A 55,001-nucleotide genomic window follows, 5' to 3' on the forward strand; every position below is an offset into this window, starting at 1 on the left:
CGGCTCGGTAGCTCAGTCGGTAGAGCAGAGGACTGAAAATCCTCGTGTCGGCGGTTCGATTCCGTCCCGAGCCACCATTTTTGCGAGCCATTAGCTCAGTTGGTAGAGCATCTGACTTTTAATCAGAGGGTCGAAGGTTCGAGTCCTTCATGGCTCACCAGTATATATGCGGACGTAGCTCAATTGGTAGAGCGTCGCCTTGCCAAGGCGAAGGTCGCGGGTTCGAGCCCCGTCGTCCGCTCCATTCATGAATATAGAAGTTCGATAAATGACACCACTCGCTGTACAGCCAGTGGTGTTTCCTGCTTTTATCCCGAAATGAAACCGCTTATTTGAAAAAATGAGAGCGGATCTGCTCTAGCAAAACGAAGCAGATCCGGTGAAAGAAAACTTTAAAAGGGTGCATCAGCTTGTGGCGTAAGGGCGCTTCTGGTACGATACATGGAGGTACTGCCCTGTGATGCTGGAGGTTCTATGAAACAAAACAAGAGAATCGAGAAGTCGACAGTCGTTCATTTTCATCAAGACGCCCGCTTTTTTGTCGAGCGCGGCTTGCGTTTTTTAAATCGCTATGACTACGATAAAGCTATTCGCAGCTTCCGCCGTGCCATCGAGCTGGAGCCGAAAAATGCCGAATACCAATGCCATTTGGCGAGTGTTCTGGCCGAAGTCGGCAATTTTGAAGCGTCCAACGACATCTTGTATGATGTGCTGGAAAAGTGCGAACCGAAAATAGTAGAAGTCTATTTTTATATGGCGAACAATTACGCCAACCTGGAAGATTACGAGATGGCAGAAGAGATGGCGATCCGCTACTTGCAACAACAAAGCGATGGGGCGTACCGAGAGGATGCCGAAGAGCTGCTGGACTATATCTACTTTGAGCTGGACATGCCTCCTCGCCATTTTCTCACAGGTGAACGCGAGGACGTGTACAGCAAGCATGAACGGGCACGGCGCAGTTTAGAAGAAGGCCGTTTTTTAGAAGCATTGGACATTTTAAAAGAAATCGTCGAAGCGGACCCTTCCTTTATGCCGGCTTGGAACAACCTGTCGCTGGCCTACTACTATGTAGGGGATTTTCAACAGGCAATGGCAACGATTGAGGAGACGCTGGAGAGAGAGCATGGAAATTTGCATGCTCTCTGCAACCTGGCAGTGCTGTTGTCACACCACAATCGGGCCAAGGAGCTGGTGGCACTCATCGACATGCTGAAAAAAGTCGTCCCCTACCATCCGGAGCATGCGTATAAGCTGGCGACGACAATGGGCGTCCTTGGCCAACACGAGGAGGCCTATCGCCTCTACGCCAAGATGCTTAAATCGGGTCGAACTCATGAAGCATGCACGTACCACTACGCAGCGATATCCGCCTATATGAGTGGTCATAAGGAACAAGCCATCCGCTGGTGGCAAAAGGTAAAGCAGCTGGACCCGGAATCGGGGGTAGCCGAGCACTACATGGAGATGGTAAAAGAGGCGAAGGACGGGCAAACTAAGCAGGTCATCCCTTACCATTACTATCAGCCGCAGCAGGAAGTGTCCTGGGAGAAGGCACCGGCATCCGGTGTTGAAGAGCTGAAAAACGATCCGATGATTCGCGCTTCCTTGTTGTGGGCCCTGCAGCACGGGCGCGATGAAGTTAAGTTTGCGGTTCTGCAAACCCTTGCTTTGATCGGCGATGACGAAGCGGAAGCAGCGGTTCGCCAGTGTTACCACCAAACGGACGATCCGCAGCTGCAAAAGCTCGCCCTGCTTGCACTGGCAGACATGGGAGCAGAGATGCCGGAAGCAAGGCCCAAGCGAAAAGCAAAGACGAAAGCGGCAGCTGAGCATAAATTAGAGTTTCCGGGGAGCGAAACGGACAGTCAAAAAACGGAAGGCGTAGAAGACTGCATCAACCGGTTTTTTTCCGGTAGCGGACAGGAGGACATGAAGAACTGGTGTCTATCTGTTTGGAAACGGTTCTCGCAGCTAGAGAAGCCGCCTGTACAAGTGCGCAAGATTGTAGCGTGGGTGGCTGCACTCGAATATCTATACGGTGCGGTAAAAAACCAGAAACATGCGCAATCACAGGCAAAGGTAGCAGAAAAATACGAGCTTTCCCCCTCAACTGTGGCAAAGTGCGTAAAAGCACTGCAAACCCTTGATTTGAAATAGATTCTCATTTTATAATAAGTATAAATAAGAAGTGATTGCAGATTGAGGAGGCAGTGGATATGAGCGACCAAAAAATATACGATGTGATCATCGCCGGTGCAGGCCCCGCGGGGATGACTGCCGCTGTATATACCTCCCGCGCAAACATGAGCACGCTCATGCTGGAACGCGGAATTCCAGGCGGCCAAATGGCCAATACGGAGGAGATTGAAAACTATCCGGGCTTCGGCTCCATTTTGGGACCGGACTTGTCCACAAAAATGTTCGAGCATGCTCAAAAGTTCGGCGCTGAGTATGCATATGGCGAAATCAAGGAAGTAAAAGACGAGGAGCCGTATAAACGAGTCATTACTTCCGACAAGGAGTACCTGGCCAAATCGGTGATCATTGCCACCGGTGCGGAGCATCGCCTGCTGGGCGTTCCGGGAGAAAAAGAACTCTCCGGCCGCGGCGTTTCCTATTGCGCAGTATGTGACGGAGCATTTTTCCGCGGCAAAGAGCTGGTCGTAGTCGGCGGCGGAGACTCTGCTGTCGAGGAAGCCGTATTCTTGACCCGCTTTGCATCCAAGGTGACGATCATTCACCGTCGCGATCAGTTCCGCGCCCAAAAAATCCTGCAAAAACGGGCATTTGACAATGAAAAGATCGAGGTCATCTGGGATACGGTGGTCAAGGAAATTCGCGGCGACGGAAAAGTCCAAAGCGTACTCCTGGAGAACCTGAAAACCGGCGAAGAGCGCGAGTTCCCGACAGATGGCGCATTCATCTACGTAGGGATGGACCCGCTGACGGAGAGCGTTCGCAATCTGGGAATTACCAATGAAGCCGGGTATGTGCTGACAGATGAACGCATGCACACCAAAGTGAAAGGTGTCTTTGCCGCCGGGGATGTGCGCGAGAAGATGCTGCGTCAAGTAGTGACAGCTACTGGTGACGGCTCGATCGCCGCCCAATCGGCCCAGCACTACGTCGAAGAGCTGAACGAACGTCTGGCTGAGCAAAATGTCACAATCTCTTAACCTGCTTGTAACATGAGTGAAATAATTGGGCGGTAAGATGAAGACAATGAATTGACCCCCTTATCTATACGAACCATTTTGCGTGGCTGCCATAGCCACGCCATTTTTTTTCTGCAAGGCATGCACGAACGGCCGGATATCAGCTTCCTGTCTCCACGGGAGCGTTACGAGTCCTAACGGGACGAGTCCTAAAGGGTGCGAAAATGCCAACCGTTATGGTATGCTAAAGTCAGAATCGTAGGAGGCGAGTGGAGTGACAGAAGTGGAAAATGAGAGAGCCGTTAATCTGTTGATCATTACAGGGATGTCTGGCGCGGGGAAAACCGTTGCCGTACAGAGCTTGGAAGATCTGGGGTTCTTTTGTGTCGATAACCTGCCGCCGGTTTTGATCCCCAAGTTTGCGGAGCTGATCAAGCAGTCGGGAGGCAATATTGAGCGTGTCGCCTTGGTAGTTGACCTGCGCGGCCGCGAATTTTTTGTAAACTTGTCGGGAGCCATCGACAGTCTAAATCAAATGGAGGGAATCTCTTTCCATATTCTCTATCTGGATGCAAATGATCAAACATTGGTTTCCAGGTACAAAGAGACGCGTCGACGCCATCCGCTTTCACCCAACGGTTCACCATTGGAAGGAATCCATGCCGAGCGTCGGCTGCTTCAGGAAATGAAGGGGCGAGCCCATCAGATTATTGATACCAGCCAAATGAAGCCGGCACAGTTGCGAGAAAAAATAATTAGCCAGTATACACAGCAAGGTTCTTCCTTGACGATTAACGTCCTGTCTTTCGGATTCAAATACGGCACTCCGATTGATGCCGATCTTATGTTTGACGTACGTTTCCTGCCCAATCCGCATTACGTGGAAGAATTGCGGCCCAAAACCGGGTGTGACCCGGAGGTGGCCGAGTACGTCATGAATCATAAGGAAACGAAAGAGTTTGTCGATAAACTGATTGACTTTTTGGCCTATACGATGCCCCATTACCAACGGGAAGGGAAAAGCCAGCTGGTGATCGGGATCGGCTGCACGGGAGGCAAGCATCGTTCGGTGGCGATCGCGGAGCATTTAGGCGAGGTTTTTGGAAAGGACTACGCGATTCGGGTCAGTCATCGTGACATGGAAAAAAGCAAGTAAGCATAGGATGGCAGGAAAGAAAGAAACGCCATCCGTACTTGAACAGGGCCTTTGTATGTGTATCAGCATATAATGAGGTGACATATGCCGACGAGGAGAATGGGATCGCAGCAGGGCAACCGGCTGCGGGTTGTCGTGATCGGCGGAGGAACGGGACTGTCCGTGTTATTAAGGGGGTTAAAGCACGCACCGGTTCACATTACCGCGATCGTAACCGTCGCTGACGACGGCGGAAGCTCCGGGAGGCTGCGGGAGGAGTTGGATATGCCCCCTCCCGGAGATATCCGTAACGTTTTGACGGCCCTGGCCGATACCGAACCGCTGATGGAAAAGGTCATGCAGTATCGTTTTTCCACAGGTACCGGATTAGCCGGGCATAATTTGGGAAATCTACTTCTGGCAGCGATGAACGAAATTACCGGAGATTTTGTCACAGCGGTTAAGAAGCTGAGCGATGTATTGGCTGTCCGGGGAGAGGTGCTTCCGGCATCGACACAGTCGCTTCGGCTCATGGCGGAAATGGAAGACGGTTCAATCATTGCGGGAGAATCGCAAATTCCATTGACCGGCAAGCAGATCAAGCGGGTCTTTCTGGACCCCGAGGATGCTGTGCCATTGAGTGAAGCGCTGCTGGCCATCGAAGAGGCAGATGCGATCTTGATCGGCCCTGGAAGCCTGTATACGAGCATTTTGCCGAATCTATTGGTGAGAGGCTTGTTCGCCGCTGTAAAGAATTCGACAGCTCCGAAAATGTATATTTGCAATGTCATGACTCAGCCGGGCGAAACAGACGGGTTTTCCGCATCCAAACATGTCGAAGTGCTGTACGATCATGTAGGCGGACCGTTTTTGGATACAGTGATAGTGAACTCTGCTGCCATTCCCGATAAAACCTTGGAAAAATATGCGGAGAAGGGAGCAGCCCCTGTTGCTTGTGATGTAAAGCGCTTACGCCAGTTGGGACTGCATATCGTAGCCAAACCGCTGGTGGCGTTTGAAGAGGGGTATCTGCGTCATGATGCGACCGCCGTCAGCAAGCAGGTCGTCTCGCTGATCAAGCGGAGGCGCCGGACGCAGAAGATTGAGAAGGAGTGAAGGACGATGTCATCATTCGCCGCACAGACGAAAAAGGAACTGACGATGCTGGAGGGACCTGATTGTTGCAGCCGAGCAGAGCTGGCGGCGCTGATTCGGATGAACGGCAGCCTGCAATTCGGTGCAGGGCGTCTGGTACTGGATGTGACCACGGAAAATGCGGCGATTGCCAGACGGATATACACGTTGACGAAAAAAATCTTCAATATTCATGCCGAACTGCTTGTGCGCAAGAAAATGCGGCTGAAAAAGAACAACGTATACATCGTAAGAATCCCCAACAGAGCCAATGATATACTGCAAGAGCTGAGAATTATGGACGAGAGCCTTTCCTTCGTGCGCGGGATATCGCAGGACATTGTGAAGAAGTCTTGCTGCCGCGCTGCGTATTTGCGAGGGGCGTTTTTGGCGGGCGGGTCGGTAAACCACCCGGAGGCATCCAGCTACCATCTGGAGATCTTTACTTCGTACCAGGATTTTTGCGAGGCTTTGACCAAAATGGCCAATCGCTACAAGCTGAACGCGAAGTGCATTGAACGAAAAAAAGGCTACGTCCTCTACATCAAAGAAGGGGAGAAGATCACGGAGTTTCTCAGCCTGATCGGTGCGCATCAGGCACTGTTCTACTTCGAGGACGTGCGGATCGTCAAAGATATGCGCAACTCTGTAAACCGTCTGCACAATTGTGAAATCGCCAACATCAACAAGACGGTAAATGCAGCGGCCAGGCAGATGGAGAACATCCAGCTGATCCAGGAGGAAATGGGGCTGGAAAATCTGCCGAAGCGTTTGCGCGAGGTGGCAGAGCTTCGGTTGATTCATCCGGACATCAACCTGAAAGAGCTGGGAGAAATGATTCCCAGCGGAGTAGTCAGCAAGTCGGGGATCAATCACCGGCTACGAAAAATTAACGAAATCGCTGACAAATTACGAGAAAAACGAAATATTTCCGTGTAGAGACATGGTATACTAGACGGTAATAAGAGATACTGAGCGAGGAGGTTCCACCCATGGTTCAACAGCAGGTTGTGGTCAAGCTGAAAACCGGTTTGCAGGCCCGCCCTGCGGCATTTTTCGTGCAGGAGGCCAACCGGTTTGCATCAGAAGTATTTGTGGAAAAAGAAAACAAGAAGGTAAACGCGAAGAGCATCATGGGGATAATGAGCCTCGCTATCAGTTCGGGTACGGAGATCACGATATCAGCGGAGGGCCCTGATGCGTCTCAAGCGGTTACCAGCCTGACCAATCTGGTAAGCAAGGAAGAATAGCAAAAGAACAAGAGGGAAAGACACTTTCTACGGTGAAGTGACCCCAAAAAGTTAGACAGTCATTTTAATTAAGCAGCAAGTAAGGTTTGAGTTCGGTATTGCACTGGACTCAAGCCTTTTAATTTTGCCTTGATTCGTTTGTTGTTGTAGTAATCGATGTATTTTGCTAACTCTTGTTTAAAATGTTCAATGTTTTCAAACTCCTGCATATATAAAAATTCCGATTTTAAGATACCAAAGAAGTTCTCCATTACAGCATTGTCATAACAGTTTCCTTTTCGTGACATACTCTGCGTAATGTTCTTTTCTTTTAATGCCTGTTGGTACTTGCTCATTTGGTAATGCCAGCCTTGATCCGAGTGAATAAGCAGCTCGTCTTCATCTGTTAGTCGTTTAAAAGCTTGGTCCAGCATCGTTGAAACAAGAGAATACCTTGGTTTTGAATCAATCGTATAGGCGACAATTTCTCCGTTAAATAAATCTAACATTGGCGATAAATAAAGCTTTTCGCCAAATAATTTAAACTCCGTAATATCCGTTACCCACTTCTGATTTGGCTTGTCTGCGTGGAAGTTGCGATCCAAAATATTCGGCGCCACCTTTCCAACTTCCCCTTTATAGGAGCGATATTTTTTCATCCGAACCATGCTTTTTAAGCCTAACTGTTTCATCAATCGCTGTACTTTTTTATGGTTTACCTGATGTCCTAGATTCTTGAGTTCATCCTTAATACGACGGTATCCGTAGCGTCCTTTATGTTCATGGTAAATCGCCTGAATTAATGTTTTTAATTCAGCATGTTTATCTGGACGGCTGAAAGTTTTTACATAGTAATAATATGTCACCGCCGGGATATAATTGACCCAGGTTCGCCGGAAAGAAAATGACCCACCCATAGCGAATATATCCCCTTCGTAATTAACGGCCAAGTTAATCTTCGGAGGGAGACACATGCTAAGGAGTGGGATAGTGATATCGTTACATACCATGAGGGCAGAAGGCAAGAGTATTCGTGAAATTGCCCGTCTAACGGGGCATTCTCGAAATACAGTTCGCCGATATCTCCGGGGTGAATTCTCCCCCGAAAAGGGAACCCGTAAATCTCGTGGTTCCAAGCTTGATCCGTATAAACCGTTCCTGCAGGAACGTCTTCAAGAAGGTATCTATAACTGCGAGGTTTTATTCGATCTTCTACGAGAAAAGGGGTATACCGGGGGACGTACCATCTTGAAAGACTATGTGAAGGACTTCCGTCCTCCCAAACAAGTTCCCGCTGTTCTTCGTTACGAGACGAAACCTGGTGAATATGCACAGGTCGACTGGGGACTGTGTGATTACGTAGATTTGGACGGTACAGTCCGAAAAGTGCCGGTATTTGTCATGGTATTGGGGTACTCTCGTTCCACCTATATAGAGTTCACTAAGCGTTGTGACATTCACAGCTTTCTTCGTTGCTTGATTCATGCTTTTGAATATTTTGGGGGCATCCCAAAGGTAATGCTGACCGACCAGATGAAAACCGTCGTACTGGGCATGGGAGATGATCGAAAACCTCGCTGGCATCCGCTTTTTGCCGACTTTGCTGCAGCGATTGGGCTTGTTCCAAAAGTATGCAAAGTTCGACGCCCCGAAACAAAGGGAAAAGTGGAACGAGGCGTTCAATACGTAAAAAACAACTTTCTTCCTGGCAAACGCTTCGTTGATTTACAGGATCTCAATCAACAAGCCCTACACTGGTGCGAGCGGATTAACCGCCGTATTCATGGAACAACCGGCGAACGTCCCATCGACCGACTCCGTGAGGAAAATCTGTCGCCTATCCCTTCAGCTGAACGATGGGAAAAATACTTGCATGAACCGAGACAGGTCAGCCGAGACGGATTTGTTAGCTACGATGGTGTACGATATGGGGTTCCATGGAGGTACAGTGGACGTGAGGGTACCGTGCGAGAAGTGAATGGGTGGGTGGAAATCTGGGCCGACGGCACATGTATTGCTCGACACCAAAAGGTCTATCGATCCCGTGCAACTGTTTTTTGTGAAAACCAGTATGCAGGTCTTACGACTGCTCAAGGATATGCCTATCCACGTCCGCAAGCCCGACAGATTTCATCGCAGCAAGTGGAAGTGCGTTCGCTGGATGTCTATGAGCAGCTGACGGGGGTGGGAGCATGATTGAACTGGAACAGGCACGGCTACGTCTTGAGGAACTTGGGCTTCAGCAAGCGGCTCTACTCTTGGATGCCCATTTGGAAGCGGCAAGTCATGGACAGCCCACCTATCTGTCCTTTCTCAACATGCTTCTAGATGCAGAGATAGCGGAACGTCAAAAACGGAATATGGAGGTACGCACCAAACTCGCACACTTGCCTTACCGAAAAACGCTGGAGGAGTTCGATTTTGCTTTCCAACCCAGCATTGACGAACGGTTGATTCGAGAGCTGGCCACGATGACTTTTGTAACCCGACACGAGAATGTCTTGTTCTTAGGGCCTCCCGGAGTAGGAAAAAGTCATCTGGCGGTGGCGTTGGCTGTAGAAGCCATCTCGCAAGGGATATCCGTTTACTTTGTCAGTCTCTCGCAACTCATCGAAGATCTGCGAAAAGCTTACACGGAAAACAGGCTGGATAAACGCCTACGCATCTATATTCGACCAAAGCTCCTGATTATTGACGAAATTGGTTACTTACCGTTTGACAGTTTGGCAGCTAACCTCTTTTTCCAGGTAGTAAGTGCAAGATACGAGAGAGGGAGTATTCTGTTGACCAGCAACAAGAGTTTCGGTGAATGGGGGGAACTGATGGGCGATCCGATACTTGCTACGGCTATCCTGGATCGGCTCTTACACCATTCCCACATCGTCAATATTAGGGGGAATAGTTACCGACTTCGTGAGAAGATGAGGACTGGAGCCTACGGCTCCCCCTCTACCACCTAACCAACAAAAAATCGCCGGGTGGGTCAATTCTAAACCGGCGATGGTGGGTCAAAATAAAGTCGGCGTTGACAAATACGTACTTCGTGGAATACCCGCGAGTTTAAGTAGCGCTTTTATAGGAAATTCGGTCCTTAGTTCAAATACTACTTGCGCTTTGTCTTGCTTTGTAATTTTTCCTTGCTTTGAACTAAGGCATTCAACTTTTTTAAGTAAGCATTCTCCATGCGTAAACGCTCTAATTCTTCCTGCAGTGCCTCGACTGATCCTTCAACAGGTGTTCCTTTCTTGTGTCTCTTCTTCATGGCTGGACGCCCCTTTTTCTTTGAAATGAGAGCGTCTATTCCTTGTGATTGAAATTGCATTCTCCATTTTCGAATCAATCCAGGAGAGGTGATTCGAAAAATGGCGGCTGTTTCATTCGGAGACGTCCCATAAGTATTCATATAATTGAGTACGTCTAGTTTAAACTGTACCGAGTAACTTGTATAGGATTTTACAAAGGCTTTTTCACCCTGATGCTCGTACTGCAACACCCAGTTTCTCACCATATAGTCAGATGCACCAATGGACGCTGCGATCGAAGCATAACTCTCCACACCTTCTAAGTATCGTTGAACCGCAGCTAACTTAACATCCCCACTAAATTTAGTCATAAAAAAACTGCACCCCCAACTGTTGAATATGTCCAACAATTGGGGTGCAGTTCACGGGAAGGTGTCTTTTTTTGTCCGGATCAGCTGCATGTTTCGACAACGAACAGGGCATTGCTAACTTATATAAAAATGGCTGACAAGGGGGGAGTTTAAGTGAGCACCGAACGCGATACATATACCGAGGGTCGAGACGATTACGACATGGATATTGACCGGATGGTAAACGAGGGGCTTGGCGGAGGACAGGTCACCGATCAGAATGGCCTGATCGAAGAGACCACGACCGAAACCATGACAGGAGCCAGCACAGCTCGCGATGATCGATAAACGGTAAAGGAGCGAAGAGCATGGATGTAAATCGCGCACAGGAAATTATCCGTTCCGAGAGCAAGATCGAGGTACAGTATCAAGGACAATCGGTATGGATCGACGGAGTTGACGAGAAAACGGCGCAGGCCCGCGTCCATACAGAGGGCAACCCGGCGGACAGCAAAACGGTGGACGTCGGTCAATTGGTAGAGAAATAGGCGGACAAGGCAAAAAACCGAGCAGCGCCGGAGAATCTCCTGGCAATTGCTCGGTTTCTTTTTCAAATCCGCTGTTCGAGGTTCAACCGTTTGTTCAGAACATACATGATCGGAGCTCCGACCAGCATGACGACAAATTCGCCAAGCGCAGTGGTGAGCCATGTAAAGTAGAAGGGCAGACCGAACGCCAGGTTCAGTTCAATCGCGATCAGAAACATCGTAATCGTAAAAACAATGGTATTGAATATCATGCGAGCCCAGACGCCTTTGATGAAGCGCATGGAAACAATCGTGACAAGCAGCGCCAGCACAGACTGACCCACTCCAAATACCAGGTCATAGGCGACCATGGGCGAGAAAAACAGATTCGTAAAAAAGACGCCGAGGACAATTCCGTACATGTACTTTTTGTTGAAAACGACGAGATGATTAAACATTTCTGAAACGCGGAATTGTACATTGGTAAAACCAAATGGCTGAATAAGCATCGAGACGGCAATGTACAGAGCCGCCAGGATACCGTTTGCGACAAGCGTTTTTACTTTCATATTCAATTAGCTCCTTAGTTTTTTATCGTGGGATGGTTTCGAACCACGTGGGTATAAAGACACCCAAGTTACTATACTAGCGCTTTACCCCGAGCCCAGTCAACCGTGAAATCTGCCCAGGGTGCAGCGGGTAAATCGCAGCCATAAAAAAAGCCGGAGACAAAAAAAGAAACCGAGGCCAAAAGAGAACCCCGGTAAAAAGACCCCTGGCATAGAGAACTCTGGCATAGAGAACCCCCGGTTAAAAAAGAACCCCGCCATCTCTGGCAGGGTCCTACGTAAATCAGCCGAAGCCGGTTATTTTTTTGCGGATGCCTCTGTCGAAATGACCTTGTCAATCAGGCCGTATTCCATCGCATCCTGGGCAGAAAGGAAATTATCGCGATCCGTATCCTTCTGGATGCGCTCCAGAGGTTGGCCAGTGCGCTCGGACAGGATTTGGTTCAGGTGCTCGCGCATTCTGATAATCCGTTTTGCCGCGATCTCGATGTCGCTGGCTTGACCTTGAGCCCCGCCGAGCGGTTGGTGAATCATGACCTCGCTGTTCGGCAAGGCGTAGCGCTTGCCTTTTGTACCAGCGGCCAGCAAGAAGGCGCCCATGGATGCGGCCATCCCGATGCAAATCGTCGATACATCCGGCTTGATAAATTGCATGGTATCGTAAATTGCCATACCGGCGGTGATGGAACCGCCCGGGCTGTTGATGTACAGGGAAATGTCTTTATCCGGGTCTTCCGCTTGCAGGAACAGCATTTGCGCTACGACAATATTAGCTACCGTATCGTTGATAGGAGTACCGAGAAAGATAATGCGATCCTTCAGAAGACGGGAATAAATATCGTAAGCACGCTCTCCGCGGTTGGTCTGTTCAATGACTGTTGGAATCAAATTCATGTGCATACAGTCTTCCTCCTCTCTTTGTAAGAATATCATACACAAAAGGTCAATAAAGGTCAAACAGATAACTGCACGCCTCTTTCACCATAATTTCCAAAAAACGTGCGGCTAAACATGTCAGGCGAGGAAAGTTTTATTGGCCTGGGCGACAGAGCCGACCAATGCCCCGAAAAACGCGATCCAGACAGGCAGTGCAAACAGCCAGCCTACCAGCGGAATGATCAGCAGGCACTGCAGAGCGACGACACCAAGCAGCTCGGCCAAGAGCGGAGAAACCTTCCACGAAAAGCGCTCGGCTACTCGGATGCCGATCCATGAGCCGACGAATACTTTTGCCGACCAGGACAGGATCAGGAACGTCAGCAGCAGCGCAAGCGAGACAGGGATTCCTATGACCGTGATCAAAAGCAATAGCGACAAAAACGGCATACCCAGGACCAGGCACGCTCCCCAAACAAAGGTGGAGCCTTTTCGTTGATCCAATTGCCGGTAAACACGTGTCAATCCGGCCGGGAACAGGAAGCGGATGGCAAGCCAGAGCAACAGCGTACTCAAAAGGGAGGAAAGCCCGAGCAGAATCGGGAAATAGGAGAATCCTTCATCCGGTTCCTCTACCGGAGCAGGGGAGAAGCGTTCCTCTCCTTTGAGCGTCGCACCTTGGCTGATGACAGCCCGTTGGGGACTGGTATAGACCAAGTCACCGCCGATCACGGCCGGCCCGTCGATATGAATCGTACGACTGTACAGCATGGAGATGCCCTCTCCGATGCTCCCCGTAATCCTGACGTTTTCCATGCGGCCGTTTGCTTCCCGCGCGATTTTGCCGTTCAAATCAACACTTGTCGCAAGCGTAAGCAGGTTTTTGCCGATACTGCCGTTCCGGTCAAGAACCAGAGTATGCGACAGATTGGTAACGCTTCCAGCCACCTTCCCGTTTAGGAGCAGCGTGTCTGTCATTGAACGGATGTCGCCGTCGATTTCGCCGGTGACAAGTGTTACGGCTGCAAACGTAAGGAGATCCCCTGTAATTCGTCCATTGACCTGGACATTTTCGCCAAATGCGTACACATCGCCGTCGACAACGCCATCGATGATGATTTTGGTGGCACTGACAGCCAGATCGCCGCGGTGAGCGGTATCAGGGGGCAGGTAGTACCGATCAGAGATGACCCCGCTAAACGCATAAGCGGTAGAGGCCACAATCAGCAAACTTACAAAAAGAATCAGACTAAGCAGCTTTTTCAATTCAATCCACCTCCCGCTTGGACAGTCGCGAATGGGGGAGAGGCGAAAAACGGATATTCAGGATAAGCAGCAGCCCGACCAGTACGAAAAACGGCAAGGGAAGCGCCATGACATACGATGCGGGAGCATGAAAAAATTCGCGGGCGTTGTCGTTGAGCCATAGGGCCGAACTCCAGAAAAGATGGCTTTTCCATGAGGTCCATGCCGGCGCAACCCACTCAAGCCAGATTCGCTGCCAAAACACGAGGTAACAAACAGCGACGGCCAGAATGCTGCCGCCAAGCAGGAGCATGCGCCACAGAAAGCGGCGGCGAGTTCGCTTGTGCAGCATGGCGATTCCATGAATCTGTGCAGAGGTCATGTCGTAGAGCTGGAAAGACATAGGGGGGAGGTCGTCGGAGAAAAAGCGGTCGGCCACGAATTGCCTCTCCGCGACCAGCTGCTCAAGCGAGCTGCCGCAGTGGTGACAACTGTCAACGTGTTTTTGGACGGCTTCTGCTTCTTCGCTAGAGAGTTCACCGTCACTGTACATCATCAAGGTAAGCTCATCAATATGCGGCATCGGACATTCTCCTTTCCTCCCTGTATTTATCCAACTGCTCTTTCAATTGTTTGCGGGCCCGGAACAAGCGGGTCCCGACCGTATTTTTACTCATGCCGACGATGCTTCCTATCTCATCGTAACTCATTTCCTGCACAAATCGGAGAGTCAAAATCAGACGATCCGTTTCGGGCAAGCAATCCAGCAAGGCCGTCAATTCAGAATAGCTTTCTTTTTCCAGCAGAAACAGTTCCGGACTTTTTACGGGACCGGAGGGACGCTTGTGAACATGCTGATGCAGCTGCTCATCCTCAAGCGCAAATTCCCGTCTCTTTCGCAAAAAATCGATGCAGGCATTGGAGGCGATGCGATACAGCCAGGAATGAAAGGGCAGGGTGGGGTCGTATTTGTGTAAATTTTGCGCTACTTTTAACCAAATTTCGTTGTGCAGGTCCTCGGCATCATGATAACTGGAGACCAGTCTTCTGATGATGCTCATGACACGGGGGGTAAATAAATTGACGAGTGCGGGAAAGGCCCGTGACTGTCCTTTGAGAAACTGCTGCACGAGCCGGACCGCTTCTGCATTGGCCCGAGCCAACTCTTGTTCCATGGTTGTATCCCCTCCTCCCCATACTAAATACGAAGACCGGCAGGAAAAATTTCACTGCCGCCCCCCTATTTATTTGCGGTTTAATTATCCACAAGTTGTGGATAAGCGGGGGAGGTGAGCGAAGCGGATCACCCGTTTTCTTTCGCTGCGGCTTTATCCCCATCTGCTTCCGCCTGTGTATCTTCGTCCTCCTGCAGCTCCACAGCCAGCCGCAACGCTGCTCTCATCTTTCTTCCTTTGATGATCGTGTACTCGTCCACTTGCAGGGATTGCAGGCGGTTGATCGCTTCCGCCAGGGCCTGTTGGTCGTCGTAAGGCTGGATGGTCAGCAGGCATTCTTCATCGCTCGCTTCCTGATATATGAGGTAAAACCGGTCGGCTGACATGCAAAATCCTCCTCATCCACATTATCCACAGATTTATCAACAGGTTGTGCACAAAAACATTTGTTCGCGGTATAGATCAAAGGTTATCCACTGTGAGCGGATGCTCCTGATAGTTTTGGCATGTTTTTGCTGATGTCCGGTAGGTAAATCATGCCAAGGGTTGACGTTTGGCAGGTAAGCAAAATTTCCCGTCCGGGCCCGGGTAGCCTTTTTTGATTATGAAGGCAGCCGCAAAACTGTACTGGGACTTGAGTCTTGTATCAAATATCAATATTTTCGATGAAGTGAACAATATCAATCGATTTTGCCAATCTCTTTATATGTTGCAAATTTTCATATTTATTTTACAATGAGAGAAGGTGACTCATTGTTTGTCCGTAAAGTAAAAGGGGGATTTTCGAATGAAAAAACAGAAAACTATGGCTTTTCTTGCAACTGTAGTAGCGCTTGGTACAGCTCTTGCGGGCTGCGGCGGAGGCAACGCTGGCGGGGGCGGCGGAAATGCCAGCGGAGGCGAGCAGCCGGCTCCGCAATCCGGCGGCAATACCGGCTCTTCCAGCGGCGGCGCTCTGCAAAAAATCGTTATCGCGGCAGTAGGACCAATGTCCGGGCAGTACTCCGACTACGGAAGCACGGCAAAGGCCGGTGCCGAGTACGCACTGAAGCAAAATCAGGAGAAGTTTAAAGCGCTGGGCTTCGACGTCCAGATGCTGACACAGGATGACCAGGCCGATCCGAAGCAAGGCGTGGCCGTAGCCCAAATGTTGATCTCCAATCCGGATGTCCTCGGTGTTGTCGGTCACGTGACGACTGGTGCATCGATTACGGCATCGGCGCAATACGAGCAAGAGAAGCTGGTCATGGTGTCTCCGTCCTCCACAGGTTCCAACCTGACTGACGAGGGCAAGAAGGTCGTTCACCGCATCTGTGCGCGCGACGACCAGCAAGGCTCCAAGGCTGCAATTTACGCGAAAAACCAGTTGGGTGTGAAATCCGCTTATATCGTTCACGATAAACAAGCCTACGGCCAAGGCCTGGCTGATGAAGTGAAAAAGCAATTTGAGAAAGACGGCGTAACCATTGCGGGCTACGAGGGCATCACTGCCGGCGAGAAAGACTACAGCGCCGTGATCAACCAAATCCTCGCCGCGAACCCTGAAATGATCTACTTCGGCGGTTATTACTCCGATGCCGGCATCCTGATCAAGCAAGCTCGTGAAAAAGGCTACAAAGGCGTATTCATGGGCGGCGATGGCTACGACTCTGCTGACCTGGTGAAAATTGCGGGCGCAGACAACGCGAACAACGTAATCTTTACCTCCACTGTAGGCGATCTTTCCGCAACAGAAGAGGGCAAGAAGTGGATCAGCGAATTTGAATCGAGCACAGGCAATAAAGTAGGGATCTTCACTTCCTTTGGCTATGACTCCATGAACGTCATGCTGCATGGACTGGAAGAAGCGATTAAAGCGAACAACGGACAAAAGCCGACTCGCGAGCAAGTCCTCGATGCTGTCCACAAAACAAAAGACTTCCAAGGCCAGTTCGTAAAAGTAACATTCAACGAAAAAGGCGACAACGAATTCGCGTCTGTCTACGTGTACAAATACGAGAACGGTCAAAAGGTATTCGTAGGGGAAGCGAAGTAACGACTGATGGGGAAGGGCCGTACAGGACATACTACGGTTGATTGCGACTACCTTTGAAAGGGGTATCCACATGTCCAACAACCGCAGCACCCAATACGGCAACAATCAGGGACACAGCAGCAAATCGCAAACGTCCCAAAAGCAAAAGTCCGAAAAGGACAAAAACCTGAACAGGCAAGACCCGCAGTAGCAGGTCAGGCCTTGAGAGGGAGCATAAGGAAACGCCCTGGAGAGGAGCAATCTCCAGGGCGTTTTTTAGCGGATGCGCTGTTTGCTGGGGAGACGTTTTTCCGGGTGGCCGTAGCCATTGTGCTCCTTGTTCTCCTGAGCATGGGCCTGCGCTTCGTGAACTTTTCCGACGAACTCCTTTGTGCTCATCTTGGTAAAATCCATGCGGCACCTCCCAAAATTGGCATCACGCTTTCTTACTATGGCCCAATTGGTCAGGAAACATTTACGGCTCTCCAGTTAACGCCTATTATGAAAAGCCGACATCCTTGCAGAAAAAGGATGATCGGCTTTGTTTTGTAAGTCCCAAGCGAATGTTTACATAGGACCTACATTGAAGTTGAATGTATAAACAAGCATACCGCTATAGTAAACATCTACCTTGTAGTAGCCTGTAGAAGAGGCAATCACTCGACCCCGGGAGTCGATGCTGATCCCGCCCGGTTTTGACTCGTAGGAGATGTAGTGTGTGTAATTGGGGCCGCTGGGAAGACTATCGTAAATAGGATTTTGATAGAGATCCAGGTTCACATTGACTTCAGTAACGCTTGCCACGCCGACTGCAGCTTGCGATGGGGCGATCAAGGCTTCGGCATTAGCCGCAGCTTGTCCTGCCAAAAGCAAGGGAATGGCCAGCAAACCTGACCTGATAAGGTTCATTTTCTTCATCAAGACCCGCTCCTTTATTTCAAATGAACGAACAATACTGTAAATTCCATATACAAAACGCTTTCCGCTGCAAACGACGCCTATCGAAGTTATTCAGTATTAGTAAGATGACGATGCCCGTTGGAATGCTCAACAGGCGCCAAAATAGATTACGGAGTTTGGATGTACATGTAGTGTACGTCAGCTCCCCAATTCCAGTTTCCAGATTCGTCTTGGACACCTACTGATACACCAAGCGTTTCATTTCTAGGCAGTGAAACGGGAATTTCGAAGGACTGCGTATTGCTGCTTGTGTTTTGGGGCAGTACACCAGAGCTATAAATACTGCCGTTTTTATCATAGACAAGAACCCAGAATGTACTAAATACGGTGTTGTCATCTGGATCAGATTGGACCCACGTTATTTTTGGCTGCTCATTATAGTAAATGGTCGGGCTGTACTCTTTGTTTGAAGCAGGGGTGGTGATGCTCACGTAAGGCCGGTTATTGCCCTGGGCAGATGCGGTTGCCTCGGTTTTGGCAAAGGAAATGGAAGGTACAAGCGAAGTAATTGCCATTAAAGAGGCTAGCAGCAGAGTGGTTTTCTTCAATTTTTTAAGAACCATAATAAAACATACCTTCTAAATAATGTAAATTCAAAATGAATTGTAAACCTTTGTTTCTCAAAAGTAAATAGGTTTATGGTAAAAAATGTAAAGAAAAAGCCGCACACCCGCCTTCCTAGAGCGGCAATCTCTATGACGGCGCATTCGAGCGCAATAAAATTCGGAGGTCGATCGGTATATGGCGACTTTATTGAAGGATGAAACGGTGTGCAGCGCGGAGTATAACGAAGTCGAACGTGAGGCTAACGTTGGGGAAGCCCGTAAAAACGCAGCATCAATCGTAACTCTTTTAGGTGCTTCCGTAGCGGCACTATGTATTAGCGCTGTCCACGGTCGTTTTTGCATAATAAAAGCCTCCGTTTCACGTAACGGAGGCTTGCGCATATCAGGAACGAGTACATAACGGGTATGGGGTACACGGTGCAGGTGAACGGTTTTGCCGATTTGCTCGCCAGTCCGTCCGGTAAATCACCGCCAAAATCCCGTCATATCGTCGTTTAAAGTCAGTATGGTACGCCCGAGAGGAGTCGAACCTCCGCACGCGGTTCCGGAGACCGCTGCTCTATCCACTGAGCTACGGGCGCATAATAGGATAACTTAAATTATAAAAGATAAGGCGGACAGATGCAAATGAAAAAATTGCAACCCGGATTTTCACATGTAGGGCGCATAGGCTTCATGTATGCGCGACAGAGCAGTAGGGTTGGCTCAAAGGGAGATTTTCATGAAGCGATTCCGATGGTTGGAGTCGCCTTTTTTCATGGTTCTTTTCTTTATTCAGATATTGGCAGGAAAATTGCATGAAAAAGCGAATATAATGAAAAAAAGTGAAACTGCACATGTCGAAAAAACTGGATACTGAGAGGGGGCGGACGCAGATGAACATGGGGCTGGGGCTTTATCAAGAACAGACACTCAAGCTTGTGATGACACCGGAGCTCAGACAGGCCATTACGATTTTACAATATTCGGCCGTCGATCTCGTCTCGTATTTGCAGGAGCAAGCCAATGAAAATCCCGTGTTCGAGCTGCAGGAAGCGGTGGTGGAGCTGGCACCGGCAAAAATGGAAAAGCCGCTGCCGGAAATTGACTGGAAGGAAATTGTAGGCAATCGGGCGACGGGCGAATATACGGCGGGCAAAAATGAAAGCACTTACAATCCGCTGGACTTCGTTACGCAACGGTCGGTTACGCTGTATGAACATTTGGAGCGCCAGCTCGGCTATTTCAAAAGCTTTACGCAGCCGCAGCGGAGAATCGCTCTGTTTTTGATCGGAAACCTGGACGAAAAAGGCTACCTGGAAATTACCCTGGAGGAGGCGTCCCAGCGATTGGGCGCCGATCTTGAAGAGCTGGAGGACGTCCTGACTGTTCTGCAGCATTTCGATCCTGCCGGCGTAGCTGCGAGAAGCCTGGAAGAATGTCTGCTTTTGCAGCTCAGACACATGGGGAAGGACGATGATCATGTCGTTGAGATCGTCACCTCGCACCTCCAGGACCTGGCTGACTGCCGCTACCAGCGCATCGCCGACAAGGTGGGCTGTACGGTGCAGGAGGTTCAGGCGATAGCCGATCTCCTGCGGACGCTGAATCCCCGTCCAGGCGCAGCCTTTTCCCAAGTGGAGACGCGGTATGTGATTCCGGATGTAGCCGTTGAAAAGGTGGGCGACGAATACATCGTCCTGGTCAACGATGTGGCAACTCCCAGACTTAAAATCAACAGCTTTTACGAAAAAATGCTGAGCCAGCAAAAGAGCCAGGAAGAGGCGAAGCAGTTTATCCACGAAAAGCTGAACGCCGCCATGTGGCTGGCAAAAAGTCTGGAGCAGCGCCGTCTCACCCTGATGCGGGTGACGCAGGCCATCGTCGACATGCAGCGGGATTTCTTTGACCGCGGCATTCATTATTTGAAGCCGATGACGCAAAAGGAAATCGCCGAGCGGGTAGGGCTGCACGAATCGACGATCAGCCGGGCGACGAGCAACAAGTACGTACAGACGCCGCGAGGCATTTTCGAGCTGAAATACTTTTTTACCTCGGCGCTTTCTACAGCGAACGGAGAAGCGACTTCTTCGGAAAGCGTAAAACGCAGGATCAAGGCGCTGATCGAGCAGGAAGACCGGAAGCAGCCGCTGTCCGATCAGAAGCTGGCCGAAATGCTGCTGCAGGAGGGAATTGAAATTTCCCGCCGCACAGTAGCGAAGTATCGCGAGGAGATGCTGATCCCATCCTCAGCCAAACGAAAGAGGTTCTAAGAGGTCCGATGAGTTCAAAGCCATTTCAAATCGTCCTGTACGGCCGCCCCGGATGCCATCTTTGCGACCAGGTGGAGCAACTGATCCTTCTGTTGCGGGAGGAATTTCCGCTGGAGCTGCGGCTTGTCAATATTGAGAAAGACCCCGCGCTGCATGAGCGGTACATGTTTGTCATTCCCGTAGTAGAGATTGACGGCGAGGAAGTATTTCCGTCGGTAACGCATGTGGTCACTTGGGAGGAGCTGCATGCCGAGCTGGCGAAGCGCGCGGCCAGAAAAACCGGGGAGGAAAAGTAGGTAGACCGAGGCAGAAAGCCCGGAAACCTCTGATCCTTTGTCCGCTACCTGCAAGCGGTCTGCGTGCAGTCGAGAGCCGGGCATATTATCATGTAATGTCATGTCAGATCCCTCTGCAAATCAGCGGAGGGATCTTGCATGTTATTTACATTTGTGCTACATTCGAAATGAAGCTGAAGTTTTATTTTTTTGCCCTAAGCGGGACGTAAAATGTATGTACAGGGACAAAAAATGTCCCGATTAGAAAAACCTTGGCAAAAAGGACGTACAGACAATGCGGCGATTTATCGAAATGCAACAAAAACTGCTTCCTGACCTGATCGAGGTTATGCGGGGCCGCTACATGCTGCTGCGGTCTGTTTACCATCTGCAGCCGATCGGGCGAAGAGCTCTGGCCCAAGCGATGCAAAGCACGGAGCGGATCCTCCGGGCCGAGGTTGAGCTGTTGAAGGAAACCGGACTTTTGCATGTGACAGCGGCAGGCATGAGCCTCAGCGAAGAGGGCCAGCGCATATTGGAGGAGATGGAGCCTCTGATGGGCGACCTGTTCGGGCTGACCGAGCTGGCTGAGCGTCTGCAGCATTTGCTCGGCATCCCGCACGTGATCGTAGTGCAGGGAAACGCGGACCACTCTCCCTGGGTAAAGGAAGAGCTGGGACGGGTCGGCGCCCGGATGCTGAAGCAGTACATCCGCGAAGGAGACATCGTGGCGGTGACGGGGGGAACCTCGATCGCGAGCGTTGCTCATCATCTGTCGCCGGCGCCATCCTTTCGGGGTGTGCAGTTTGTCCCGGCCCGCGGCGGTCTGGGCGAGCGCGTAGAGCTGCAGGCAAACACCCTCGCTTCCGCCATGGCAGCCAAGACAGGCAGTTCGTACCGGCTCCTCCACGTTCCTGACCGGCTTCACCCGGAAGCCCTGCAAACGCTGATGAAGGAGCCGCAGGTGCAGGATGTGCTCTCGCTTTTGCAGCATTCGCGGATTGTGATTCACGGCATCGGCGATGCGCTCGCGATGGCGAAGCGGCGGAACTACTCGGAAGCAGAGCTGGCAGAGCTGCAGGAGGCTGGCGCGGTATCGGAGGCGTTCGGCTACTACTTCAATGCCGCAGGAGAAACCGTACACCGGATGCCCACGATCGGGCTGCAGCTGGAGGATGTACAGCGGGCCGAGACGGTGCTGTCCATCGCCGGAGGAGAAAGCAAGGCAAAAGCGATTCTTTCCTTTGCCAGACAGTCGTGCCAAAATGTACTTATTACGGACGAAGGAGCAGCACTGGCGATTTTGTCCGAGCGACTGTAACGCAAAGGAAGTGCGCACGATGAAATTCCTGACGGTTCTTCCCATTGTCTCGCTGATTGTCGGCATAGCGCTCAGTTTGACATCCGGTTTTCCGCTGTTTTTGGGGATTGTTTTGGCAATCTTGGTCACACTGGTTAGTGTAAAAAGACTTGGGTATTCCTGGCGCAAGCAGTGGGAATTTGGCCGGGAAGGAATTAAACAGACGAAGCCGGTCCTGATCATCCTGTTTTTGGTCGGGCTGCTCATCCCGTTCCTGATGATGGGCGGCACCATCCCGGCGATCATTTACTACGGACTGTCTGTAGTCGACGTGCAGTACATGCTGAGTCTCTCCTTTTTACTGTCGGCCGGAACCAGCTATCTGCTGGGCACCTCGGTCGGCACCTTGAGCACGGTCGGGCTGGCGCTGATGGGCATCTCCCATACGGCCGGCATTTCTCCGGCTATGGTGGCTGGCGCTCTGATCAGCGGAGCGATGGTCGGAGAGCGGTTTTCTCCGATTTCCAGCAGCCGCCTGCTGATTCTCAGCACCATTGGCGTGCAAGAGGGAGAGGGGCGCAAAAGCAGTTGGCCTGCCTTGCTGGGGGTCGCGATCACGGCACTGATGTTTCTGGGGCTTGACCTCTTCCGGCAAGGGGCGAGCGAGACCGGGATGATCGGGCAATACCAAGGACTTCTGCGGCAATTCTTCTCCATCGGCTTGCTGCCGCTCGTGCCGCTGCTGGTGCTGGTCGGATCATTTGCCTGCCGGGTAAAGGCGATTCCGGCCCTCCTGTACGGCCTTGTCACGGCAGCGGTACTAGTCATCGCCACTGTACCGATGCAGTTCGCAGAGATGGGGCGCTCTATCCTCTATGGCTATGAGCTGCACACTGGCACAACGCTGGATCAGCTCGTGCACGGCGGAGGAATGCTCTCCATCCTGAGTGTCCTCGTGGTGATCACGCTGGCGGGCTTTCTGAACGGAATCCTGAACAAAGCAAACCTGCTGGCGCCACTCGTCGAGAAAATGATGGGGGATACGCAAAACACCGTCATCCTGGCCGGGAAGGCCGTGCTTTTGTCCCTGTTGGTCATCATGATCAGCTGCAACCAGACGATTCCGATCCTGGTGATGGGCCCGACATTGCTGCCGCGGTTTAGCCGCATGGAAAAAGGAAGCGTGTTTTTAGGGAGGACGATGCTTGATGCGACGCTGGTCATGCCTGTGCTGATTCCTTGGAACGGCCTCGCGATGGTCATGTCGGTGACGCTCGGCATTCCCACTTTAGATATATTGCCTTACTTATTCTTCTCATTTGTTTTGCCTGTACTGACGATAGCAACCGCCCGAACCTTTCAGGCCCCGGGCAGTCTTCTACCACACAAAAAAGCGATGTAGAGAGCAGGAGGTATTTTTTATGGTAAAAGTAGGGATTAACGGATTTGGACGTATCGGCCGCAATGTATTCCGTGCAGCACTGAACAACCCGAACGTGGAAATCGTGGCGGTCAACGACCTGACAGACGCCGCTACGCTGGCTCACCTGTTGAAATACGATTCGGTACATGGCGTGCTTCCGGTTGAAGTCGAAGCGCATGAAAATACACTGGTCGTAGACGGCAAGGAAATCAAGGTACTGGCTGAACGCGACCCGGCTGCTCTGAAATGGGCGGACTACGGCGTAGAGATCGTCGTCGAATCTACCGGCCGTTTCACCAAGCGCGAGGACGCTGCGAAACATCTGGAGGGCGGCGCGAAAAAAGTGATCATTTCCGCACCGGCTACAAACGAAGACATCACGATTGTTATGGGTGTAAACGAAGACAAATACGATGCAGAGAAGCACACTGTCATCTCCAACGCCTCCTGCACGACCAACTGTCTGGCTCCGTTTGCCAAAGTGCTGAATGAGAAGTTCGGAATCGTTCGCGGTCTGATGACGACTGTTCACTCCTACACCAACGACCAGCAAATCCTCGACCTGCCGCACAAAGACCTGCGTCGCGCCCGTGCAGCAGCCGAAAACATCATTCCGACGTCTACAGGAGCGGCAAAGGCGGTTGCGCTGGTGCTGCCTGAGCTGAAGGGCAAGCTGAACGGCTTCGCGATGCGTGTACCGACTCCAAACGTCTCTGTCGTGGACCTGGTAGTCGAGCTGAAGCAAGACGTAACGGTAGACGAAGTAAACGGCGTACTGAAGGAAGCCGCTGAAGGACCGCTGAAAGGCATTCTCGGCTATTCCGAAAAACCGCTCGTTTCTTCCGACTACAACGGCAACCCGGATTCCTCCACAATCGATGCGCTCTCTACGATGGTGCTCGAAGGCAACATGGTGAAGGTAGTCTCCTGGTACGACAACGAGTGGGGCTATTCCAACCGCGTCGTAGACCTCTGCCATTTTGTTGCACAGCGCGGCTTGTAACACGTAAAATAGAACTGTTGTGAAAAAGGGAGAGCAGCCTCTCCCTTTTCCCATATGGGGATGTTACTATTTTCGGGAAGCCATTCTACTGGGGAGGATCGTTCATGAACAAGAAGTCTATCCGCGATACAGATCTGGCAGGAAAACGGGTCTTTTGCCGCGTCGATTTCAACGTGCCGATGCAGGACGGCGTGATTACGGATGATACACGGATTCGCGCTGCCGTGCCGACGATTCGGTTTTTGCGGGACGCAGGGGCCAAGGTGATTCTGGCCAGCCACTTCGGCCGTCCAAAGGGACAAGTAGTCGAAGAGATGAGACTGACTCCGGTCGCGCAGCATTTGTCCGGGCTTTTGGGAACAGAAGTAAAGAAGCTGAATGATTCTGTCGGTCCGGAGGTGGAAGCAGCAGTTGCAGGAATGCAAAACGGCGACGTCATCCTGTTGGAAAACGTCCGCTTCCATGCCGGCGAGGAAAAGAACGACCCAGAGTTGGCGAAAAGCTTTGCGCAGTTGGCTGACCTGTTTGTCAATGACGCTTTTGGCGCCGCTCACCGGGCTCATGCGTCCACGGCAGGCATTGCAGATTACATACCGGCCGTAGCCGGGCTTTTAATGGAAAAGGAAATCCGCTTCCTCGGCGGCGCGCTGTCCCGTCCAGAGCGGCCATTTACAGCCATCGTCGGCGGGGCGAAGGTGAAGGATAAAATCGCCGTGATTGAAAATCTGCTTACGAAAGTAGACCATTTGATCATTGGCGGGGGAATGGCGAATACGTTCCTCAAAGCGCAGGGCTACGGAATCGGCGCATCCCTTTGCGAGGATGACAAGCTGGACTTGGCTCGCACGCTGATGGAGCAAGCGAGAGAACGCGGCGTACAGCTGCTGATGCCGGTCGACGTAGTGGTCGCGGATCGGTTTGCCGCAGACGCAGACAAGCAGACCGTTTCCATCGATGCCATTCCGGAAGGCTGGATGGCGCTGGACATCGGGCCGAAAACAGTCGAGCTGTATCGCAAGGTCATCGTCGACTCCAAGACCGTCGTCTGGAACGGACCGATGGGCGTATTCGAAATGGACGCGTTTGCCAGCGGTACGATTGGCGTAGCCAAAGCAATGGAAGCATGTCAGGGCACGACGATTATCGGCGGCGGCGATTCCGTGGCAGCTGTCGAGAAAGCGGGCGTAGCCGAGCACATGACGCATATTTCTACCGGCGGCGGCGCATCCCTGGAGTTCATGGAAGGCAAAGAGCTCCCGGGCGTGGCCGTTTTGCAGGATAACGAATAGGAGGGAGATTCCTCTTGAGAACCCCGATAGTTGCAGGAAACTGGAAAATGTTTAAAACGATTGCGGAGGCGAAGCAATTCGCCGAAGCTGTAAAACAGCGGGATGCTGTAGCAGGCGTGGAGCAAGTAGTCTGCGCGCCGTTTACGGCACTGGCGGCATTGGCCGAAGCGTTGAAAGGGACAGATGTGGCCCTTGGCGCACAAAACATGCATTTTGAGGAGCAGGGCGCATTTACGGGAGAAATCAGCCCGCTGATGCTGAAGGAAATCGGCGTCCGCTATGTGATCATCGGACACTCGGAGCGCCGCCAGTACTTTAACGAAACAGACGAGAGCGTGAACAAGAAGACGCTGGCAGCCCTGAAGCACGGCCTGCGTCCGATCGTCTGCGTCGGAGAGAGCCTGGAGGAGCGGGAAGCAGGCAAAACGGCCGAAGTCGTTCGCAAACAGACGGAAGCCGCTTTGACAGACGTTACCCCGGATCAGCTCGCAGACGTAGTCATCGCCTATGAGCCGATCTGGGCGATTGGAACGGGCAAGTCCTCGACGGCAGCGGATGCCAACGAAACCATTGCGATTATCCGCAGTATGATTGCCGAGCGCTTCGGGCAGCAGGAAGCCGATAAAGTCCGCATTCAGTACGGCGGAAGCGTAAAGCCGGAGAACATCGGCGGCTATATGGCCGAAAAGGACATCGACGGCGCGTTGGTAGGCGGCGCAAGCTTGACGGCAGACAGCTTTTTTGCGTTGGTCAAAGGCGCCAAATAAGGAGGGAACACCATGACACAACGTCCGAAACCGGTAGCCCTGATCATTTTGGACGGATTCGCCCTGCGGGAGGAGACGTATGGAAACGCCGTGGCGCAGTCCAAAAAGCCCAATTTTGACCGCTACTGGAATCAGTACCCGCATGCAACCCTTCAGGCGAGCGGACTGGCTGTCGGCCTGCCGGAAGGGCAGATGGGCAACTCCGAGGTCGGCCACCTGAACATCGGTGCCGGACGGGTTGTTTATCAGGATCTGACCCGGATCACGAAGTCCATCCAGGAAGGCGACTTTTTTGAGAACGAAACCTTGGTGGGCGCGTTCGAGCACGCCAGGCAAAACGGCAAGCAGGTGCACTTGTTCGGACTTTTGTCCGACGGCGGTGTGCACAGCCACATCAACCACCTGTTCGCGATTTTGGAGCTGGCGAAAAAGCAGGATGTGGACCGCGTCTTCATTCACGGCTTTTTGGACGGGCGCGACGTGGCCCCGGACAGTGCGGTTCGCTACATTGAAGAGCTGCAGCAAAAGATCGAGGAAATCGGCGTAGGCCGCATCGCGACGGTGCAGGGCCGCTATTACGCGATGGATCGGGACAAGCGCTGGGAGCGGATCGAAAAGGCGTACCGCGCCATGGTGTACGGAGATGCCCCAGCCTATACCGACCCGATCAAGGCCGTAAAAGAATCGTATGAGAAGTCGATCATGGATGAATTCGTCATGCCGACGGTGATCACGGACGATCAGGGCAAGCCTGTTTCCACGATCCAGAACGGCGATTCGATCATCTTCTTCAACTTCCGTCCAGACCGCGCGATCCAGATCTCGCAGGCGTTTACCAACGAGGACTTCCGCGGATTTGACCGCGGGGAAGGTCGGCCGCGCGACCTGTACTTTGTCTGCCTGACTCATTTTTCCGAGTCGGTCGACGGGTATGTGGCCTACAAGCCGGCCAATCTGGACAATACGCTGGGCGAGGTGCTTTCCCAGAACGGCTTGAAGCAGCTTCGCATCGCCGAGACGGAAAAGTACCCGCATGTCACGTTCTTTTTCAGCGGCGGCCGCGAGCAGGAATTCCCGGGCGAGACCCGCATCCTGATCCCGTCCCCGAAGGTAGCGACGTACGATCTCCAGCCGGAGATGAGCGCACCGGAAGTCACGGAGGCGGTCGTGAAAGAGATCGAGGCGGAGAATTTTGACGCCATCATTCTCAACTTTGCCAACTGCGACATGGTTGGCCACTCGGGCAAGATGGAGCCGACGATCAAGGCGGTCGAGACGGTAGATGCCTGCCTCGGAAAAGTGGTGGACGCTATCATCGCCAAAGGCGGTGTCGCCATCATCACAGCCGATCACGGCAACGCCGATCTGATGCTCGATGAGGCGGGACGTCCGATCACCTCGCACAGCACGTACCCGGTACCTGTCATTGTCACGCGCGAAGGCCTGACGCTGCGGGAAGACGGCATTTTGGCCGATTTGTCCCCGACGATGCTCCAGCTTCTGGGTGTAGAACAGCCTGCAGAGATGACAGGCAAGCCATTGACTGTGAAATAAACTTGCCGGGAAAAATATTTTGCAAAACGAAGAGCTTGACCGAATGATGTTCAAATAGGTATGAATGTATGTGTAACGGAATTGGTTATACATGAAAAGCGATCATAAGGAGATGGATGGCAAATGGCGATGATTACCGATGTTTATGCACGCGAAATCATGGACTCTCGCGGAAATCCGACAGTAGAAGTGGAAGTGTATCTGGAAGACGGCTCGATGGGCCGTGCTGCAGTGCCATCCGGTGCTTCTACGGGTGCATACGAGGCTGTTGAGCTGCGCGATGGAGACAAATCCCGCTACCTCGGCAAAGGCGTTTTGAAAGCCGTCGAAAACGTAAACGAGATTATCGCTCCTGAGCTGATCGGCATGGATGCCATGGATCAAGTCGGCATCGACATGGCAATGATCCAGCTAGACGGAACTCCGAACAAAGCGAAGCTGGGCGCAAACGCAATCCTCGGCGTATCGATGGCTGTCGCTCGCGCGGCTGCTGAATCTCTCGGCGTTTCCCTGTACAACTATCTGGGCGGCTTCAACGCAAAGACACTGCCCGTGCCGATGATGAACATCCTCAACGGCGGCAAGCACGCGGACAACACCGTCGACATTCAGGAATTCATGGTGATGCCGGTAGGCGCTCCGTCCTTCAAGGAAGCGCTGCGCACCGGAGCGGAGATTTTCCACTCCCTGAAAAAGGTATTGAATGAAAAAGGCCTGAGCACCGCTGTGGGCGACGAGGGCGGCTTCGCGCCAAACCTGAAATCCAACGAAGAAGCGATTACCACGATCCTGGAAGCGATCAAAAATGCAGGCTACGAGCCGGGCAAGGACGTCTTCCTCGCACTGGACGTGGCCGCTACCGAAATGTACAAGGACGGCAGCTACCACTTTGAAGGCGAAGGCGTCGTGAAGAGCACAGACGAAATGATCGCTTTCTACGAGGATCTGGTAAGCAAATACCCGATCATCTCCATCGAGGACGGCCTGTCCGAGGACGACTGGGATGGCTGGAAAAAGCTGACTGACCGTCTGGGCGGAAAAGTGCAGCTCGTCGGCGACGACCTGTTCGTGACCAACACCGAGCGTCTGGCGCGCGGCATCGAGTCTTCCACAGGAAACTCCATCCTGGTGAAAGTAAACCAGATCGGTACCCTGACCGAAACCTTCGACGCCATCGAAATGGCGAAACGCGCAGGCTACACAGCCGTCATCTCGCACCGTTCCGGCGAAACCGAGGATTCCACCATCTCCGATATCGCTGTGGCGACCAACGCGGGTCAAATCAAAACCGGCGCTCCGTCCCGTACCGACCGTGTGGCGAAGTACAACCAATTGCTGCGCATCGAAGACGAGCTGGGCGATACCGCTCGCTTTGGCGGCCGTGCTGCTTTTTACAACTTGAAGAAGTAAGGGCTGCGAGCTTTGTTGCAACTCGAAAGAAGTAAGGGTTGCTTTCCTGCAGTCTTTTGAAAAGAGCTTTCTCCTTGAACAGGAGGAAGCTCTTTTTATGTGACGGGGGAGGCCCGTTATTTCTCAAAGAAGGGGGAATTGGCTTTTATCGAGACTATTGGCAACAGGCGATGGACGATTCGGAAACGAATGAACGGTTGTGCGGAGAAATAGTCAAAAGGGGTTTGGAGTATGAAGACTTCAGGAATGGTTGATCTCTTGAGATTTAAAAAATCCGGTGCTCCCGTATAGTGACGGCAGAAACATCGGATTTTCTTTTCGGATGCGAACATGAAAAAAATTTTACGCAGGCAGCAGCAGTCGCCAGCGGGAATCATTTGTTCTGATCGCGGTCTTCCTTGCGCTCCTGGAGTTCGATCAGCCGATCGAGCTTCTCTTCGATTTGTTTCAGCCCGTCGCTGCGCGTGCTCGAATTTTGGAGAAGCTTGCGGATAAAGGCTGCAAGGGAGATGACAAAGAGTATGAGCAGTATGACGACAACCGACATAAGAATGAGACCGGGGATGCCGATACTGTGCAAGGGTAGCAGCTCCTTTCAGTGGGTATATAGGAAGGATTCTCCATTTTACATAGATTTCCTTGTACTTTCAGAAAGTTTACCCAGACTAAATCAAGCAGGCATAAAAAAGGCTCCGCCGTAATACAGCGAAGCCTTACTTATTTTGACAGTCATTGTCGTTCGTTACTCAGGTGATTCACCGATTAGGCGTGTACCGCGATTTTTTGCTCTTCCTTTTCTGTATTGGCACCTGAACCCGCAGTTGCACCAGCACCCAGACGGCTTTTGCTGAAAGGAATGCACATCGGCGTGTCGTAGATCGGATCCCGGGTGATCTGGCACTCCATCTGGAAGACGTGCCGGACGAGCTCCTCGTTCATAACGTCATGAGGATTTCCCTCGGCAAATACGCTCTGGTTGTGCACGGCCACGATGTGATGAGCGTAGCGGCAGGCGAGGTTCAAATCGTGCAGCACCATGACAATCGTCCGCTGCTCGGTCTGGTTGAGATCGTAGAGCAAATCAAGAATTTCAATCTGATGGGACATGTCCAGATAGGTGGTTGGTTCGTCCAGCAGGATCGTTTCTGTTCCCTGCGCCAGTGTCATGGCGATCCATGCGCGCTGGCGCTGGCCGCCGGAGAGCGAATCAACGGCACGGTCGGCCAAAGCGGTAAGCTGCGTCGCCTCCAATGCTTTGACGACCATCTTCTCGTCCTCTTCGGACCATTGCTGCAGCCAGCTTTGATGGGGATAGCGGCCTTGTTTGACCAGCTGCAGGACCGTCAGTCCCTCAGGAGCGACCGGGCCTTGGGGCAGGATGGCGAGCCGTTTGGCCACTTCCTTGGTAGGCCGTTTGGCGATCGCTTCGCCGTCCAGCAGGATCGCGCCTTCCTTTGGCTTCAGCAGCCGTGCGAGCGAACGCAGAAGCGTGGACTTCCCGCAGCCGTTGCTGCCGATAAAGACAGTAATCTTTCCCCGCGGAATGGTCAAATCAAGCGACTCGATAATATTCCGTTCCCCATACGACAAAGTGAGTTGACGGGTCTCCAGAGCATGCACGCTGATCCGTCTCCTTTCATTTAGCGATTTCGGTTTCTGTACAGCAGGTAAATGAAAAACGGTGCACCGACGGCGGAAGTGAACACGCCGACCGGAACGTCGATAGGTGTAAACGCCATGCGGGCGATTAAATCAGCAATCAAGACGATCAGTGCCCCGATAAAGGCGGAAAGGGGCAGTGCGCTGCCAAATGACGGCCCGATCAGTTGCTTGGCAATATGCGGAGCCAGGAGAGCGACGAAGCCGATCTCACCGCCTACGGAGACCGCTGTACCGGTCAAAGCTGCGCAGATCAGAAGCAGGAAAAAGCGGTCCCGCTGCACCGTGCTTCCGACGCTCATGGAAATATCGTCGCCCAGCTGTTGGATATTGACCCGTCTGGCCATCAGCGCCGCGAGAAGCAGCAGCCCGATTGTCCAGGGGAGAATCATCCGCGCGTCTGCCCAGGACACCCCGTAAATACTGCCGGTCAGCCAAAGAATGGCTTTGTTTTGCAACAGGAACGGGCTGAACATGATCAGCATGGTGACGACGGCACTTGCGGCGATTTTGATCCCCACGCCAATCAGGACGAGGCGGAGCGGTGTCACCCCCTTTTTCCAGGCGAGAGCGTACAGCAGGAACATGATCAGTGTTGCCCCGAGAAACGCTACCGGCGGAAGCCACTTGATGCTCACCGTCTCAAAAAAGAGCAGGAATGCAACTGCGGCCACAGAAGCGCCGCCGGAAACACCGAGAATATCAGGGGCGGCCAGGGGATTGCGAACGACCCCCTGCATAATCGCACCGGCTCCGGCAAGGGAAGCGCCGACCAGCATGCCGACGACAACCCTCGGCATGCGAAACTGCTGAACGAGCAGGGTGTTTTGCTCGTCGCCCATGCCGATCAGCACCTTGAGGACGTCCAGCGGAGAGACCTTCATCTCTCCCATCCCCAGGCTGATCACCGCGACAGCCAACGTGGCGATGGCGGCGGCCACGGTCACCCATATCGATTTTTTGTGCAAATGAAAAGAAGACAAGCGCTTGCCGGGGCGCAGAGTCAGGTAGCCTTTCATCCTTTGTCCAGCCCCTTTCGTGCCACGTAGATGAAGAACGGAATGCCGATCAGGGCGGTCATCACGCCGATAGGCACTTCTGCGGGCTTGGCGACGAAACGCGCGCCGATATCGGCAGCAAGCAAGAGAGCCGCTCCCAACAGGCCGCTGTACAGCATCACCCAGCGCGTCTCAATCCCGACGAGAAAGCGGGCAAGATGTGGCGTGACCAATCCGACAAAGCCGATCGGACCGGCTACAGCGACAGAGCTGCCTGACAGCAGGACGATCGTAGCGCCTGCGGCCAGCTTCACCATCATCGTGCGTTGACCGAGGCCTTTTGCGACGTCGTCCCCCATCAGCAAGGTCTGGATGGGACGGGCCAGCAGGAAGGCGATGATCCAGGCGACAATCATATAAGGAAAGACTGCGGTCAAAAATTCCAGCTTTCGTCCGCCCACTGACCCGGAGAGCCAGAACAGCACCTCATCCACAGATTTTTCATTTAATACCATCATGCCGTGACGTGCGGAAGCAGCCAATGCGGTAATGGCGGCTCCGGCCAAGGTAAGCTTGACAGGCGTCATTCCGTCACGCCCGAGAGAACCGAGCAGGTAGACTACGACGCCGCTGACCGCAGACCCGAGAAAGGCGATCCATGTAAACTGCGTCAAAGAGCTGATGCCAAAGAAGGTGATGGCCACGACCACAAAGAAAGCGGCCCCTGCGTTTAGCCCGAACAGTTCGACATCGGCGATCGGATTGCGGGTCAGCGCTTGCAGCAGCGTACCTGCGATCCCCAGGCACATCCCTACGGCCAAGGCGTTGAGGACGCGGGGGACGCGCACCTCCTTGATGACGATATGTTCATTGGTACCGTTAAACTGTGTAAAGGCATCGATCGCTGTGTGCCAGCTTGTTTCCACGATGCCAAAAACAAGACTGGCGTAACTCAAGTACGCCAGAAGCAAGAGGAAGAATCCCACTCCCAAAATCTTTAAATAAGTATTGGATAGCAAAGCTTTCATAACAGGTTTTCATCCTTAGGTTGAGTTGTCTCGATCAATTGCGAACAGCGTATCCAATGATAAGTTTAGATGTAGGGATTTTTCTTGTCAATGATTTTGAGAGTCATTATCAATTTGTTGTTGACTTCCTCCCAGGCTTGGTTGTAGGATATTCAGTGTCAGTGATACACATTCTCATTCTCATTGATTCGAATACAACCCGAAGGGAGTCATCATCATGTTTCAACGTACATACAAGGGGACCAAAGGAAAGATGTTCTTTTCCGTTCTCATGGCTCTTCTGCTGATCGTCACCGGTTGCGGTGGCCAACAGGCGGAGCAAAAATCGGCAGACCAAACGCAGCCGGCTGGACAAACTACCGGCAATGCAAGCGGCGGCTCCGACAAGGAATATGTAGTGAAGCACGCTATGGGTGAAACGCCAATTAAAGGTACACCGCAACGCGTCGTCGTTTTGACTGCTCAAGGCGTCGAGACACTGGTGAAGCTTGGTGTGAAGCCGGTGGGCGCAGTTGGCTCCTTTACCGATCCGACTCAGTTTTATGAGCCGGTGAAGCCGCACCTGGAAGGCACTAAAGTTGTCGGTTCCGAATCCCAGCCAAACCTGGAAGCGATCATGGCGCTCAAACCTGATCTGATTCTCGGTATGAAATTCCGTCACGAAAAAATTTACGAGCAATTGAAAGCAATCGCTCCGACTGTATTCGTGGAAGAGCCGCGCGGCGACTGGAAAGAGAACTTCATGCTGTACGCGGAAGCATTGAACAAGAAAGCCGAGGGCGAGCAAGTCATTGCCGATTGGAACAAGCGTGTTGAAGACTTCAAGGTAAAAGCCGGGGACAAGCTGAATACAAAAGTATCGATCGTTCGCTTCATGCCTGGACGGGTACGCATTTACTACAAAGACACGTTCCTGGGAACCATTTTGAAAGACCTGGGCGTAGCCCGTCCTGCAAGCCAGGATCAAGACAAGTTTGCTGATGAGGTAACGAAAGAGCGCATTCCGGAAATGGACGGCGACATCATGTTCTACTTCTCCTACGAAACCGGTGATGGCCAGGCGAGCAAGCTGGAACAAGAGTGGACAAATGATTCGCTTTGGAAAAACCTGAATGTCGTGAAAAACAACAAAGCTTTCAAAGTGGATGACGTTGTTTGGAATACCTCCGGCGGTGTAATCTGCGCGAACATGGTTCTGGATGAGCTGGAGAAATACATTATCGGTCAGTAAACGTTTTATGAACAAAGAGATGGCACGGTGCATGCTGTGCCGTCTTTTTTGTTATCAAAGAGGAAGACAGCAGCTATACGGATATGTTTTCTGGCAGCTTATTTCTCGTTCACACCGGCGGACATGGGGAACGGAAGGATGAGTTTACAGAATATGCTAAAATATACGTTGAAAGCACGATTTACACCGTGATCGGAAGAAAACCCAAATTGGGCGGGGGAGTAAAGATGTCGCAGACGCGTTCCATATTCATCATCTGTATGGCTGGCATCATGATGATATTTGCATTCCTGGGATTATGGGAGTCGTATCAGCCTCATGTCGGTCCTGTCGGAAATGGTCCGAGCCATCAACGAATTTGGTCCTGGTTTATTTTGCAGTTCCTCATCGCCGGATGTTTTCTTGCTACGGGCATACTCGGTTTGCGTGCGAGCAGAAAAGAGAGGGAGGAAGAGTAAGGAAACAGAGTTAGAGCAGATTGAGCTAAAGCAAACGATACCTTTGGGGAAGACGGTTTGCTAGAAAAACACAGTGCTAGGCTGTCTTGCTGTTTTACAGAACACTCTGAAACATCTTGCAAAGAAGCCGCTCCCCGTAAACCCGGGAAGCGGCTTTTTTGCAAAGAGTCTCTCGTTATTGCGCCATGATGTTAACGGCAGCTTTCGGATAAACGATATTCACATGATCGACAAGCAATGTTTTTGCGTTTTGACCGTTCGCCGTTCCGGAGAACACGAATTTCAATTCGTACTTGCTATTTACCTTGTAAGTGTAAATCGTTTGGCCAGACACATCGGCGGAAACGTCAGGCTTGCCGAGGGCAGATGTTACATCGGAGAGCGACAGCTCCTGCAAGCGGGTGTCATAGCTGCGAATATCGACAAGCTGCATTCCCTTGTTAAAGCCGAATACGACACCTTGCGTCCGGTAGCTGGCATACGTAACACCGTTAACCCCGCCCAGCATGTCGGCCTTGCCCCAGTCCTTTTCCACGGTGTCAAAGACGCTGGTTTCTACAGGGTATTCCACGCCGTACAGTCGGCCTTCTTTGGCGAGATCGCGGATGCTTTGCACCAGCTCTGGCGTGGTAACGGCCTGCATCAGATTGACGGTTCCGCGAGGGTAAAACACATCGGTGCGGACTGCACGAAGTTCGTTTTTGCCGTTATCTTCTCCTTGGTAGACAATCTTTAGCTGGTATTTGTCTGTGACGTTGTAGATATGAATCGTCTGGCCAGCGAACAGGATGGCGCGGTCCGGCTCCCCGAGCACACGAGTCACGTCTGCCATGGACAGGTAGTGAGGCTGGGAGCCCTTGCTGCCTATATTGCCGATCTCCCAGTTGCCGTATACCCGGCGGATATCGACGATTTGCATGCCCTTGTTGTACCCAAGGATGACCCCTTTGTTCTTGTAGGTCGCGTACGTAATGCCATTGGCGTAATCAGTACGGTCTGGCTTGCCCCAAGACTGCTCGACCTCGTCAAACATGGATGTTTCCAACGTTAGTTTTTGGTCGTATGATTGTCCGCGGACGGCTTTCTCCTTCATGGAAAGAATCACGTCTTTAATGGTGCGGTTCAGGTCTGCTTCCTTGTCGCTGGATGCGATCGGAGCACCTTCGCCTGAGCCAATCTCTCCTCCCGTGCCGTTCGGTCCTCCTGTTCCCTGGGACACGCCCTCCTGATGGGAACTTCCGGCGGGCTTCTGATTGGGGGGCTGGACAGTCGGATCAAGTGTCGCTGATTGATTCCACGTTATCAATTGACTCCCGAGCCACACTGTGGCAGCCAGCAAAGAAAAGGCGGCTGCTGTTCTGCCCAGCGTCGCCAGGCGGTACGAGCTTTTTTGTCCGTGGCGTGAGCTTCTTTTTCCGATAGGGGTATCTGTTTCGCGAATGGCGGTCATAATCTTCTCCTTTTGTTGCTCAGTGAGTGTAATGTCGGGCAGATTTCGCAAATCGTCCAACCAATGTTCATCGTGCTTTGACGGCATCTCCGAATCCTCCCTTTTCCCTGAATTGCCATATGCCTTTCATCGCCTTTAAGGCCCGGTGGTAGGTGACATTTACTTTGCTTTCGCTCCATTGCAAAATGTCGGCCGTTTCCCTGGCAGACAGCTCTTTGATGCCGCGGAGGATCAACACCTCGCGGAAAGCGGGCTTCAACTGCTGGAGGGACCGATAGAGCTCGTGCTGTTCCTCGTGAAGGTCCAGCCATTCCTCCGGTGTTTTTCGCTCGTCGCGGACGTCTTGCAGCCAACTGTCGGGCAGCCATTTGCGCAAACGCTGTTTTCGCTGGTGGTCGATGGCGGTGTTGCGGGCGATCGACAGCAGCCAGGTTTTGGGCTGGGCTCTGCCTTCAAACAGGTCCAGTGCTTGCAGGGCCTTGATAAAGACCTCCTGGACCAAATCCTCCACATCAGCGGTGCCTGTGTAGTACACGAGAAACTTGTATATCTCGTCACCGTAGCGCAGGAACCATTGTTCGATGAGTGCTTTCTTGTCCACGTGTTCCCCACCTTTTACGGTTGTTGTCTGTGTAATTGGACGGTGCAGCTTTTTAAATCTTACAGTTTTTTTTGAAGAAAATTTTTGGCATCTTCAGATTTTGCCTCTTTGCCTTGCCGCAGCTTTCCTCTGATTTGGCATAGATCGGGCTTTGGCGGAGGAGATGAAAAAGGAGAAAATGCTCAGGGTACGGTGGGACACTCTCTGGGGGTGAACTGTCCGGCTCCCGTTCAAAAGGGAAACCGCGTCCAAAAGCAGCATGTTCAGGAAGGGTCTCAGAGTTGGACGCTAAAAGCGTGTTCCCCTTTTGAACGGGAGCCTGAGCGGGTGTCCCAAAGACCTTCGCATTTTCTCCTTTTTCATCTCTACAGCTGTTCCGTAAGTCGGCAAAGCAAAGAAAAGAGGGCTGGGGAGAAGGGGACGGAATATTTAAATCTTGCTTTCTTAGGATTGGTGATTATTTGGGAATGTATCAAGCGACTTTCTTTTGAGTGATTTGTGGGGTCCAATGGATGGGCAAATGGTTGAAAAGAAACGAGAAATGAATGTTGAGATTCTTAAACAGTTAGATGAGTATGAGGCACAAGCGGTTCGAATGATTGCACAGGATACCGGAATTGATCTCTCGGTGCTCGAATTACATTTTTCATAAAGGAAAAAGGCTGCACGTGGCGGCAGCCTTTGCTTAGAAAAGAAGTGGTAGTAAACAAGAGGCATCGATTTTTAGTGGGAGGAGTCACACCCTCACGGCCTCAGCATAGACTCACGTGTAAACCACGAGGAATAGGCGAGTGCGCTGATCAGGGCGGCAGAGATGGCCGCGGACGAGGAAAAGGCGAACATGATCAGGATTTGGTAGCGAACGGCTTCCAATGGGTTGGCTCCGGCGATGATCATCCCGGTCATCGTACCGGGCAGTTGGACCAGGCCGATGGTTTTCATTGTGTCAAAGGTGGGGATCATGCTTGCTTTTACCGCTCGTTTCAACACGCCGTGAATGGCCTGCTTTTTGTTTGCACCCAGGCAGAGCAGGGCTTCGATTTCCCCGCGGGCAGTCTCCGTCTCGCGCTTCATGTGGCTGAGGAACAGGCCGGCGACGATCATCGAATTTCCGATAATCATGCCTGTGATCGGGATCAAATACTGGGGCGTCGGTTTGATCAGACCGAGCACAAGCAGCAGACTCATCGTCAGCGTTGCGGTCACGGTCAAGGAAGCGGCGACCCGCCACAAAATTCCCGGAAGGCCATCGCCGCGCCGGGATGCGTTCCAGGAGGCTACGCCAATCATCATGGCGATTACCAGCGCCTGGTAGATTGGATGGTCGGTGTGAAAGACGAATTGCAAAACGTAGCCGATCGCCAGCAGCTGTACGGCACAGCGTACCGTCCCGATGGCAATTTCCTTTTCCAGACCGAGCTTTTGCCACATGGAGAGGAGCAGGGCGATGACGACAAAGGTAAAGGAAAACCACAGACTCATGGAAGACATGGGGCATCCTCCTTTTGAACAAGATGGGCGGATAAAAATTCTTGAGCCTCCTGTGTCTGCGGTCCTTCAAAGAAGCGATCGGCCGGGGAGTCTTCGAGCAGACGGCCACCCGCCAAAAACCAGATCCGCTGGCCGACCGCTCGCGCTTGCTCCCAGTCGTGCGTGATCCACAGCAGGGTAGTGCCTTCGCGGCGATGCAGGTCTACGAGAAGTTCTTCTGTAGCCCGCTTGCTGATGGTGTCCAGAGAAGCTGTCACCTCGTCCAGCAAGAGTACCGTTGGATGCAGGAGAAGAGAACGGACCAGTGCGACACGCTGCCGTTCGCCTCCGGAGAGCTGCGCCGCCTGCTTGCTCCAGTCCATCTCGCCGAGACCTACGGCTTCCATCCAGGTCCGGGCCAGCTCAGTCTCGAAAGGCCGCTTGTGCAAACGGCTGACCGCTCTCAGATTGTCTTCGACGCTGCCAGGCAGCATGACCGGCTGCTGAGCGACGTAGCTTACGGACATTCTCCATTTTTCCGGGCCCCACTCCGTTGGGGTTTTGCCCAAATGCCGAATCGTCCCGTCATCTGCCGTGTCCAAAAGTCCGAGCAGGCGGAGAAGTGTGCTTTTGCCTTGCCCCGATTTCCCCATGATCAGCGTAATCTCAGGCGAAGCAATGTCGACAGTGATATCGGAAAACAGCCAAGTATGCTGCTGTGTCGGGAGTTGTTTGCCCAGATGTTCCAGGCTCAGAACGCTGGCCATGATGATTCCTCCTCAAAGAGGTCTTCCAATGAATAGTCGGCAAAAACGAGAAAAACACCGAAGACATGCTTGCTTCGGTGTTTTGTCAGGTGGCAGGATGACTTATGTACTATTTATGTTCGGACAGCCACTGTGCAACCGCTTGAATCTCCGGTTGTTTCTTCAGAAGGCCAGGAGGCATGCCGCCTTTACCTTCTTTAATGATCTTTGCGATTTCGTCGGCACTGTACTTGCTGCCAACCTGTGTCAGAGCCGGTGCTGCGATACCTTCAAGGTTTTGGCCGTGACAGGAGGAGCAGTTTTGTTTGAACACGGTTGGCGCGTCGATGGTAGCAGTCGGTGCCTCTCCACCATTTGCCTGTTCTCCGTGTTGTGGTGGGAAAATAGCAGAACCTACAAGTGCGATGAGGAATACAAGAAACAAGATGCCAAACGAAGCAAAAAAGGCCTTCGCGGAATCAATTACGTCGTTTTGATTCATGTCTTTTTTGTTCGAACCAGCCATCTGACAAAGACCTCCTAAGGCGAGTATAGCAGTACACATGCAATTTTACGGCAAAATCGTGACACATGCAAGGAAACGAGAAAACAGACAAAGAAAGTACACAATTATTAATAGAAACAATCAAATCAGGAAAGCATGTTGATGATCATCCCTGTTTGTGATAAAGTAGTGATGCTGGTCTTTATTTAGTTGTCGCTGCTGCGGCATATAAATGAGAAAAACCGGACACGCTTACCCAAAAGGCTTAGCAACATTCTCCTATAGAATGTTCATCTATTGCAATTCTTACGCCTTGGAAATATGTCTTGAGGTGAATAAACATGGCATTGGCAGCAAAAATTTTGCTTATAATCGCAAGTATCGGCTTGATTATTGTCGTCCTGCTTCAATCTGGCAAAAGTGCCGGCCTTTCTGGCGCGATTGGCGGCGGCGCGGAACAACTGATGGGCAAACAAAAAGCCCGCGGGATTGACGCATTGCTCGGAAAGCTGACTGTTATCTTTGCAGTGGCATTCATGGTGTTTGCCATCCTGCTCGGGTACTTCTTGAAAAGCGGAGCATAAAGTACGATTTGTCGAAGACAGCAAGGCTACCTTGCTGTCTTTTTCTCTATTTGGTTTGCCGTGAGCGCGAGCGGCGAATACTACATAGTAAGAGAGCTGGCGAGACACGTATTCGCGGCAGAGGAGGGTAAATATGAAAGAACAAGATATACTCGCGTTCATGAGGGAGCAGGCGTACCACCCGATGACGGTGGCAGAGCTGGAGGCCGCTTTCGGGATCACGGATTCCGACGACTTCAAAGAACTGGTCAAAACACTGAACCAGTTGGAGGATAGCGGGGAGATCATCCGGACGAGGACCAATCGTTACGGCGTGCCTGAAAAAATGAATCTGATCCGGGGGAAACTGCAAAATCATCCCAAAGGTTTTGGGTTTGTCATAACCGAAACGCCAGATCAGGACGATATTTATGTCCACGCCAACGACATGAATGGCGCCCTGCACGGGGACACCGTCCTGGTGCGAATGGAAAAAATAAGCGGGGGCAACCGCGCGGAGGGCAGGATTATCCGCGTGGTGGAGCGGGGCATCACCGAAGTAGTGGGGACGTTTCAGGATGAGAACCATTACGCCTTTGTCATCCCGGACGAAAAGCGGATCGGGAAGGATATTTTTATTCCGAAAGAGGCGTACAACGGAGCAGTGGACGGCCACAAGGTTGTGGTGAAAATCGTCCGTTACCCGGAGGGGCGCGTCAATCCCGAGGGTGAAGTAGTCGAGATTCTGGGCCATAAAAACGATCCGGGCGTAGACATTCTGTCCATCATTCGCAAGTTTGGACTGCCAGAGGCTTTCCCGGCGGATGTCATCGCCGAAGCGGAAGCGGCTCCGGACCAAATTTCCGAAGAGGAGATCAAGGGAAGACGCGATCTGCGCGACCGCATGATGGTCACCATCGACGGAGCGGATGCCAAGGACCTGGACGACGCTGTTTCCGTAGAGGTTTTGCCCAATGGCAACTACCGGCTCGGCGTCCATATCGCCGACGTCAGCTACTACGTCCGGGAAAATTCGGCGCTCGATCAGGAAGCGTATCGCCGCGGCACCAGCGTCTACCTCGTAGACCGGGTCATTCCCATGCTGCCGCATCGCTTGTCCAACGGCATTTGCAGCCTGAATCCAAAGGTCGACCGCTTGACGATCAGCTGCGACATGGAGATGGACGCCGGGGCCAACGTCGTCAAATACGACATTTTCCTGAGCGTGATCCGCACCAACGAACGGATGACCTACTCGGATATCCGCAAAATTCTCGAGGACAATGATGAGGAGCTCATCGCCAAATACGAGGAGCTCGTCCCGATGTTCCGCAAGATGGAAGAGCTCGCCCGCAAGCTCCGGGCGAAGCGAATGGCGCGTGGCGCGATCGACTTCGATTTCCGCGAGGCCAAAATTTACGTCAACGAAGAGGGCACCCCGACAGACATCGGGTTCCGGGTGCGCTCCATCGCGGAGAGCATCATCGAGGAATTCATGCTGGCAGCCAACGAAACGGTAGCCGAGCATTTTCACTGGCTGAAGCAGCCGTTTATTTACCGGGTTCACGAAGATCCGAAAGAAGAGAAGCTGCAGGCCTTTATGGAGTTCATCACCAACTTTGGCTACTCCGTTCGCGGAAAGGGCAATACGGTCCATCCGCGTGCGCTGCAGCAGCTTTTGGAGGAAGTGAAAGGGACGCCGGAAGAGGTCATCATCAGTACGGTTATGCTGCGCTCGATGAAGCAAGCGCGCTACGACGCGGAAAGCTTGGGCCACTACGGCCTTGCGACGGACTTTTACACGCACTTCACGTCCCCGATCCGCCGCTATCCGGACCTCATCGTCCACCGCAGAATCCGCGAGTCGCTGGAAGGAGATCTGTCCGAGAAGCGGCTGGCGCATTGGCAGGAGCAAATGCCGCTCATCGCCGAGCATTCGTCGCAGCGCGAGCGTCTGGCTGTGGATGCCGAGCGCGAGACGGACGACCTGAAAAAGGCGGAATACATGCTGGAACGTGTCGGCGAGGAGTTCGAGGGCGTCATTTCGGGCGTCACTTCGTTCGGGATATTCGTCGAGCTGCCCAATACCATCGAGGGCTTGGTCCACGTCAGCTTTTTGACCGACGACTACTACCATTACCACGAAAAAGCGTACGCGCTCATCGGTGAGCGGACAGGCAAGCAGTTCCGCATCGGCGACGTGGTGCAGGTACGGGTCTCCAACGTCAACGTCGACGAGCGCGCCATCGACTTTGAAATCGTCGGGATGAAAAAGTCGGGCGGCTTCCGCGGCCGCGAGCGCGGACCCAAGGTCATCGACGGCAGAGGCGGACAGCGTGCGGGCAGAAAATCAAAGCAGGAGCGCTCTGCAAAGCAAAAGACGGAAACGAAGCGAGAGCTGCACCCGGCTGCTTTCCGCAAGAAGCTCAAGGAACGGGGGCAAAAGACCTATCGGCAAAACGCAAATCCGCAGGCAGACCTGGAAGGGGCTGGCGAGGTTGTCCCGCTGGGAGGTGCCGAAGGAGAGCAAGGCGCTCCGCGTGAAAAAGCATTCTGGGAGGACTTTGTCCGTTCCAAGAAAAAGAAGCGTAAAAATATAGCAGGCCAGGCGAAGAGGAAACGGCGGTAAAGCACCGCTGTTTCTTTGTTTGCTGGGCTGTAGAAGTAACTCGAAATACTTGAAAGCAGTTAGCAGCAGTTTAAAGAAGTTAAAAGCAATTAAAAGCAGTTAAAAGAGGTCAAACCGTTAAAAGCAGTTAAAAGCAGTTAAAAGCACTCAAAGGCTCAAAACTGCTCAATGGCTGAAAATCGCTCAAAACCGCTCGAATCTCTTAAAGCCACTCAAAGCAGCAGTCAGAAGGAATGGGTATTGCTGTATTAAGTGTTTTTTGCTATACTAACAGATACCATATTTTTTCATCCGGTACCAAGCGAGGTGATCTCCATGTCAAAACCGAAAACAGGTGTTAAAACGCTGGCTCAAAACCGCAAAGCGCGCCACGACTACCATATCGAGGAAGTCTACGAAGCAGGCATCGCCCTGACGGGGACGGAGATCAAATCCGTGAGGGCCGGACGCATACAGCTCAAGGACAGCTTTGCCCGCATCCAAAATGGCGAGCTGCTGTTGTACAACGTGCACATCAGCCCGTACGACCAGGGCAACCGCTTCAACCACGAGCCGGAGCGGACGCGCAAGCTGCTGCTGCACCGTCTGGAAATCCTCAAGCTGAACAGCCTCACCCGGGAACGCGGCTATTCGCTCGTCCCGCTCAGCATTTACCTCAAGGGCGGCTGGGCCAAGGTAGAGCTGGCGCTGGTCAAAGGGAAGAAGAACTACGACAAGCGCGAGGATTTGAAGAAGAAGGATGCTGCGCGTGAAGTGGAGCGTGCGCTGCGGGAGCGGCAGAAGGTGTAGGAAGCTGGTAAGGCAGGCAGTATTGCGGGGCAGCGGGAGGACCGTCTGGGTTTATACTGCAGCGGGTCGGGCCATAGGAACGCGGCTCTTGCCTGAAAGGCCGATGCAACACTGGCTGTGTCTCATGTAAGCCAGCCAAGCTGGCGCACACTGCCAAGGCTGCCACCAATATGGCGTTGAGAACGGTATCGATCATATGCTATAGTAAGAGAGCAATGAGTGATGCCAAATCAAACGTCTGGGTGTGGAACCGTTACTGTTTTCGCCTGGGCTTTTTTTATCTCGGCAAAGCTTGGCAAAGCGAGGCTCTTGCTGTTAGACAATGAGCTTCTGACGGTAAAACGAATCGTTTCCAAGCTGTAAAGTAATTCGTAACAGAAGGCTCTCATTGCCTTTTTGACAACCATCGTCGCTTGCCTAATCGGCGGCGCGATCTTTTCCATCCTGGGGGCGTTCTGGATTCGACGGGGATGGTAGAGCATAAGAAGCGAGCCGGGGGGTTGCGGACCTCGTCATCAACGCAAACGCCATTAACTGGCAACAAACAACTTTCTCTCGCTGCTTAATAACCAGTGAGGCGCTACCATTCCATCGCCCATGTGGCATGACTAGCGCTCAACTCTAGTGGGATACGCCGGAGGTCTCCGCCTGGGGCCAAAGGAAGAAGATCAATCAGGCTAGGTGCTGGGTCAGCGCGTCACTCCGCGAATCCGTCGCCGAAATGTAAATGAGTGACTGCGCTCGGAGATGCTTATGTATCGCTGTTTTCGGACGGGGGTTCGAATCCCCCCGCCTCCACCATACATATCAGTGATGTCACCTGTAGAGGTGACTTTTTTGCGTTTATGGGGAAGGTTCGCTATTTATTGCGGTTAGAAAAGCCCGTTATATCAAGCTTTTAAGGTGATCACTCAATGTATAGCGGGAGAAATCTGATGTTATTCGAGTCGGTAGGCGCTTCGTAATGAGAATTTTTAGCAGTTTTAAGTTGAGCAAATGAAGAGGAACGACGAAAATATAGAGGTTGCACAGGGGGCTCTTAGCGAGACACACCCTGTGCAAAGATGACTTGTGGTCGTTATTTCTGGACTGTAAAATCTGCAACCAATGTCTTTTCGTACAAAGTGATATCGCCTGTCTTGAATTGTAAGATCATATGCATGACCTTCGTCTCTCTCTGAATCACCACTCTCGACAAATATTTGCTTGCCACTTGGTAAATCATCTGAGGACTGGAATCTTCATTATCAAGTAGGCTGATCAGAGTCTTCATGTCGTATTTAACAGAATCGATGTAGTAGTCAGGTATGGTGACCGAGTTTAGGGTAGCCGAGAGGGTGGAGTACTCCGTATCTTTTTCAAGAAGCTCCTGCCGCATTTCGTTTAACATGTCGAGGTAATAAGGCTTAGCTTTACCTGATGCTATATCTTTCTCGATGACTTCGATCCGCTTTTTCAGAAACGTTATTTCCGTTTCTAAATCCGATAACTGCATGTAGACATGCTTATTTTGTTCTGCGTGATAACGATGGATCTCTTCTTCAAAGTGATTATCCAGTGAGAGGCGGAGTAAAGCATTTCTGAGCTTCATAGATACGATCTCTTCCACACGTTCTTTTCTCCATCCGACGTAACTGCAAAAGTCCTTACCATGCCGCTGGTAACCTCCGCAAATGTAGTATTTCTGGCCGCCATTCTTTTTGTGCGTTGACGATGAATTGCCGACCATCTTGTTTCCGCATCTGTCGCAGTACATGATGCCGCGCAACCAGAAAGGGGAGTGGGGGGGGATTTTGAATGGATTGTGTGCCTGCCCGCCGCCATTGTGGCGTTTCTTCGCTAACTCTTGGCATCTGTCGAACAGTTCTTTGGTGATGATCGACGGATGGGCATTCTCAGTGATAATCCATTCGGAGCGATCTTTTCACTTTTTGCCCTTTGTCTGGTAGTCCTGCTTGTTCCATACTCTGCGTCCGATGTAGGATTCATTGAAGATGATTGCGCGGATCGTACTTGCAGACCATTTGCCACCTTTCAGCGTAGGTACGCCTTTCTGATTGAGAAGGGTGGCGATTGCTTTGTAACCCAGCCCATCCTGAGCGTACTGGTTGAAAATCCATTTGATAGTATCTACTTCTTCACGTGGGCCGAGTACCCATACTGTTTTTGTTTTGTTAGCACTGAGCGCAATATGTTCTGTACGATAGCCATAGGGGGCATTGCCGCCATTGCTATAGCCTTGCTTGGCGTTCTGAGACATGCCTTTTTTCACTTCAGCGGCGAGGTTGACATTGTAAAACTCTGAGATGACTTCTAACATCCCTTTAAGCAACATGCCGTGTGGCGTTTCTGGATCGGTTTGTTCCGTCGAGGATATGACCTTTACGCCGTGCTTTTGCAGTAATGCTTTGTAGATAATGTGATCTTCGCGTTTGCGCGAGAATCGATCAAACTTATGGACGACGATGGCATCGAAATGACGATTCGGACGTTTCGCCATCGCAATCATCTTCTGGAACTCAGGGCGCTGATCTGTCTTCGCTGATTTGCCTTTTTCGAGGTATTCGCCGACGACCATCCATCCTTTCTCCTGGCAGAACTTGTGGATCGCCTTCAGTTGAGCGGGGATGGACAATTCTTTTTCCGCTTGATGATCGGAGGATACGCGAGCGTAGATGACAACTTTCATGTGGATACATCTCCTTTGTGGTATGGTGTATGACTTGAAAATGAAAAAGGCAGGTACGCCCGATGTGAGCGATACCTGCCTCTTGAAAACGATTTGATGATGGTCTATTTATTTTTCTTGCGCTGTTGCAATTCTGAATGCGCGGCGTCCCATTGTTGTTGGCTGACGATGGGAGGATGGCTGTTGGGTACGACGATCCATTCATCTGCATCCTTAAACTGCGTCATGCCTTTCGTGCGTTTGTTCCAGATGCGATGCCCCAGATACACCTGATTGTCGAGGATGGAGAGGACGGTCGATGGACTCCAGCGACGATCAATTGCATGTTGCAGATTGTATTCATTGAGTATGCGTGCGATCTTTTTGCCGCCCATTCCTTCCGCCGCTAACTTGAAGATGAGTTGCACAGCTTCCACTTCATGTCGTTCGCCGGGGACTAGCGTTACATGTCCATCGACGACGATGGTGCGATAGCCGTATGGAATGCGTCCTCCGCAGTGAAATCCCCGGGATGCGTTTTCTTTCATTCCCTTCAATGTCTCGTTCCTCAGATTCAGGTTGTAAAATTCAGATATAACCTCCAGCATCCCTTCCAGCAAAACGCCGTGCGGGGTGTCTGGTTCTGTTTGTTCTGTTACTAAGTACACAAAAATACCCTGCTTTTTGAGCAGGGCTTTGTAGATGATATGATCTTCACGACTGCGGCTAAAGCGGTCGAACTTATGAACCAATATGGCTTGGAAGTTCTTCTGTGGTTGCTTTGCTTTGGCGATCATACGCTGGAAAGCGGGGCGATCTGCTGTCTTTGCAGATTTGCTTTCATCGACGAACTCTTCGACGATGTCAACTGCAAATGAAAATTCCCCATTATCTGCACTCGAATTTTCCCCATTATAGGCAATAGGTTTGTCTGAATGATGCCCCCTCTGAGGGGGGCGGGTGGCGACCAAAATTCCGTTTATTCTGTTTTATCTTCGGTTGACTCGGGTCGAAAGAAACCTGCTTTTTTCTTCTCCTTTATGCGATAACTTTCCCCTTTAATGTTGATCGTGTGGGAGTGATGCAATAATCGATCAAGGATGGCTGTAGCAAGTACTGTATCCCCAAATATCTCTCCCCACGAACCATAGGATTTGTTCGAAGTAAGGATAATTGAGCCGGATTCATAACGTTCTGATACAATTTGAAAGAAAAAGTGAGCTGCGGTTTCATCCATTTTGCGATATCCAATTTCATCAATGATGAGTACATTCGGTTTTATAAATGCTCGCATTTTTTGTTTGATGCTATTGTTTTGATGAGCAATCTGGAGCGTCTGAACCAAATCATGAGCAGTTGTAAAGTAAACCGTCAACCCTTGTTTGATAGCTTCGAGAGCCAAAGCAACAGACAAGTGAGTCTTGCCGACCCCTGGCGGACCAAGTAAAATGAGATTCTCTTGTTGTTGTACAAACCGGAGGGTTGCCAAATCACGAATCCGTCTTTCATCAATGGAGGGCTGGAAACTGAAATCGAATTGCTCCAACGTTTTATGGTAGGGTAAATGAGCCAATCGCGTTTTCATGCGGATAAACCGATCCCTCTTGGCCATGATTTCTTCTTGCAAAAGCTTGTCCAAGAACTCCAAATACGATATATTCTGAGCAGCAGCTTCTTCTGCGTGGTGGTGAATAATTTCCGGGATTCGTACCCATCCCATCTGTACAAAGGCTTCTTCTAAACGGGCCTGGAGTATCATTGTACGATTACCTCCTCGTCAGCAAACTGCTCATAGACAGACAAATCACGTTCCACCACTTCGGGGCTTGGATTGGGAACCAAACGCGGCATAGGTTGGGGAGCCTTCGCGCCAATTTGGTTTTGAATCCCCTCGAAGTGTTTTTTATTGGTTATGACTTGCTTGGTACGAGTAGCTTTAGGATGTTCAGCGATGATCATGTTGCCCTGATAGATCCGGATATGGCCATTCTGGAGATCTTGTACTTCTACCGTATGACCTACATAAACATAGGGGACTGAATACCGGCTTCCTCCGTAAGAAACGAGTGAATCATTCGATACTCTTCGAGTATGGCGTTCTACCTCTTCGAATGGGATCGGGTTAAGTGGCTTCAACTGTTCGTGTTTCCATCGATCTACTGGTTTTTCATGCGTGGTGCCGTGTACCCGTACATTAGCCACCGTATCCAACCAATGACGTACTTGCTGATTCAAGTCACGAAGGCTGGTAAACGTCTGCACCCGAGGCCAAAAGTTCTTGCGAACATATCCTACTCCATTTTCCACTTTCCCTTTTGTTCGTGCACGGTAGGGAGCGCAGCGTCGCAGCGTAAGACCGTGATGGCTTGCAAACTGGGAAAATCGTTCATTCCACAATACATGCCCTTGATCGTCGTAACCGACAATGACGGTTTTCATATTGTCATACAAGCATGTTTCCGGTCTGCCGCCAAAGTATTGCATGGCACGCAAGTGGCAGCCGATGAGGGTATCAAGCCGTTCATTCTCTGTAAATTCCACATACAACATTCTCGAGTATCCCAAAACCATGACAAAGGCGTACAGCCGTTTATATCCACCATTCCACTCTACCTTAAAATGTCCCCAGTCTACTTGCGCTTGCTTTCCGGGTGCCGTTTCATAACGGAGCGTTGCCTTGGTCTTAACAACCGGGCGCAATGGTTCCATGAATGAGCGAAGGAGCCGAATTTGCCCTGGATAACCTTGGGCTTTGATCTCATCAAACAAAACGACAGCATTGAAGCAGCCTTCTTCCATTCTCGCTTTGATATAGGGTTTAAATGGATCGAGAATGCTTGTTTTTTTAACAGATCGTTGGTATTTCGAAGGCTCATCCTTTTTCAGCCACTTACGAATTGTTTTTCGATCCCTCCCTAATGAATCAGCAATTTGTGTGATATTCATTCCTCTTTGTCTCATGTCTTTGATCAAGTAAAACTCCCCATTCTTAAGCATATTTTCTCTCCTCCAGGGAGAGATTTTCTGCCGAAAGTGGGGAATTTTCAAGTGCCGTTATTGAGGATTTTAACAGTGCCGTTCACAACGATGCTCCATCCTTTCTGATCTGCGTATCGTTGGATGGCTTCTCTTTGAGCGGGGATGGATAGCTCACGCTCGGTTTGCTGTTTGGATGATACGCGCAGATAGGCGACGACATTCATTGTGGATGCTCCTTTCAATAAAAATAACCGTACTGCGAAGAATATCAGTACGGTGGATGATGATTCTAGCATTAGCGAAGATAAACTAAGAGTCTATGAACCCTTGATAGAACGGTCTCTCTATTATGTTAGCTTCTTGTAACACGTATAAGCGGTGTAAACATTGATTTGCCAAGGTATTGCGCAATTACGGAGTCTTGCATTTTATCTGTGTCTCTATACTCGGAGAAGTTGTGCTCTTGCGTTTCTCAAGATGGAGATAATGAACCTGTGCTTCATTGATACCAAGGTGTCCGAGTATCGGGTAGTAGATAAGGGCCATGTTGTCGATATCCTTGTCGTCGGTATCGCCTGTAAAGCACATCTCGATTGAGTAGCTCTTACATGGTGCTATCTTCATCTTACGTTTGAGGGGCCGCGCGAGATAACGATGGCGGTCGGCATCATCGGTTAAGAGCCTGTCGCCGCCATCCCTCAGAATCGGTGATTGCTTTGGAACGATATAAATGTCGCCGCTCACTTCAATAATCGGCCCCCCGGATGATCCCAAGTCAAAGAGTGCAATCTTCAACGATTCATTTGATCTGTATTGGGAGGCGTTTGCATACCGTTTCTTGTAATGGTATCTGATGTTACATTCATAGATTTGTCGGTCGTTCTCAACGATCTCCTTGTTGATGCCGTCCAGCACCGACTTCATTACGAGTAAGGGAGGTACATCATCTGCTTGCCGTTGGGTAGTAACGGTGATGTCTACTCGGTATTCTCCTTTGGGCAATGGAAGAGGGATTCCTACTGATTTTGACTTGGCTCTAAGTAGCATCGACACTTTTTCCTGAAAGGCCATCATAACAACGCTTTGTTGTCGTTCAATTTTAGTGCCATCGTTAAGCTCATAATATGTGTCATGAGATAGCTCTCTCGGCTCCTCATGGACGCAAAAGTAAGAACTTGAATCAAAGGACAAGAGTACCTTCTCATCTTTCCGAAAAGCGTTAACCACTTTTGCTTTGTCCGTATAGAGACTACCATGCATTTTCATAAGATGACGCTTCCTTTGCCGAGTAATTTAACAAGCTCATCAACGTGACGCTTAATTAGAACATGAGGGCGGAGGACAATGATTTCATACTCATTTTTCTGTAGTGAAACCCCGACTCTAGCGTCTCTAACAAAGACTTTCTCTCCATCTTTTTGTTGAAAGATACATCTTACAGGTCTGAATAGGTCAGCATTGATGAACGATTGAATTGTCTGGAATGTATTGTAGGGTGTGCTTTTTACGTCGTAGCAGAAACGTGTATCAAGCTCTAACTCCCCGTTCTGTGTGATATGCATAATGTCTGGATCGATGCCGCCATAATACCGAAGCCAGTTATATTGATACATTAGGAGGAAGATTTTAAGTTTTCTCTCATCCCATCCTGTTCTTGTTACAGATTGATCTAACATCTTCTCTGTGATAGCTAATTTAGGAACCATGATATAGCCATAATTGTGCTGTTTCAAAGGAGAGGGATTTCGTTTAATTTCTTTACAACTGTAAAATGTATCAAGCTCTGGCAGATAGTCTGGTGCAGACAATACATGTGCTTGGAAACGCAATTTATCATCTTCTCTAATGTCTCGGATAAAGTGATGAGTTTCTAACCAATCAAGAGACCATTCGATATATGATGAGTATGGAGGCAGTTTTAATGTCTCGGCGATCTTTTGTTTGCTGGAAAAATATACTTTTCCAGAAAGACCATCGCAGTACATGCATAGGTATAGATAGACCTTGAATGTAGTGTTCGCAAGTTGGGGATGGTCGGGGAAATCAGGGTAAATATCGCTTATGACTTTCCTCGGGAAAGAGAAGTTTTGCGCTGAAAGCTCAAAGTGGTTCTTACCTGGCGTGAGGTTCATCTGTACGATAGTTTTATTCAGATTAGATAGTTTTCTGGTATATTTCATAGGGCCTCCAGATGACGAAAAAAATTGTCTAAGACTATGTTAATTTCGGTCACTTCGATTACGTCTAATATGGATATCCCAACTATGTTTCCTGCTTCGAGTCTGTAAAATATTTTGTGTAAACTCTCAACCTCTAAACTACAATTAGGAGTAGAAAGGTTGGGAGATTTTTATGATGTCAAAAGAGCAGATCAAGCAGTGGATCAAAGAGAAAAACATGAAGTCAGTGGACGACGTACAGTCAGCGTTAAAGGATCTATTCGCAGACACAATCCAAGAAATGCTGGAAGCTGAAATCGAGTCTTCTCTTGGATACGCCAAGCATGACATGAAAAACAAGCGGACAACCAACAGCCGCAATGGGTATAGCAAGAAAACCGTCCGTTCTGAGTACGGGGATGTCGACATCCAAGTCCCTCGGGATCGAGAGGGTGATTTTGAACCAAACATTGTAAAGAAACATCAATCCAATGTTACAGGGATCGAAGATCAAATTCTTGCTCTCTATGCCAAAGGCGTATCCACACGCGATATCCAAGACCATCTGCAGCAGCTCTATGGCATCGAAGTCTCACCAACGCTCATATCAAATGTAACGAATAAGATTGTACCGATGATCAAAGAGTGGCAAAATCGCCCCTTGCAAGCGGTTTATGCTGGTGTTTTCCTTGACGCCATTCACTTTAAGGTAAAACAGGACGGAGCTATCGTCAATAAAGCCGCCTATATGGTCATTGGTATTGACCTTGACGGTCATAAAGATGTGCTTGGGATCTGGATTGGGGAGAATGAATCGGCAAAATTCTGGCTGCATGTCCTCAACGAACTGAAAAATCGTGGAGTCCAGGATATTCTCATTACAAGCGTCGATAATCTTCGTGGCTTTACAGAAGCCATCTCTGCATGTTATCCGAAAACGGAGATTCAGAAGTGTGTCATCCATCAAATCCGAAATTCCATCAAATATGTTTCCTATAAGGATCTCAAAAAGATCACGTCCGAGCTAAAACCCATCTATAAAGCTCCAACGGAGCAAGCCGCGTTGGAAGAGCTTGAGCAGTTTGAACAAACCTGGGGCAGTAAATATCCCTTGATGGTTCGTTCCTGGCGGAATAACTGGGACGAGATTGCCACTTTCTTTAAATATCCTCCAGAGATTCGAAAGCTGATTTATACAACTAACGTGATCGAGAGTTATCATCGACAGCTTCGAAAGGTGACAAAAGGAAAAGCCATGTTTCCCACAGATGATGCCCTTTTGAAGATGTTATATCTCGTAACCATGGATGTTCTGCGAAAGTGGACGGGACGAGTTCAGAACTGGGGCCAGATTCTCTTACAGCTATCCGTTTTCTTTGAAGATCGGGTACAGCCGTACATCCGTTAGCAAATGAAAGGCTTCATCCCCGAAGGGATTATCTTTCTCTCCACCAACGCGTCAAGGGTTCGCTTCGCCTTTCGCCCTTGACTCTATTGGTTTCGAAAAATGGCCCAATTAGGGGGATGAAACCTTTTCATATATTGGTTGATTGAGTTTACACAAAAATCTTGACAGACCCCCTGCTTCGGTAATCTGCGTGGATAATCTTATTTGTTCCTGCGATGGATTGACATTGCCGGCGCTTTGTTTGTGAACCAAAATACCCGATGCACACTTATGGATGATCAGATGACGGAATACGGCCCGTTGATAGGTGGTAAGGCTCTGCATCGTCTCTTCGGGAATACACTTTGTTGTCGTGATCATGTTCTTGGTATTTAACCCGATCAGGAACGTGTTTCTCTCGCCACAACTCCTAATGCTGTCCCGGCAATACTGGACAACATCTCTGGGGTGTTTATGGCAGGATAAAAGTGCAGAGAATTGCGGCGGAAAACTGCAGAGTTCCACCGCAATTCTGAGGCCATGAAAAAGGCACTTGCCAACATCCCCCTACAAAATCTACCCTTGGATTTGGCTAGAATCTGAGGGAGTGAGAGGAATGTTGAAAGTGCCACAACAACAGTATATCCGATTTTTGCGGGAAGTCGAAGGGTGTTCGATTCAGGAAATTGCGGAACGTGTCCAGGTGAATTGGCGAACCGCCAAGAAATATGCGGATCGCGACGATTGGAATGAACCGGTATGCAAGCGAAAAGGCCGCCATCCGGTGTTGGGACCGTACTTAGAGATTATTGACACATGGCTGGAGGATGATGAGCGTCTTCCACGCAAGCAACGCCATACAGCCGTCCGCATGTTTCAGCGGTTACGGGATGAGTACGGCTTCCCTGGCGGGCAGCGAACGGTATCCGAATATGTCTCCAAACGGAAGAAAGCCATGGCAGCCGAACGAGCCGAACATTTTGAGCGTTTGGAGCATCCAGGCGGGGAAGCCCAGGCTGACTTTGGGACGGTGTACGTGGTCAAGTCGGGAGAACTGGTGGAGCGGAAAGTATTGACCCTGTCGTTTCCGTACAGCAATGCCGCCTTTGTGTTCCCGGTTCCGAAAGAAAACACGGAATGCTTTCTGGAGGCCTTAGGGCGGCTATTTCAGCAAATGGGAGGGGTTCCTCGCAAGATTTGGTTTGACAACTTGTCCGCTGCTGTTGTGTCCATCCAGCAAGGCGGAAAACGAGAGTGTACGGAAGCGTTTCGGCGTTTCTGCGCCCATTACCGCTTTGAGCCCCTGTTTTGCAATCCATACAGCGGCCATGAGAAAGGCCATGTGGAAAACAAAGTGGGGTATGGACGCCGGAACTGGTGTGTTCCGCCACCGGTTATCGATACGCCGGAACAACTGGAGACGTATTTGGCGGAAGCTGCCCGTGCGGATATGCAGCGCCCTCACTATGTGAAAAAGCAAACCATTGCCGAGTTGTGGAAGCAAGAAAAATGCAAGCTGCTGACGCTGCCGACGACACCGCTGGAGATTTTCCGGCTGGAGACGTGCCACCTGAACAAATACGCTGAGCTGTCGTTTGACGCGGCTCTCTTCCCGTTGCCGCAGTGTCGGGCCATGCAGCCGGTTTTGGTGAAAGTCAAGTGGGATGTGCTGGAGGTGTTAACGGCAGACGGGACATACACCCCGATTGTGACATTGCCTCGTCCCTATACGGAGAAAGTCATTCCAGTAGATTGGAAGGCGGTATTGAAGAGATATGAAAAACGCCCGCGGGCGGTGATGTATTCTTCCTTTACCAATATGATGCCTCAGGCGCTCCAAACGTTTTTGACGGTGGAAGACATGAATGCACGAAAAGCACGAATTCGCCTGCTCCATCGATTGCTCGACACCTATACGTTGAAGGAAATCGGGCAAGTACTGGGAGAATTGTCGCATCAGCAAGAGCATCTGGCTGTTGCCTTGGAGCATGCCCTTTACGCGATAAAACACCCTGTTTTCCGCCCGGAACCGTTTTCAGAGTCGCATACACCCCCTGCCCTTCACGGGCAGATACCCATACTGGATGAGTACGACCGGATCCTGGGGGTGAGGGTGGAATGAGAGAAGAGCTGGCAAAGGTGTGCAAAACTTTGCATTTGGCGCATGTGATGGAAACCTATGAACAGGTGCCGTTTGAAGATCGGGAGAGCTTCTTGCTGGGAGTCTT

General features: G+C 51.1%; 56 protein-coding genes, 4 tRNA genes, 1 other RNA gene, 3 pseudogenes and 1 riboswitch (1 of these 65 only partly in view). Of the genes and pseudogenes, 33 read left to right on the top strand and 31 right to left on the bottom strand.

Going from position 1 to position 55,001, the window contains the following annotated elements; all coding sequences use genetic code 11:
- Position 1 precedes the first annotated feature (1 nt).
- The 9 genes from V5G20_RS04135 (at position 2) to V5G20_RS04175 (ending at position 6,677) form a co-directional block, all read left to right on the top strand.
- Positions 2-77: transfer RNA gene (locus tag V5G20_RS04135), tRNA-Phe, on the top strand.
- A 7-nt stretch (positions 78-84) separates the two neighbouring features.
- Positions 85-160 (top strand) — tRNA-Lys (locus V5G20_RS04140).
- Between the two features lie 8 nt (positions 161-168).
- Positions 169-244, top strand: a tRNA-Gly gene (locus V5G20_RS04145).
- Between the two features lie 230 nt (positions 245-474).
- The gene (locus V5G20_RS04150) at positions 475-2,160 is read left to right on the top strand and encodes a tetratricopeptide repeat protein (protein WP_338463173.1); all 1,686 of its coding nucleotides are present in this window, start codon (positions 475-477) and stop codon (positions 2,158-2,160) included.
- Positions 2,161-2,219: 59 nt separating this feature from the next.
- Positions 2,220-3,179, top strand: coding sequence for a thioredoxin-disulfide reductase (trxB, locus tag V5G20_RS04155; protein ID WP_003392512.1), 960 nt, complete (start codon positions 2,220-2,222; stop codon positions 3,177-3,179).
- Positions 3,180-3,483: 304 nt separating this feature from the next.
- Positions 3,484-4,314, top strand: a complete 831-nt coding sequence (gene rapZ, locus V5G20_RS04160; protein WP_194246872.1) for an RNase adapter RapZ — start codon at positions 3,484-3,486, stop codon at positions 4,312-4,314.
- 84 nt (positions 4,315-4,398) lie between these two features.
- Entirely contained in the window at positions 4,399-5,409 is a 1,011-nt protein-coding gene (locus tag V5G20_RS04165) for a gluconeogenesis factor YvcK family protein (RefSeq protein WP_024985590.1), read from the top strand.
- 6 nt (positions 5,410-5,415) lie between these two features.
- Positions 5,416-6,366, top strand: coding sequence for a DNA-binding protein WhiA (gene whiA, locus V5G20_RS04170; RefSeq protein ID WP_003392518.1), 951 nt, complete (start codon positions 5,416-5,418; stop codon positions 6,364-6,366).
- A gap of 53 nt (positions 6,367-6,419) precedes the next feature.
- A complete protein-coding gene (locus V5G20_RS04175) occupies positions 6,420-6,677 on the top strand; it encodes an HPr family phosphocarrier protein (RefSeq protein WP_003392520.1) in 258 nt (85 codons plus the stop codon).
- Positions 6,678-6,745: 68 nt separating this feature from the next.
- On the opposite strand, the pseudogene V5G20_RS04180 reads toward V5G20_RS04175, so the two are convergent.
- A pseudogene (locus tag V5G20_RS04180) lies at positions 6,746-7,531 on the bottom strand (IS3 family transposase); the annotation flags it as partial.
- Positions 7,532-7,628: 97 nt separating this feature from the next.
- Here V5G20_RS04180 and istA (V5G20_RS04185) point away from each other — a divergent pair.
- Together istA (V5G20_RS04185) and istB (V5G20_RS04190) are read left to right on the top strand one after the other, a co-directional pair.
- On the top strand, positions 7,629-8,852 hold the full coding sequence (gene istA / locus V5G20_RS04185) for an IS21 family transposase (protein WP_008409807.1): 1,224 nt from the start codon (positions 7,629-7,631) through the stop codon (positions 8,850-8,852).
- Complete coding sequence (istB, locus tag V5G20_RS04190) at positions 8,849-9,616, top strand: IS21-like element helper ATPase IstB (RefSeq protein WP_008409491.1); 768 nt, start codon at positions 8,849-8,851, stop codon at positions 9,614-9,616. Before istA (V5G20_RS04185) ends, istB (V5G20_RS04190) begins: the two co-directional genes overlap by 4 nt.
- A gap of 72 nt (positions 9,617-9,688) precedes the next feature.
- Here the strand turns inward: istB (V5G20_RS04190) and V5G20_RS04195 are convergent.
- A pseudogene (locus V5G20_RS04195) lies at positions 9,689-10,269 on the bottom strand (transposase); the annotation flags it as partial.
- Positions 10,270-10,422: 153 nt separating this feature from the next.
- Between V5G20_RS04195 and V5G20_RS04200 the strand changes: the two are divergent.
- Positions 10,423-10,596 (top strand): hypothetical protein, encoded by a 174-nt coding sequence (locus V5G20_RS04200; RefSeq protein WP_003392522.1) that lies wholly within the window; start codon positions 10,423-10,425, stop codon positions 10,594-10,596.
- A gap of 20 nt (positions 10,597-10,616) precedes the next feature.
- The gene (locus V5G20_RS04205) at positions 10,617-10,796 is read left to right on the top strand and encodes an H-type small acid-soluble spore protein (RefSeq protein WP_003392523.1); all 180 of its coding nucleotides are present in this window, start codon (positions 10,617-10,619) and stop codon (positions 10,794-10,796) included.
- A gap of 62 nt (positions 10,797-10,858) precedes the next feature.
- Here V5G20_RS04205 and V5G20_RS04210 read toward each other — a convergent pair whose 3' ends face one another.
- From V5G20_RS04210 to V5G20_RS04235, 6 genes are all read right to left on the bottom strand, one after another.
- Positions 10,859-11,344, bottom strand: a complete 486-nt coding sequence (locus V5G20_RS04210; protein ID WP_003392526.1) for a QueT transporter family protein — start codon at positions 11,342-11,344, stop codon at positions 10,859-10,861.
- Between the two features lie 8 nt (positions 11,345-11,352).
- A riboswitch (PreQ1 riboswitch) is annotated at positions 11,353-11,397 on the bottom strand.
- A gap of 244 nt (positions 11,398-11,641) precedes the next feature.
- Positions 11,642-12,244 (bottom strand): ATP-dependent Clp endopeptidase proteolytic subunit ClpP, encoded by a 603-nt coding sequence (gene clpP, locus V5G20_RS04215; protein ID WP_338463174.1) that lies wholly within the window; start codon positions 12,242-12,244, stop codon positions 11,642-11,644.
- A gap of 114 nt (positions 12,245-12,358) precedes the next feature.
- A complete protein-coding gene (locus V5G20_RS04220; RefSeq protein WP_003392532.1) occupies positions 12,359-13,486 on the bottom strand; it encodes a polymer-forming cytoskeletal protein in 1,128 nt (375 codons plus the stop codon).
- Position 13,487: 1 nt separating this feature from the next.
- The gene (locus V5G20_RS04225; protein WP_003392535.1) at positions 13,488-14,048 is read right to left on the bottom strand and encodes an anti-sigma factor family protein; all 561 of its coding nucleotides are present in this window, start codon (positions 14,046-14,048) and stop codon (positions 13,488-13,490) included.
- Positions 14,035-14,640, bottom strand: a complete 606-nt coding sequence (locus V5G20_RS04230) for a sigma-70 family RNA polymerase sigma factor (protein ID WP_338463175.1) — start codon at positions 14,638-14,640, stop codon at positions 14,035-14,037. The genes V5G20_RS04225 and V5G20_RS04230 overlap by 14 nt, the downstream gene beginning before the upstream one ends.
- A gap of 128 nt (positions 14,641-14,768) precedes the next feature.
- Positions 14,769-15,026, bottom strand: a complete 258-nt coding sequence (locus V5G20_RS04235; RefSeq protein WP_003392539.1) for a hypothetical protein — start codon at positions 15,024-15,026, stop codon at positions 14,769-14,771.
- A 401-nt stretch (positions 15,027-15,427) separates the two neighbouring features.
- On the opposite strand from V5G20_RS04235, the gene V5G20_RS04240 reads away from it, so the two are divergent.
- A complete protein-coding gene (locus V5G20_RS04240; protein WP_003392541.1) occupies positions 15,428-16,675 on the top strand; it encodes a branched-chain amino acid ABC transporter substrate-binding protein in 1,248 nt (415 codons plus the stop codon).
- Between the two features lie 255 nt (positions 16,676-16,930).
- Here the strand turns inward: V5G20_RS04240 and V5G20_RS04245 are convergent, their stop codons facing one another.
- From V5G20_RS04245 to V5G20_RS04260, 4 genes are all read right to left on the bottom strand, one after another.
- Entirely contained in the window at positions 16,931-17,068 is a 138-nt protein-coding gene (locus tag V5G20_RS04245) for a DUF4023 domain-containing protein (protein WP_003392543.1), read from the bottom strand.
- 153 nt (positions 17,069-17,221) lie between these two features.
- A complete protein-coding gene (locus V5G20_RS04250; protein ID WP_003392545.1) occupies positions 17,222-17,572 on the bottom strand; it encodes a hypothetical protein in 351 nt (116 codons plus the stop codon).
- Between the two features lie 149 nt (positions 17,573-17,721).
- A complete protein-coding gene (locus V5G20_RS04255) occupies positions 17,722-18,177 on the bottom strand; it encodes a hypothetical protein (RefSeq protein WP_024984827.1) in 456 nt (151 codons plus the stop codon).
- A gap of 509 nt (positions 18,178-18,686) precedes the next feature.
- Positions 18,687-18,761: transfer RNA gene (locus tag V5G20_RS04260), tRNA-Arg, on the bottom strand.
- Positions 18,762-18,807: 46 nt separating this feature from the next.
- Here V5G20_RS04260 and V5G20_RS04265 point away from each other — a divergent pair.
- The 10 genes from V5G20_RS04265 (at position 18,808) to eno (ending at position 29,453) form a co-directional block, all read left to right on the top strand.
- Positions 18,808-18,981 carry a hypothetical protein gene (locus tag V5G20_RS04265; RefSeq protein ID WP_216621131.1) on the top strand — a complete coding sequence of 58 codons (174 nt, stop codon included), beginning with the start codon at positions 18,808-18,810 and terminating at the stop codon, positions 18,979-18,981.
- Positions 18,982-19,055: 74 nt separating this feature from the next.
- Positions 19,056-20,432, top strand: coding sequence for an RNA polymerase factor sigma-54 (rpoN, locus tag V5G20_RS04270; RefSeq protein ID WP_031933208.1), 1,377 nt, complete (start codon positions 19,056-19,058; stop codon positions 20,430-20,432).
- 8 nt (positions 20,433-20,440) lie between these two features.
- The gene (locus V5G20_RS04275) at positions 20,441-20,728 is read left to right on the top strand and encodes a glutaredoxin family protein (RefSeq protein WP_003392559.1); all 288 of its coding nucleotides are present in this window, start codon (positions 20,441-20,443) and stop codon (positions 20,726-20,728) included.
- Positions 20,729-21,002: 274 nt separating this feature from the next.
- On the top strand, positions 21,003-22,028 hold the full coding sequence (locus tag V5G20_RS04280) for a sugar-binding transcriptional regulator (protein WP_003392561.1): 1,026 nt from the start codon (positions 21,003-21,005) through the stop codon (positions 22,026-22,028).
- Positions 22,029-22,047: 19 nt separating this feature from the next.
- Complete coding sequence (locus V5G20_RS04285) at positions 22,048-23,409, top strand: Na+/H+ antiporter NhaC family protein (RefSeq protein ID WP_172920297.1); 1,362 nt, start codon at positions 22,048-22,050, stop codon at positions 23,407-23,409.
- Positions 23,410-23,428: 19 nt separating this feature from the next.
- The gene (gap, locus tag V5G20_RS04290) at positions 23,429-24,433 is read left to right on the top strand and encodes a type I glyceraldehyde-3-phosphate dehydrogenase (RefSeq protein ID WP_003392565.1); all 1,005 of its coding nucleotides are present in this window, start codon (positions 23,429-23,431) and stop codon (positions 24,431-24,433) included.
- 104 nt (positions 24,434-24,537) lie between these two features.
- Positions 24,538-25,722 carry a phosphoglycerate kinase gene (locus V5G20_RS04295; RefSeq protein ID WP_024984610.1) on the top strand — a complete coding sequence of 395 codons (1,185 nt, stop codon included), beginning with the start codon at positions 24,538-24,540 and terminating at the stop codon, positions 25,720-25,722.
- Between the two features lie 14 nt (positions 25,723-25,736).
- Complete coding sequence (gene tpiA, locus V5G20_RS04300) at positions 25,737-26,489, top strand: triose-phosphate isomerase (RefSeq protein ID WP_122958726.1); 753 nt, start codon at positions 25,737-25,739, stop codon at positions 26,487-26,489.
- Positions 26,490-26,501: 12 nt separating this feature from the next.
- On the top strand, positions 26,502-28,043 hold the full coding sequence (gene gpmI, locus V5G20_RS04305) for a 2,3-bisphosphoglycerate-independent phosphoglycerate mutase (protein WP_338463176.1): 1,542 nt from the start codon (positions 26,502-26,504) through the stop codon (positions 28,041-28,043).
- A gap of 123 nt (positions 28,044-28,166) precedes the next feature.
- Positions 28,167-29,453 (top strand): phosphopyruvate hydratase, encoded by a 1,287-nt coding sequence (gene eno, locus V5G20_RS04310; RefSeq protein ID WP_003392575.1) that lies wholly within the window; start codon positions 28,167-28,169, stop codon positions 29,451-29,453.
- Positions 29,454-29,826: 373 nt separating this feature from the next.
- Here eno and V5G20_RS04315 read toward each other — a convergent pair whose 3' ends face one another.
- The 4 genes from V5G20_RS04315 to V5G20_RS04330 all read right to left on the bottom strand — a co-directional run bounded on the left by V5G20_RS04315 (position 29,827) and on the right by V5G20_RS04330 (position 33,138).
- Positions 29,827-30,033 carry a DUF4083 family protein gene (locus V5G20_RS04315; protein ID WP_122958728.1) on the bottom strand — a complete coding sequence of 69 codons (207 nt, stop codon included), beginning with the start codon at positions 30,031-30,033 and terminating at the stop codon, positions 29,827-29,829.
- 182 nt (positions 30,034-30,215) lie between these two features.
- Positions 30,216-31,073, bottom strand: a complete 858-nt coding sequence (locus tag V5G20_RS04320; RefSeq protein WP_003392580.1) for an ABC transporter ATP-binding protein — start codon at positions 31,071-31,073, stop codon at positions 30,216-30,218.
- Positions 31,074-31,093: 20 nt separating this feature from the next.
- Positions 31,094-32,131: a FecCD family ABC transporter permease gene (locus V5G20_RS04325; protein ID WP_003392582.1), complete on the bottom strand. Its 1,038-nt coding sequence runs from the start codon at positions 32,129-32,131 to the stop codon at positions 31,094-31,096.
- Complete coding sequence (locus V5G20_RS04330; protein ID WP_003392585.1) at positions 32,128-33,138, bottom strand: FecCD family ABC transporter permease; 1,011 nt, start codon at positions 33,136-33,138, stop codon at positions 32,128-32,130. The genes V5G20_RS04325 and V5G20_RS04330 overlap by 4 nt, the downstream gene beginning before the upstream one ends.
- Positions 33,139-33,355: 217 nt before the next feature.
- On the opposite strand from V5G20_RS04330, the gene V5G20_RS04335 reads away from it, so the two are divergent.
- Positions 33,356-34,369 carry an ABC transporter substrate-binding protein gene (locus V5G20_RS04335; RefSeq protein WP_003392587.1) on the top strand — a complete coding sequence of 338 codons (1,014 nt, stop codon included), beginning with the start codon at positions 33,356-33,358 and terminating at the stop codon, positions 34,367-34,369.
- Between the two features lie 227 nt (positions 34,370-34,596).
- Positions 34,597-34,827, top strand: a complete 231-nt coding sequence (locus tag V5G20_RS04340; protein ID WP_152562252.1) for a hypothetical protein — start codon at positions 34,597-34,599, stop codon at positions 34,825-34,827.
- Between the two features lie 175 nt (positions 34,828-35,002).
- Here the strand turns inward: V5G20_RS04340 and V5G20_RS04345 are convergent, their stop codons facing one another.
- The 5 genes from V5G20_RS04345 to V5G20_RS04365 all read right to left on the bottom strand — a co-directional run bounded on the left by V5G20_RS04345 (position 35,003) and on the right by V5G20_RS04365 (position 39,620).
- On the bottom strand, positions 35,003-36,364 hold the full coding sequence (locus V5G20_RS04345; RefSeq protein ID WP_338463177.1) for a YjgB family protein: 1,362 nt from the start codon (positions 36,362-36,364) through the stop codon (positions 35,003-35,005).
- Entirely contained in the window at positions 36,345-36,878 is a 534-nt protein-coding gene (locus V5G20_RS04350; protein WP_171506762.1) for an RNA polymerase sigma factor, read from the bottom strand. The genes V5G20_RS04345 and V5G20_RS04350 overlap by 20 nt, the downstream gene beginning before the upstream one ends.
- Positions 36,879-37,622: 744 nt before the next feature.
- Positions 37,623-38,369, bottom strand: coding sequence for an ABC transporter permease (locus V5G20_RS04355; protein ID WP_171506761.1), 747 nt, complete (start codon positions 38,367-38,369; stop codon positions 37,623-37,625).
- Positions 38,357-39,115 (bottom strand): ABC transporter ATP-binding protein, encoded by a 759-nt coding sequence (locus V5G20_RS04360; protein WP_003392600.1) that lies wholly within the window; start codon positions 39,113-39,115, stop codon positions 38,357-38,359. The genes V5G20_RS04355 and V5G20_RS04360 overlap by 13 nt, the downstream gene beginning before the upstream one ends.
- Before the next feature lie 109 nt (positions 39,116-39,224).
- On the bottom strand, positions 39,225-39,620 hold the full coding sequence (locus tag V5G20_RS04365; protein ID WP_003392602.1) for a YqzM family protein: 396 nt from the start codon (positions 39,618-39,620) through the stop codon (positions 39,225-39,227).
- A 320-nt stretch (positions 39,621-39,940) separates the two neighbouring features.
- On the opposite strand from V5G20_RS04365, the gene secG reads away from it, so the two are divergent.
- From secG to smpB, 3 genes are all read left to right on the top strand, one after another.
- Complete coding sequence (secG, locus tag V5G20_RS04370; protein ID WP_003392604.1) at positions 39,941-40,183, top strand: preprotein translocase subunit SecG; 243 nt, start codon at positions 39,941-39,943, stop codon at positions 40,181-40,183.
- Positions 40,184-40,316: 133 nt separating this feature from the next.
- Positions 40,317-42,791, top strand: coding sequence for a ribonuclease R (rnr, locus tag V5G20_RS04375; RefSeq protein WP_024984600.1), 2,475 nt, complete (start codon positions 40,317-40,319; stop codon positions 42,789-42,791).
- A gap of 315 nt (positions 42,792-43,106) precedes the next feature.
- Positions 43,107-43,580, top strand: a complete 474-nt coding sequence (smpB, locus tag V5G20_RS04380; RefSeq protein WP_003392607.1) for an SsrA-binding protein SmpB — start codon at positions 43,107-43,109, stop codon at positions 43,578-43,580.
- A 230-nt stretch (positions 43,581-43,810) separates the two neighbouring features.
- On the opposite strand, the gene V5G20_RS04385 is transcribed toward smpB, so the two are convergent.
- Entirely contained in the window at positions 43,811-44,023 is a 213-nt protein-coding gene (locus V5G20_RS04385) for a hypothetical protein (RefSeq protein WP_081787845.1), read from the bottom strand.
- A 3-nt stretch (positions 44,024-44,026) separates the two neighbouring features.
- Here V5G20_RS04385 and ssrA point away from each other — a divergent pair.
- Positions 44,027-44,381, top strand: a transfer-messenger RNA (tmRNA) gene (ssrA, locus tag V5G20_RS04390).
- 277 nt (positions 44,382-44,658) lie between these two features.
- Here the strand turns inward: ssrA and V5G20_RS04395 are convergent.
- From V5G20_RS04395 to V5G20_RS04430, 8 genes and pseudogenes are all read right to left on the bottom strand, one after another.
- Entirely contained in the window at positions 44,659-45,189 is a 531-nt protein-coding gene (locus V5G20_RS04395; protein WP_231504340.1) for a hypothetical protein, read from the bottom strand.
- Between the two features lie 33 nt (positions 45,190-45,222).
- Positions 45,223-46,269, bottom strand: a pseudogene (locus V5G20_RS04400) (recombinase family protein); the annotation flags it as partial.
- Between the two features lie 104 nt (positions 46,270-46,373).
- Positions 46,374-47,219 carry a recombinase family protein gene (locus tag V5G20_RS04405; protein WP_338463178.1) on the bottom strand — a complete coding sequence of 282 codons (846 nt, stop codon included), beginning with the start codon at positions 47,217-47,219 and terminating at the stop codon, positions 46,374-46,376.
- Between the two features lie 8 nt (positions 47,220-47,227).
- The gene (istB, locus tag V5G20_RS04410; protein WP_024985201.1) at positions 47,228-48,007 is read right to left on the bottom strand and encodes an IS21-like element helper ATPase IstB; all 780 of its coding nucleotides are present in this window, start codon (positions 48,005-48,007) and stop codon (positions 47,228-47,230) included.
- Positions 48,004-49,245, bottom strand: coding sequence for an IS21 family transposase (gene istA / locus V5G20_RS04415; RefSeq protein WP_024985200.1), 1,242 nt, complete (start codon positions 49,243-49,245; stop codon positions 48,004-48,006). Before istA (V5G20_RS04415) ends, istB (V5G20_RS04410) begins: the two co-directional genes overlap by 4 nt.
- A gap of 47 nt (positions 49,246-49,292) precedes the next feature.
- Complete coding sequence (locus tag V5G20_RS04420; protein ID WP_338463179.1) at positions 49,293-49,451, bottom strand: recombinase family protein; 159 nt, start codon at positions 49,449-49,451, stop codon at positions 49,293-49,295.
- A 187-nt stretch (positions 49,452-49,638) separates the two neighbouring features.
- A complete protein-coding gene (locus V5G20_RS04425) occupies positions 49,639-50,493 on the bottom strand; it encodes a hypothetical protein (RefSeq protein ID WP_122958734.1) in 855 nt (284 codons plus the stop codon).
- Positions 50,490-51,407: a hypothetical protein gene (locus V5G20_RS04430; RefSeq protein WP_122958735.1), complete on the bottom strand. Its 918-nt coding sequence runs from the start codon at positions 51,405-51,407 to the stop codon at positions 50,490-50,492. The genes V5G20_RS04425 and V5G20_RS04430 overlap by 4 nt, the downstream gene beginning before the upstream one ends.
- A 172-nt stretch (positions 51,408-51,579) precedes the next feature.
- Here V5G20_RS04430 and V5G20_RS04435 point away from each other — a divergent pair, with 172 nt between their 5' ends.
- Positions 51,580-52,794 carry an IS256 family transposase gene (locus V5G20_RS04435; RefSeq protein ID WP_338463180.1) on the top strand — a complete coding sequence of 405 codons (1,215 nt, stop codon included), beginning with the start codon at positions 51,580-51,582 and terminating at the stop codon, positions 52,792-52,794.
- Between the two features lie 108 nt (positions 52,795-52,902).
- Here the strand turns inward: V5G20_RS04435 and V5G20_RS04440 are convergent, their stop codons facing one another.
- Positions 52,903-53,298, bottom strand: coding sequence for a JAB domain-containing protein (locus V5G20_RS04440; RefSeq protein ID WP_338463181.1), 396 nt, complete (start codon positions 53,296-53,298; stop codon positions 52,903-52,905).
- 91 nt (positions 53,299-53,389) lie between these two features.
- Between V5G20_RS04440 and istA (V5G20_RS04445) the strand changes: the two genes are divergently transcribed.
- Together istA (V5G20_RS04445) and istB (V5G20_RS04450) are read left to right on the top strand one after the other, a co-directional pair.
- Positions 53,390-54,895, top strand: coding sequence for an IS21 family transposase (gene istA, locus V5G20_RS04445; protein ID WP_023555239.1), 1,506 nt, complete (start codon positions 53,390-53,392; stop codon positions 54,893-54,895).
- Positions 54,892-55,001: the 5' end (the start) of an IS21-like element helper ATPase IstB gene (gene istB, locus V5G20_RS04450; RefSeq protein WP_023555238.1), read on the top strand. Its footprint extends 619 nt past the window's final position; 110 of the gene's 729 nt are visible here — the first part of the coding sequence; the start codon lies at positions 54,892-54,894; its stop codon lies beyond the right edge, outside the window. The genes istA (V5G20_RS04445) and istB (V5G20_RS04450) overlap by 4 nt, the downstream gene beginning before the upstream one ends.

The sequence above is a fragment of the Brevibacillus borstelensis genome (assembly GCF_036700025.1).
In the GTDB taxonomy this organism is placed as follows: Bacteria; Bacillota; Bacilli; order Brevibacillales; family Brevibacillaceae; genus Brevibacillus; species Brevibacillus borstelensis.

Excerpts from the sequence above, each read along its gene's own strand:
- V5G20_RS04150 (WP_338463173.1), top strand. The coding sequence starts at position 475 with ATGAAACAAAACAAGAGAATCGAGAAGTCGACAGTCGTTCATTTTCAT.
- trxB (WP_003392512.1), top strand. The coding sequence starts at position 2,220 with ATGAGCGACCAAAAAATATACGATGTGATCATCGCCGGTGCAGGCCCC.
- rapZ (WP_194246872.1), top strand. The coding sequence starts at position 3,484 with ATGTCTGGCGCGGGGAAAACCGTTGCCGTACAGAGCTTGGAAGATCTG.
- V5G20_RS04165 (WP_024985590.1), top strand. The coding sequence starts at position 4,399 with ATGCCGACGAGGAGAATGGGATCGCAGCAGGGCAACCGGCTGCGGGTT.
- whiA (WP_003392518.1), top strand. The coding sequence starts at position 5,416 with ATGTCATCATTCGCCGCACAGACGAAAAAGGAACTGACGATGCTGGAG.
- V5G20_RS04175 (WP_003392520.1), top strand. The coding sequence starts at position 6,420 with ATGGTTCAACAGCAGGTTGTGGTCAAGCTGAAAACCGGTTTGCAGGCC.
- istA (WP_008409807.1), top strand. The coding sequence starts at position 7,629 with ATGCTAAGGAGTGGGATAGTGATATCGTTACATACCATGAGGGCAGAA.
- istB (WP_008409491.1), top strand. The coding sequence starts at position 8,849 with ATGATTGAACTGGAACAGGCACGGCTACGTCTTGAGGAACTTGGGCTT.
- V5G20_RS04205 (WP_003392523.1), top strand. The coding sequence starts at position 10,617 with ATGGATGTAAATCGCGCACAGGAAATTATCCGTTCCGAGAGCAAGATC.
- V5G20_RS04210 (WP_003392526.1), bottom strand. The coding sequence starts at position 11,344 with ATGAAAGTAAAAACGCTTGTCGCAAACGGTATCCTGGCGGCTCTGTAC.
- clpP (WP_338463174.1), bottom strand. The coding sequence starts at position 12,244 with ATGCACATGAATTTGATTCCAACAGTCATTGAACAGACCAACCGCGGA.
- V5G20_RS04225 (WP_003392535.1), bottom strand. The coding sequence starts at position 14,048 with ATGCCGCATATTGATGAGCTTACCTTGATGATGTACAGTGACGGTGAA.
- V5G20_RS04230 (WP_338463175.1), bottom strand. The coding sequence starts at position 14,640 with ATGGAACAAGAGTTGGCTCGGGCCAATGCAGAAGCGGTCCGGCTCGTG.
- V5G20_RS04235 (WP_003392539.1), bottom strand. The coding sequence starts at position 15,026 with ATGTCAGCCGACCGGTTTTACCTCATATATCAGGAAGCGAGCGATGAA.
- V5G20_RS04240 (WP_003392541.1), top strand. The coding sequence starts at position 15,428 with ATGAAAAAACAGAAAACTATGGCTTTTCTTGCAACTGTAGTAGCGCTT.
- V5G20_RS04245 (WP_003392543.1), bottom strand. The coding sequence starts at position 17,068 with ATGGATTTTACCAAGATGAGCACAAAGGAGTTCGTCGGAAAAGTTCAC.
- V5G20_RS04250 (WP_003392545.1), bottom strand. The coding sequence starts at position 17,572 with ATGAAGAAAATGAACCTTATCAGGTCAGGTTTGCTGGCCATTCCCTTG.
- V5G20_RS04255 (WP_024984827.1), bottom strand. The coding sequence starts at position 18,177 with ATGGTTCTTAAAAAATTGAAGAAAACCACTCTGCTGCTAGCCTCTTTA.
- V5G20_RS04265 (WP_216621131.1), top strand. The coding sequence starts at position 18,808 with ATGAAAAAATTGCAACCCGGATTTTCACATGTAGGGCGCATAGGCTTC.
- rpoN (WP_031933208.1), top strand. The coding sequence starts at position 19,056 with ATGAACATGGGGCTGGGGCTTTATCAAGAACAGACACTCAAGCTTGTG.
- V5G20_RS04275 (WP_003392559.1), top strand. The coding sequence starts at position 20,441 with ATGAGTTCAAAGCCATTTCAAATCGTCCTGTACGGCCGCCCCGGATGC.
- V5G20_RS04280 (WP_003392561.1), top strand. The coding sequence starts at position 21,003 with ATGCGGCGATTTATCGAAATGCAACAAAAACTGCTTCCTGACCTGATC.
- V5G20_RS04285 (WP_172920297.1), top strand. The coding sequence starts at position 22,048 with ATGAAATTCCTGACGGTTCTTCCCATTGTCTCGCTGATTGTCGGCATA.
- gap (WP_003392565.1), top strand. The coding sequence starts at position 23,429 with ATGGTAAAAGTAGGGATTAACGGATTTGGACGTATCGGCCGCAATGTA.
- V5G20_RS04295 (WP_024984610.1), top strand. The coding sequence starts at position 24,538 with ATGAACAAGAAGTCTATCCGCGATACAGATCTGGCAGGAAAACGGGTC.
- gpmI (WP_338463176.1), top strand. The coding sequence starts at position 26,502 with ATGACACAACGTCCGAAACCGGTAGCCCTGATCATTTTGGACGGATTC.
- eno (WP_003392575.1), top strand. The coding sequence starts at position 28,167 with ATGGCGATGATTACCGATGTTTATGCACGCGAAATCATGGACTCTCGC.
- V5G20_RS04325 (WP_003392582.1), bottom strand. The coding sequence starts at position 32,131 with ATGAAAGGCTACCTGACTCTGCGCCCCGGCAAGCGCTTGTCTTCTTTT.
- V5G20_RS04330 (WP_003392585.1), bottom strand. The coding sequence starts at position 33,138 with ATGAAAGCTTTGCTATCCAATACTTATTTAAAGATTTTGGGAGTGGGA.
- V5G20_RS04335 (WP_003392587.1), top strand. The coding sequence starts at position 33,356 with ATGTTTCAACGTACATACAAGGGGACCAAAGGAAAGATGTTCTTTTCC.
- V5G20_RS04340 (WP_152562252.1), top strand. The coding sequence starts at position 34,597 with ATGTCGCAGACGCGTTCCATATTCATCATCTGTATGGCTGGCATCATG.
- V5G20_RS04345 (WP_338463177.1), bottom strand. The coding sequence starts at position 36,364 with ATGCCGTCAAAGCACGATGAACATTGGTTGGACGATTTGCGAAATCTG.
- V5G20_RS04355 (WP_171506761.1), bottom strand. The coding sequence starts at position 38,369 with ATGTCTTCCATGAGTCTGTGGTTTTCCTTTACCTTTGTCGTCATCGCC.
- V5G20_RS04360 (WP_003392600.1), bottom strand. The coding sequence starts at position 39,115 with ATGGCCAGCGTTCTGAGCCTGGAACATCTGGGCAAACAACTCCCGACA.
- V5G20_RS04365 (WP_003392602.1), bottom strand. The coding sequence starts at position 39,620 with ATGGCTGGTTCGAACAAAAAAGACATGAATCAAAACGACGTAATTGAT.
- secG (WP_003392604.1), top strand. The coding sequence starts at position 39,941 with ATGGCATTGGCAGCAAAAATTTTGCTTATAATCGCAAGTATCGGCTTG.
- rnr (WP_024984600.1), top strand. The coding sequence starts at position 40,317 with ATGAAAGAACAAGATATACTCGCGTTCATGAGGGAGCAGGCGTACCAC.
- smpB (WP_003392607.1), top strand. The coding sequence starts at position 43,107 with ATGTCAAAACCGAAAACAGGTGTTAAAACGCTGGCTCAAAACCGCAAA.
- V5G20_RS04385 (WP_081787845.1), bottom strand. The coding sequence starts at position 44,023 with ATGGAAAAGATCGCGCCGCCGATTAGGCAAGCGACGATGGTTGTCAAA.
- istB (WP_024985201.1), bottom strand. The coding sequence starts at position 48,007 with ATGATACTCCAGGCCCGTTTAGAAGAAGCCTTTGTACAGATGGGATGG.
- istA (WP_024985200.1), bottom strand. The coding sequence starts at position 49,245 with ATGCTTAAGAATGGGGAGTTTTACTTGATCAAAGACATGAGACAAAGA.
- V5G20_RS04420 (WP_338463179.1), bottom strand. The coding sequence starts at position 49,451 with ATGAATGTCGTCGCCTATCTGCGCGTATCATCCAAACAGCAAACCGAG.
- V5G20_RS04425 (WP_122958734.1), bottom strand. The coding sequence starts at position 50,493 with ATGAAAATGCATGGTAGTCTCTATACGGACAAAGCAAAAGTGGTTAAC.
- V5G20_RS04430 (WP_122958735.1), bottom strand. The coding sequence starts at position 51,407 with ATGAAATATACCAGAAAACTATCTAATCTGAATAAAACTATCGTACAG.
- V5G20_RS04435 (WP_338463180.1), top strand. The coding sequence starts at position 51,580 with ATGATGTCAAAAGAGCAGATCAAGCAGTGGATCAAAGAGAAAAACATG.
- istA (WP_023555239.1), top strand. The coding sequence starts at position 53,390 with ATGTTGAAAGTGCCACAACAACAGTATATCCGATTTTTGCGGGAAGTC.